The 57,671-nt window shown below is 40.3% G+C and carries 60 protein-coding genes and 1 tRNA gene (2 of these 61 cut by a window edge); 50 read left to right on the top strand and 11 right to left on the bottom strand.

All coding sequences use genetic code 11. The features are described 5' to 3' along the window. The 4 genes from DB729_RS05930 to dapA all read left to right on the top strand — a co-directional run. Nucleotides 1–479 carry the 3' portion of a QueT transporter family protein gene (locus tag DB729_RS05930; RefSeq protein WP_109289995.1) on the top strand. The gene continues 31 nt to the left of window position 1, outside the view, so only the last 479 of its 510 coding nucleotides appear in the window; its start codon lies off the left edge, out of view; its stop codon occupies nt 477–479. A gap of 104 nt (nt 480–583) precedes the next feature. Next, nucleotides 584–656 (top strand) — tRNA-Thr (locus tag DB729_RS05925). 358 nt (nt 657–1,014) lie between these two features. Beyond that, complete coding sequence (locus DB729_RS05920) at nt 1,015–2,091, top strand: aspartate-semialdehyde dehydrogenase (protein ID WP_109289996.1); 1,077 nt, start codon at nt 1,015–1,017, stop codon at nt 2,089–2,091. A 55-nt stretch (nt 2,092–2,146) separates the two neighbouring features. Further along, nucleotides 2,147–3,082, top strand: a complete 936-nt coding sequence (gene dapA / locus DB729_RS05915) for a 4-hydroxy-tetrahydrodipicolinate synthase (RefSeq protein WP_000121604.1) — start codon at nt 2,147–2,149, stop codon at nt 3,080–3,082. Nucleotides 3,083–3,128: 46 nt separating this feature from the next. On the opposite strand, the gene mnmE is transcribed toward dapA, so the two are convergent. After that, nucleotides 3,129–4,502, bottom strand: a complete 1,374-nt coding sequence (gene mnmE, locus DB729_RS05910; protein ID WP_109289997.1) for a tRNA uridine-5-carboxymethylaminomethyl(34) synthesis GTPase MnmE — start codon at nt 4,500–4,502, stop codon at nt 3,129–3,131. A gap of 137 nt (nt 4,503–4,639) precedes the next feature. Continuing rightward, a complete protein-coding gene (locus DB729_RS05905; RefSeq protein WP_001117401.1) occupies nt 4,640–4,822 on the bottom strand; it encodes a 4-oxalocrotonate tautomerase in 183 nt (60 codons plus the stop codon). A 121-nt stretch (nt 4,823–4,943) separates the two neighbouring features. Between DB729_RS05905 and DB729_RS05900 the strand changes: the two genes are divergently transcribed. The 10 genes from DB729_RS05900 to rlmD all read left to right on the top strand — a co-directional run bounded on the left by DB729_RS05900 (nt 4,944) and on the right by rlmD (nt 13,850). Beyond that, nucleotides 4,944–5,534 (top strand): thymidine kinase, encoded by a 591-nt coding sequence (locus DB729_RS05900; protein ID WP_109289998.1) that lies wholly within the window; start codon nt 4,944–4,946, stop codon nt 5,532–5,534. Next, nucleotides 5,531–6,610 carry a peptide chain release factor 1 gene (gene prfA / locus DB729_RS05895; RefSeq protein ID WP_001028815.1) on the top strand — a complete coding sequence of 360 codons (1,080 nt, stop codon included), beginning with the start codon at nt 5,531–5,533 and terminating at the stop codon, nt 6,608–6,610. The genes DB729_RS05900 and prfA overlap by 4 nt, the downstream gene beginning before the upstream one ends. Beyond that, the gene (gene prmC / locus DB729_RS05890; RefSeq protein WP_109289999.1) at nt 6,610–7,446 is read left to right on the top strand and encodes a peptide chain release factor N(5)-glutamine methyltransferase; all 837 of its coding nucleotides are present in this window, start codon (nt 6,610–6,612) and stop codon (nt 7,444–7,446) included. The genes prfA and prmC overlap by 1 nt, the downstream gene beginning before the upstream one ends. Then, complete coding sequence (locus DB729_RS05885; RefSeq protein WP_084873038.1) at nt 7,430–8,032, top strand: L-threonylcarbamoyladenylate synthase; 603 nt, start codon at nt 7,430–7,432, stop codon at nt 8,030–8,032. Before prmC ends, DB729_RS05885 begins: the two co-directional genes overlap by 17 nt. A 1-nt stretch (nt 8,033) precedes the next feature. Further along, a complete protein-coding gene (locus DB729_RS05880) occupies nt 8,034–8,465 on the top strand; it encodes a GNAT family N-acetyltransferase (protein WP_084873040.1) in 432 nt (143 codons plus the stop codon). Between the two features lie 49 nt (nt 8,466–8,514). Continuing rightward, a complete protein-coding gene (glyA, locus tag DB729_RS05875; RefSeq protein WP_000575498.1) occupies nt 8,515–9,771 on the top strand; it encodes a serine hydroxymethyltransferase in 1,257 nt (418 codons plus the stop codon). A gap of 7 nt (nt 9,772–9,778) precedes the next feature. Next, nucleotides 9,779–10,753: a nucleoid-associated protein gene (locus DB729_RS05870; RefSeq protein WP_033584214.1), complete on the top strand. Its 975-nt coding sequence runs from the start codon at nt 9,779–9,781 to the stop codon at nt 10,751–10,753. Next, nucleotides 10,753–11,367, top strand: coding sequence for a cell wall hydrolase Pmp23 (gene pmp23 / locus DB729_RS05865; protein WP_033584216.1), 615 nt, complete (start codon nt 10,753–10,755; stop codon nt 11,365–11,367). Before DB729_RS05870 ends, pmp23 begins: the two co-directional genes overlap by 1 nt. 75 nt (nt 11,368–11,442) lie before the next feature. Then, entirely contained in the window at nt 11,443–12,417 is a 975-nt protein-coding gene (locus tag DB729_RS05860) for a DUF1002 domain-containing protein (RefSeq protein ID WP_109290001.1), read from the top strand. Nucleotides 12,418–12,491: 74 nt separating this feature from the next. Further along, complete coding sequence (gene rlmD, locus DB729_RS05855; RefSeq protein WP_109290002.1) at nt 12,492–13,850, top strand: 23S rRNA (uracil(1939)-C(5))-methyltransferase RlmD; 1,359 nt, start codon at nt 12,492–12,494, stop codon at nt 13,848–13,850. A 43-nt stretch (nt 13,851–13,893) separates the two neighbouring features. Here rlmD and DB729_RS05850 read toward each other — a convergent pair whose 3' ends face one another. Further along, the gene (locus tag DB729_RS05850) at nt 13,894–14,130 is read right to left on the bottom strand and encodes a hypothetical protein (RefSeq protein WP_125080839.1); all 237 of its coding nucleotides are present in this window, start codon (nt 14,128–14,130) and stop codon (nt 13,894–13,896) included. A 29-nt stretch (nt 14,131–14,159) separates the two neighbouring features. On the opposite strand from DB729_RS05850, the gene aac(6') reads away from it, so the two are divergent. From aac(6') to DB729_RS05785, 12 genes are all read left to right on the top strand, one after another. Then, the gene (gene aac(6') / locus DB729_RS05845) at nt 14,160–14,588 is read left to right on the top strand and encodes an aminoglycoside 6'-N-acetyltransferase (protein ID WP_000348725.1); all 429 of its coding nucleotides are present in this window, start codon (nt 14,160–14,162) and stop codon (nt 14,586–14,588) included. A gap of 57 nt (nt 14,589–14,645) precedes the next feature. Further along, nucleotides 14,646–15,254: a Type 1 glutamine amidotransferase-like domain-containing protein gene (locus DB729_RS05840; RefSeq protein ID WP_000662942.1), complete on the top strand. Its 609-nt coding sequence runs from the start codon at nt 14,646–14,648 to the stop codon at nt 15,252–15,254. Between the two features lie 178 nt (nt 15,255–15,432). Next, nucleotides 15,433–16,176, top strand: a complete 744-nt coding sequence (locus tag DB729_RS05835; protein ID WP_109290003.1) for a CPBP family intramembrane glutamic endopeptidase — start codon at nt 15,433–15,435, stop codon at nt 16,174–16,176. Nucleotides 16,177–16,330: 154 nt separating this feature from the next. Beyond that, entirely contained in the window at nt 16,331–17,137 is an 807-nt protein-coding gene (locus tag DB729_RS05830; protein ID WP_109290004.1) for an alpha/beta fold hydrolase, read from the top strand. Nucleotides 17,138–17,148: 11 nt separating this feature from the next. Next, nucleotides 17,149–17,277, top strand: coding sequence for an ADP-ribosylglycohydrolase (locus tag DB729_RS05825; RefSeq protein ID WP_109290005.1), 129 nt, complete (start codon nt 17,149–17,151; stop codon nt 17,275–17,277). 103 nt (nt 17,278–17,380) lie between these two features. Beyond that, the gene (locus DB729_RS05820) at nt 17,381–17,998 is read left to right on the top strand and encodes an SAP domain-containing protein (RefSeq protein ID WP_109290006.1); all 618 of its coding nucleotides are present in this window, start codon (nt 17,381–17,383) and stop codon (nt 17,996–17,998) included. A gap of 40 nt (nt 17,999–18,038) precedes the next feature. Further along, a complete protein-coding gene (locus tag DB729_RS05815; protein ID WP_109290007.1) occupies nt 18,039–18,893 on the top strand; it encodes an ADP-ribosylglycohydrolase family protein in 855 nt (284 codons plus the stop codon). 603 nt (nt 18,894–19,496) lie between these two features. Continuing rightward, on the top strand, nt 19,497–20,051 hold the full coding sequence (locus DB729_RS05805) for a hypothetical protein (protein ID WP_025169554.1): 555 nt from the start codon (nt 19,497–19,499) through the stop codon (nt 20,049–20,051). Nucleotides 20,052–20,169: 118 nt separating this feature from the next. Beyond that, nucleotides 20,170–20,412, top strand: a complete 243-nt coding sequence (locus DB729_RS05800) for a hypothetical protein (RefSeq protein ID WP_000781504.1) — start codon at nt 20,170–20,172, stop codon at nt 20,410–20,412. A 262-nt stretch (nt 20,413–20,674) separates the two neighbouring features. Then, a complete protein-coding gene (locus tag DB729_RS05795) occupies nt 20,675–21,061 on the top strand; it encodes a hypothetical protein (RefSeq protein ID WP_033585209.1) in 387 nt (128 codons plus the stop codon). Between the two features lie 45 nt (nt 21,062–21,106). Then, nucleotides 21,107–21,988 (top strand): diacylglycerol/lipid kinase family protein, encoded by an 882-nt coding sequence (locus tag DB729_RS05790; protein WP_033585212.1) that lies wholly within the window; start codon nt 21,107–21,109, stop codon nt 21,986–21,988. A gap of 112 nt (nt 21,989–22,100) precedes the next feature. Next, a complete protein-coding gene (locus DB729_RS05785; protein ID WP_109290008.1) occupies nt 22,101–22,412 on the top strand; it encodes a hypothetical protein in 312 nt (103 codons plus the stop codon). A gap of 52 nt (nt 22,413–22,464) precedes the next feature. On the opposite strand, the gene DB729_RS05780 is transcribed toward DB729_RS05785, so the two are convergent. Next, nucleotides 22,465–23,484, bottom strand: a complete 1,020-nt coding sequence (locus DB729_RS05780; RefSeq protein ID WP_109290009.1) for a hypothetical protein — start codon at nt 23,482–23,484, stop codon at nt 22,465–22,467. Nucleotides 23,485–23,603: 119 nt separating this feature from the next. On the opposite strand from DB729_RS05780, the gene DB729_RS05775 reads away from it, so the two are divergent. The 15 genes from DB729_RS05775 to DB729_RS05700 all read left to right on the top strand — a co-directional run bounded on the left by DB729_RS05775 (nt 23,604) and on the right by DB729_RS05700 (nt 37,038). Continuing rightward, a complete protein-coding gene (locus DB729_RS05775; protein ID WP_109290010.1) occupies nt 23,604–24,110 on the top strand; it encodes a YfbM family protein in 507 nt (168 codons plus the stop codon). A gap of 32 nt (nt 24,111–24,142) precedes the next feature. Continuing rightward, nucleotides 24,143–24,949: a CbrC family protein gene (locus tag DB729_RS05770; protein WP_109290011.1), complete on the top strand. Its 807-nt coding sequence runs from the start codon at nt 24,143–24,145 to the stop codon at nt 24,947–24,949. A gap of 18 nt (nt 24,950–24,967) precedes the next feature. Beyond that, nucleotides 24,968–25,480 carry a hypothetical protein gene (locus DB729_RS05765; RefSeq protein WP_208288047.1) on the top strand — a complete coding sequence of 171 codons (513 nt, stop codon included), beginning with the start codon at nt 24,968–24,970 and terminating at the stop codon, nt 25,478–25,480. Then, nucleotides 25,467–26,021 carry a hypothetical protein gene (locus DB729_RS05760; RefSeq protein WP_109290013.1) on the top strand — a complete coding sequence of 185 codons (555 nt, stop codon included), beginning with the start codon at nt 25,467–25,469 and terminating at the stop codon, nt 26,019–26,021. Before DB729_RS05765 ends, DB729_RS05760 begins: the two co-directional genes overlap by 14 nt. 10 nt (nt 26,022–26,031) lie before the next feature. Continuing rightward, nucleotides 26,032–26,529 carry a hypothetical protein gene (locus tag DB729_RS05755; protein ID WP_033585221.1) on the top strand — a complete coding sequence of 166 codons (498 nt, stop codon included), beginning with the start codon at nt 26,032–26,034 and terminating at the stop codon, nt 26,527–26,529. A gap of 48 nt (nt 26,530–26,577) precedes the next feature. Next, nucleotides 26,578–27,372, top strand: a complete 795-nt coding sequence (locus DB729_RS05750) for a DUF4261 domain-containing protein (RefSeq protein ID WP_109290014.1) — start codon at nt 26,578–26,580, stop codon at nt 27,370–27,372. Nucleotides 27,373–27,415: 43 nt separating this feature from the next. Further along, nucleotides 27,416–27,883, top strand: coding sequence for a hypothetical protein (locus DB729_RS05745; RefSeq protein WP_109290015.1), 468 nt, complete (start codon nt 27,416–27,418; stop codon nt 27,881–27,883). Continuing rightward, nucleotides 27,876–28,892 carry a hypothetical protein gene (locus DB729_RS05740; RefSeq protein ID WP_033585225.1) on the top strand — a complete coding sequence of 339 codons (1,017 nt, stop codon included), beginning with the start codon at nt 27,876–27,878 and terminating at the stop codon, nt 28,890–28,892. The genes DB729_RS05745 and DB729_RS05740 overlap by 8 nt, the downstream gene beginning before the upstream one ends. A gap of 592 nt (nt 28,893–29,484) precedes the next feature. Next, nucleotides 29,485–30,945 (top strand): aminotransferase class I/II-fold pyridoxal phosphate-dependent enzyme, encoded by a 1,461-nt coding sequence (locus tag DB729_RS05730; RefSeq protein WP_109290017.1) that lies wholly within the window; start codon nt 29,485–29,487, stop codon nt 30,943–30,945. Then, on the top strand, nt 30,946–31,806 hold the full coding sequence (gene speE, locus DB729_RS05725; protein WP_000366710.1) for a polyamine aminopropyltransferase: 861 nt from the start codon (nt 30,946–30,948) through the stop codon (nt 31,804–31,806). It begins immediately after the preceding gene. Then, a complete protein-coding gene (locus DB729_RS05720) occupies nt 31,803–33,062 on the top strand; it encodes a saccharopine dehydrogenase family protein (protein ID WP_109290018.1) in 1,260 nt (419 codons plus the stop codon). The genes speE and DB729_RS05720 overlap by 4 nt, the downstream gene beginning before the upstream one ends. Then, nucleotides 33,062–34,189 (top strand): carboxynorspermidine decarboxylase, encoded by a 1,128-nt coding sequence (nspC, locus tag DB729_RS05715; protein ID WP_109290019.1) that lies wholly within the window; start codon nt 33,062–33,064, stop codon nt 34,187–34,189. Before DB729_RS05720 ends, nspC begins: the two co-directional genes overlap by 1 nt. Then, nucleotides 34,186–35,271: an agmatine deiminase gene (gene aguA, locus DB729_RS05710; RefSeq protein WP_109290020.1), complete on the top strand. Its 1,086-nt coding sequence runs from the start codon at nt 34,186–34,188 to the stop codon at nt 35,269–35,271. Before nspC ends, aguA begins: the two co-directional genes overlap by 4 nt. A gap of 9 nt (nt 35,272–35,280) precedes the next feature. Next, the gene (aguB, locus tag DB729_RS05705) at nt 35,281–36,156 is read left to right on the top strand and encodes an N-carbamoylputrescine amidase (RefSeq protein ID WP_109290021.1); all 876 of its coding nucleotides are present in this window, start codon (nt 35,281–35,283) and stop codon (nt 36,154–36,156) included. A 144-nt stretch (nt 36,157–36,300) separates the two neighbouring features. After that, complete coding sequence (locus DB729_RS05700) at nt 36,301–37,038, top strand: TraX family protein (protein ID WP_109290022.1); 738 nt, start codon at nt 36,301–36,303, stop codon at nt 37,036–37,038. Nucleotides 37,039–37,084: 46 nt separating this feature from the next. Here DB729_RS05700 and DB729_RS05695 read toward each other — a convergent pair whose 3' ends face one another. Further along, nucleotides 37,085–37,894 carry a Cof-type HAD-IIB family hydrolase gene (locus DB729_RS05695; protein ID WP_109290023.1) on the bottom strand — a complete coding sequence of 270 codons (810 nt, stop codon included), beginning with the start codon at nt 37,892–37,894 and terminating at the stop codon, nt 37,085–37,087. Between the two features lie 146 nt (nt 37,895–38,040). Here DB729_RS05695 and DB729_RS05690 point away from each other — a divergent pair, with 146 nt between their 5' ends. The 5 genes from DB729_RS05690 (at nt 38,041) to DB729_RS05670 (ending at nt 47,294) form a co-directional block, all read left to right on the top strand. Continuing rightward, nucleotides 38,041–38,502 carry a MarR family winged helix-turn-helix transcriptional regulator gene (locus DB729_RS05690; RefSeq protein ID WP_109290024.1) on the top strand — a complete coding sequence of 154 codons (462 nt, stop codon included), beginning with the start codon at nt 38,041–38,043 and terminating at the stop codon, nt 38,500–38,502. Then, nucleotides 38,495–38,914, top strand: a complete 420-nt coding sequence (locus DB729_RS05685) for an EVE domain-containing protein (protein WP_109290025.1) — start codon at nt 38,495–38,497, stop codon at nt 38,912–38,914. Before DB729_RS05690 ends, DB729_RS05685 begins: the two co-directional genes overlap by 8 nt. A 106-nt stretch (nt 38,915–39,020) precedes the next feature. After that, complete coding sequence (gene rexB, locus DB729_RS05680) at nt 39,021–42,296, top strand: ATP-dependent nuclease subunit B (RefSeq protein WP_109290026.1); 3,276 nt, start codon at nt 39,021–39,023, stop codon at nt 42,294–42,296. Continuing rightward, complete coding sequence (gene addA, locus DB729_RS05675; RefSeq protein ID WP_109290027.1) at nt 42,293–45,946, top strand: helicase-exonuclease AddAB subunit AddA; 3,654 nt, start codon at nt 42,293–42,295, stop codon at nt 45,944–45,946. Before rexB ends, addA begins: the two co-directional genes overlap by 4 nt. Nucleotides 45,947–46,115: 169 nt before the next feature. Beyond that, nucleotides 46,116–47,294, top strand: coding sequence for a hypothetical protein (locus DB729_RS05670; protein WP_109290028.1), 1,179 nt, complete (start codon nt 46,116–46,118; stop codon nt 47,292–47,294). A gap of 33 nt (nt 47,295–47,327) precedes the next feature. On the opposite strand, the gene DB729_RS05665 is transcribed toward DB729_RS05670, so the two are convergent. Together DB729_RS05665 and mazE are read right to left on the bottom strand one after the other, a co-directional pair. Further along, nucleotides 47,328–47,684, bottom strand: a complete 357-nt coding sequence (locus DB729_RS05665; protein WP_042902272.1) for a type II toxin-antitoxin system PemK/MazF family toxin — start codon at nt 47,682–47,684, stop codon at nt 47,328–47,330. After that, the gene (mazE, locus tag DB729_RS05660) at nt 47,668–47,883 is read right to left on the bottom strand and encodes a type II toxin-antitoxin system PemI/MazE family antitoxin (RefSeq protein ID WP_001098942.1); all 216 of its coding nucleotides are present in this window, start codon (nt 47,881–47,883) and stop codon (nt 47,668–47,670) included. Before mazE ends, DB729_RS05665 begins: the two co-directional genes overlap by 17 nt. A gap of 215 nt (nt 47,884–48,098) precedes the next feature. Here mazE and ylqF point away from each other — a divergent pair, with 215 nt between their 5' ends. The 4 genes from ylqF to xerS all read left to right on the top strand — a co-directional run bounded on the left by ylqF (nt 48,099) and on the right by xerS (nt 52,922). Further along, nucleotides 48,099–48,950 carry a ribosome biogenesis GTPase YlqF gene (ylqF, locus tag DB729_RS05655; RefSeq protein WP_000201310.1) on the top strand — a complete coding sequence of 284 codons (852 nt, stop codon included), beginning with the start codon at nt 48,099–48,101 and terminating at the stop codon, nt 48,948–48,950. Beyond that, entirely contained in the window at nt 48,937–49,722 is a 786-nt protein-coding gene (locus tag DB729_RS05650) for a ribonuclease HII (protein ID WP_109290029.1), read from the top strand. Before ylqF ends, DB729_RS05650 begins: the two co-directional genes overlap by 14 nt. 15 nt (nt 49,723–49,737) lie before the next feature. Beyond that, entirely contained in the window at nt 49,738–51,288 is a 1,551-nt protein-coding gene (locus DB729_RS05645) for a ClC family H(+)/Cl(-) exchange transporter (protein ID WP_109290030.1), read from the top strand. Between the two features lie 563 nt (nt 51,289–51,851). After that, nucleotides 51,852–52,922, top strand: a complete 1,071-nt coding sequence (gene xerS / locus DB729_RS05640) for a tyrosine recombinase XerS (protein WP_033585260.1) — start codon at nt 51,852–51,854, stop codon at nt 52,920–52,922. Between the two features lie 75 nt (nt 52,923–52,997). Here xerS and lplA read toward each other — a convergent pair whose 3' ends face one another. The 4 genes from lplA to DB729_RS05620 all read right to left on the bottom strand — a co-directional run. After that, the gene (lplA, locus tag DB729_RS05635) at nt 52,998–53,987 is read right to left on the bottom strand and encodes a lipoate--protein ligase (RefSeq protein ID WP_000874003.1); all 990 of its coding nucleotides are present in this window, start codon (nt 53,985–53,987) and stop codon (nt 52,998–53,000) included. 59 nt (nt 53,988–54,046) lie between these two features. Then, nucleotides 54,047–55,747, bottom strand: a complete 1,701-nt coding sequence (gene lpdA / locus DB729_RS05630; RefSeq protein WP_007521960.1) for a dihydrolipoyl dehydrogenase — start codon at nt 55,745–55,747, stop codon at nt 54,047–54,049. A gap of 45 nt (nt 55,748–55,792) precedes the next feature. Beyond that, complete coding sequence (locus DB729_RS05625) at nt 55,793–56,836, bottom strand: dihydrolipoamide acetyltransferase (RefSeq protein ID WP_109290031.1); 1,044 nt, start codon at nt 56,834–56,836, stop codon at nt 55,793–55,795. A 276-nt stretch (nt 56,837–57,112) separates the two neighbouring features. Continuing rightward, nucleotides 57,113–57,671: the 3' portion of an alpha-ketoacid dehydrogenase subunit beta gene (locus DB729_RS05620; RefSeq protein WP_008808674.1), read on the bottom strand. Its footprint extends 434 nt past the window's final position; the window shows 559 of its 993 coding nt (coding positions 435–993); its start codon lies beyond the right edge, outside the window — the gene reads right to left on this strand; it ends in the stop codon at nt 57,113–57,115.

Here is a 57,671-nt window from a genome sequence, read left to right as displayed (position 1 = left end):
ATATCGCTATTGTCGCTGCTATTTATGTGGTTTTAACCACTACCCCACCGCTGAATGCCATTAGCTATGGCGCCTACCAGTTCCGTATTTCAGAGATGATGAATTTCTTAGCCTTTTACAATCCAAAATACATCATCGCTGTGACGATTGGTTGTATGATTGCAAATTTCTTTAGCTTTGGTCCAATAGATGTCTTTGTCGGTGGGGGCTCTACCCTAGTTTTCCTAAGCCTAGGTGTATGGCTCTTTAGCAAGTACAAGAAAGACTATCTGTTTAATGGTTTGATTCGAAAAGATCATTTCTTCTTTTCAATCCTCTTCTCTATTTCAATGATTACCATTGCAGCAGAACTCTATATTGTTGCAGAAGCCCCATTCTTCTTCACATGGTTCTCTACGGGAATTGGTGAGTTTGCATCACTCATCGTAGGTGCTATTTTAATCGGAAAATTAGGACGCCGAATCGATCTAACAAGATAAGAAGTTTATAAGCTAGATTCTTGATAAATCTAGCTTTTTTCATTCCATAAATTAAAAGAGAGCGCTTGACAAGAACTAGGAACTATAGTATACTTTTTAGGTAAGCTGATTTAGCTCAGTTGGCAGAGCGCATCCATGGTAAGGATGAGGTCGCCGGTTCAATCCCGGCAATTAGCATGATAGAAACGAAATAACCTTGGGAAACCAAGGTTTTTCTTATACACCTGTGTAAATGAAGCTAAAGAGCTTTGGCTGTTGACAAAAGTGACTCTATCTAGTAGAATAGTAGATGCGATGAGTCGATAGGTAGTCTTCGGACTACTATTGAGCATAAGGAGGTCATAACGCAGGAGCGGACCTTGATGAGTTGTGTGAACCTGCTCATCACATGAAGATGCCTCTTAGTCCCTGGTCGAATGGCTAGGGATTTTTAGTTTTCAGAAAATATAGTCTAAAAGTGCTTTTCAATTTCTGGAAAAAGTAGTATAATACATCTATTATAGAAATTTTTAGAAAATTCCGAAAGAGGTTAGTTATGGGATATACAGTTGCTGTAGTCGGCGCGACAGGTGCTGTCGGAGCTCAGATGATAAAAATGTTGGAAGAATCAACACTTCCAATCGATAAAATCCGTTACCTTGCTTCTGCACGTTCAGCAGGCAAGACTTTGAAATTTAAAGACCAAGATATTACGATTGAAGAAACAACTGAGACAGCTTTTGAGGGTGTTGATATTGCACTCTTCTCAGCAGGTGGTTCGACATCTGCTAAGTATGCTCCCTACGCAGTTAAGGCTGGTGCTGTAGTGGTTGATAACACATCTTACTTCCGTCAAAACCCAGATGTACCATTGGTTGTCCCAGAGGTCAATGCCCATGCACTTGATGCCCACAACGGAATCATTGCCTGCCCTAACTGTTCAACTATCCAAATGATGGTAGCTCTTGAGCCCGTTCGTCAAAAATGGGGCTTGGATCGTATCATTGTCTCAACTTACCAAGCCGTTTCAGGTGCTGGTATGGGAGCGATTCTTGAAACACAACGGGAACTTCGTGAAGTCTTGAATGATGGTGTGAATCCACGTGATTTGCATGCGGAAATCTTGCCTTCAGGTGGTGACAAAAAACACTATCCTATCGCCTTCAACGCACTTCCACAAATCGATGTCTTTACTGACAATGATTACACTTATGAAGAGATGAAGATGACCAAGGAAACTAAAAAAATCATGGAAGATGACAGCATTGCAGTATCTGCAACCTGTGTACGTATCCCAGTCTTGTCCGCTCACTCTGAGTCTGTTTACATTGAAACAAAAGAAGTGGCACCAATCGAAGAAGTCAAAGCAGCCATCGCAGCTTTTCCAGGTGCTGTTCTTGAGGATGACGTAGCGCACCAAATCTATCCTCAAGCCGTCAATGCAGTTGGTTCACGTGATACTTTTGTTGGTCGTATCCGTAAAGACTTGGATGCAGAAAAAGGAATTCACATGTGGGTTGTTTCAGATAACCTTCTCAAAGGTGCTGCTTGGAACTCAGTTCAGATTGCAGAAACGCTTCACGAACGTGGATTGGTTCGTCCAACAGCTGAATTGAAATTTGAATTAAAATAGTCATATCTTTTAGGAGTTCAGATGAACTCCTTCTTTGAAATAGAGAGGTATTCTCATGTCTTATCAAGATTTAAAAGAGTGTAAAATCATTACAGCCTTTATTACCCCTTTCCACGAGGATGGTTCCATCAACTTTGATGCCATTCCAGCCTTGATTGAGCATTTATTGGCCCATCATACAGATGGAATTCTTCTAGCTGGGACGACTGCTGAGAGTCCAACCTTGACTCACGATGAAGAGTTGGAACTCTTTGCAGCTGTACAAAAGATTGTCAATGGACGCGTTCCTTTGATTGCGGGTGTAGGTACCAATGATACACGTGACTCGATCGAGTTTGTCAAAGAAGTCGCAGACTTTGGTGGCTTCGCTGCTGGACTTGCTATCGTACCATACTACAACAAACCTTCACAAGAAGGAATGTATCAGCACTTTAAGGCTATTGCAGATGCTTCTGACTTGCCTATTATCATCTATAACATTCCAGGGCGTGTAGTTGTTGAATTAACTCCAGAAACCATGCTTCGTTTGGCTGATCATCCAAATATTATCGGTGTTAAAGAATGTACCAGCTTGGCCAATATGGCTTACTTGATTGAGCACAAACCAGAAGAGTTCTTGGTCTATACTGGTGAGGATGGAGATGCTTTCCATGCTATGAACCTTGGTGCAGATGGGGTTATTTCTGTTGCCTCTCATACAAATGGAGATGAAATGCACGAGATGTTGACTGCCATTGCGGAGAGTGATATGAAAAAAGCAGCAGCTATTCAACGTAAATTTATTCCTAAGGTCAATGCCCTCTTCTCTTATCCAAGTCCTGCTCCGGTTAAGGCTGTTTTGAACTATATGGGATTTGAAGCTGGACCAACTCGATTACCTCTAGTTCCAGCACCAGAAGAAGATGCTAAACGCATTATCAAAGTTGTCGTAGATGGCGACTACGAAGCGACTAAGGCAACCGTAACAGGTGTCCTTAGACCAGATTACTAATAAAGACAATAAAATCCATGACCGAATGAACTATCATGGATTTTTCTTATTTTCCTAAACAGAACTGGCTAAAGAGTTGGGTGATGAGTTCATCAGGTGCGGCATCCCCAGTGATTTCTCCGAGAATTTCCCAAGTACGAGTCAAGTCAACTTGAAGCAAATCAACTGGCATCCCCAGTTCCAGTCCTTCATTAACTGCTTGTAGGCTTTCAACGGCCTTTTCAATCAAGGAAATGTGACGGGCGTTTGACAAGTAAGTGGCATCTTGCTCGACCAAACCAGCATTTTCAAAGAAGCGGTTGTTGATTCTCTCTTCAATCTTATCGATATTTTGGTTTTTAAGAATAGAAATGCGGATGACATCTTCAGGGAGTTCCGAAGTTTCAATCGCTTCAGGAAGATCAGTTTTATTAAGAAGAATAATGCGGTTGGTATCTTGGCTGATTTCTAAGAGTTGGCGATCTTGGGCGGTCAGTGGTTCACTGGCATTTAGTACTAGTAGTACCAAGTCAGCTTCCTTGAGGGCTTTTCTAGAACGTTCGACACCGATTTGTTCCACGATATCATCTGTATCCCGGATACCAGCTGTATCAATCAATTTGAGAGGAACCCCGTTAATGTTGACGTATTCTTCGATGACATCGCGTGTCGTACCAGCGATGTCTGTTACGATGGCCTTATCTTCACGAAGGAGGTTATTGAGGAGGCTGGATTTTCCAACGTTGGGACGGCCGATAATGGCAGTTGAAATTCCCTCACGAAGGATCTTACCGCGACGAGCTGTTCTAAGGAGATTAATTAGCAATTGCTCAAACTCCATAGTCTTCTCGCGGACAACAGCAGTAGTAGCTTCCTCAACATCGTCATACTCAGGATAGTCGATATTGACCTCAACTTGGGCAAGTGTATTGAGGATTTCTTGGCGAGTATTATTAATGAGGTCAGAAAGAGAACCGTCCAATTGTTTGACTGCAATGTTCATGGCCTTGTCAGTCTTGGCACGGATGATGTCCATCACCGCCTCAGCCTGTGTCAAGTCCACACGACCGTTTAGAAAGGCGCGCTTGGTAAATTCACCAGGTTCCGCCAACCGAGCTCCTTCACGTATAGCTAGCTGAAGAATTTCATTGGTTACTGCAATCCCACCGTGGGTGTTAATCTCGATAATATCCTCACGAGTGAAGGTTTTGGGAGACTTCATAGCCCCAACCATAACCTCGTCCATGACCTTACCAGTTTGAGGGTCAACGATATGACCGTAGTTGAGAGTGTGGCTAGCAACCTGACTCAAGTCTTTACCTTTAAAGATTTTTTGTGCAATGGCAAAACTATCTGTTCCGCTCAGGCGGACAATACCAATGGCTCCTTCACCTAGTGGAGTAGAAATCGCAGCGATGGTATCAAATTCACGTGTAATCATAATGTTTCCTTTAATTAATAGCTCTTTTCTTGGAAATATTTCCAAGTCTCTTTTCAAATTGTAACAAAATTAGACTATTTCTTCAATGGATGCTACTTGGAGATTGAAAAAGCCTAAGCAATTCTGCTTAAGCTAGTTTATTTGGTGCGCATTTCCCCTTGTGGGAAGTAAGTTCCTTCTGGCATGTCGTTGATGATGACATGAACGGCTGATTGAGGGGCTCCAGTATTACGAACAACAGCTTCCGTTACTTCCTTAGCCAGAGCTTTCTTTTGCTCGAGCGTGCGTCCTTCAAATAAATCGATGCGTACAAATGGCATAATAGCTTCCTCCAGTAGTTTTTGATTTCTTCTATTTTACCACATTTTGCCGTTTAAAGCTTCAGAAAATTATGATATACTAGAATGTAGCAAAAATTTAGAATGGACGTGAATTAGAAGCATGGCACAGTTGTATTATCGTTATGGGACCATGAACTCTGGTAAGACGATTGAGATTCTCAAGGTGGCCTATAACTACGAGGAGCAAGGAAAGGGAGTTGTGATTATGACTTCGGCTCTGGATACGCGTGACGGTGTTGGCTATGTGTCGAGTCGAATCGGTATGAAACGCCCAGCCATTGCGATTGAGGAAACGACGGATATCTTTGGTTATATCCGAGACTTACCTGAGAAACCATACTGTGTGCTAGTCGATGAGGCTCAGTTTCTCAAGCGTCACCATGTTTATGACCTAGCTCGTGTTGTTGATGAGCTAGACATACCTGTCATGGCTTTTGGTTTGAAGAATGACTTTCGCAATGACTTGTTCGAAGGTTCAAAATACCTCTTGCTCTTAGCAGACAAGATTGAAGAAATCAAGACCATCTGTCAGTACTGTAAGAAAAAGGCGACTATGGTGTTGCGTACGCACGATGGACTGCCCATTTATGATGGCGAACAAATTCAAATTGGTGGCAATGAAACCTATATCTCAGTCTGCCGTAAACATTATTTTGCCCCTGAAATCAATAAGGAGAATAAAGAAAAATGAACATCTATGATCAACTACAAGCTGTAGAGGACCGTTATGAAGAATTAGGAGAATTGCTCAGTGACCCTGATGTCGTTTCGGACACCAAGCGTTTCATGGAGCTTTCAAAAGAAGAGGCTTCAACTCGAGATACGGTAACAGCCTACCGTGAGTACAAACAAGTCCTTCAAAACATCGTCGACGCTGAAGAGATGATTAAGGAATCAGGTGGAGATGCGGACTTGGAGGAAATGGCCAAGCAAGAACTCAAAGATGCCAAGGCTGAAAAAGAAGAATACGAAGAAAAACTCAAAATCTTGCTCCTTCCAAAGGATCCAAACGATGATAAGAACATCATCCTTGAAATTCGGGGAGCAGCGGGTGGTGACGAAGCGGCGCTTTTCGCTGGAGATTTGCTAACCATGTACCAAAAGTATGCTGAAGCCCAAGGCTGGCGCTTTGAAGTCATGGAAGCTTCTATGAACGGTGTCGGTGGTTTCAAAGAAGTGGTTGCCATGGTTTCAGGTCAATCTGTATATTCTAAACTTAAGTACGAATCAGGTGCCCACCGTGTGCAACGTGTCCCTGTGACAGAAAGCCAAGGCCGTGTCCATACATCAACTGCGACAGTCCTTGTCATGCCTGAAGTGGAAGAAGTAGAATACGATATTGATCCAAAAGACCTTCGTGTTGACATCTACCACGCATCAGGTGCTGGTGGACAGAACGTCAACAAGGTTGCGACTGCTGTTCGTATCGTTCACTTGCCAACCAATATCAAGGTTGAGATGCAGGAAGAACGTACCCAGCAGAAAAACCGTGAGAAGGCCATGAAAATCATCCGTGCGCGTGTTGCTGACCACTTTGCACAAATTGCCCAGGATGAACAAGACGCTGAGCGTAAGTCTACTATTGGTACTGGTGACCGTTCAGAACGTATCCGTACTTACAATTTCCCACAAAACCGTGTCACAGACCACCGTATTGGCTTGACCCTCCAAAAACTAGATACGATTTTATCCGGTAAATTGGATGAAGTTGTGGATGCTTTGGTTCTTTATGACCAAACACAAAAATTAGAAGAATTAAACAAATAATGAAATTAGCTCAATTATTTTCAGATTTTGAAGAAGAGTTGATAAGACAAGGAGAGGAAGCAGAAAGCCTCTCTTTTGTCTATCGTAGCTTAAAAAATCTCTCTTTTACGGACTTTGTCTTTGCTCTTCAACAAGAGGTAACAGAGGAAGAAAAACAATTTGTAGAAGAAATTTACCAGCAGTTAGTGGCTCACAAACCGGCACAGTACATCATTGGTCACGCAGATTTTTTTGGAATGCAGTTAAAAGTAGATGAGCGGGTTTTGATTCCTCGTCCAGAAACAGAAGAGTTGGTGGAACTCATCCTAGCCGAAAATCTTGAGACGAACCTTTCAGTTCTTGATATCGGAACAGGTAGTGGCGCCATAGCTCTTGGATTAGCAAAAAACAGACCAGATTGGTCAGTGACAGCAGCAGATATTTCCCAAGATGCCTTAGAGCTTGCATCAGAGAATGCTAGAAATCAAAATCTTAATATATTTTTTAAAAAATCTGATTGTTTTGCAGAAATTTCTGAAAAATATGATATAATTGTATCCAATCCACCCTATATCTCTCGTGAAGATGAGTCAGAGGTTGGTTTGAATGTTTTACATTCGGAGCCTCATCTAGCTCTCTTTGCAGATGAGGATGGCCTAGCTATTTATCGTAGAATTGCGGAAGATGCAAAAGACTATTTCACAGATGGTGGTAAGATTTACCTTGAAATTGGATACAAGCAAGGTCAAAGTGTTCCTGCGCTTTTTAGGAAACATCTTCCTGAAAAACGAGTACGAACACTCAAGGACCAATTTGGTCAAGATAGGATGGTTGTAGTTGATGATGGACAGAATTAGACAAGAGTTGGAAAAGGGCGGGGCAGTCGTTTTACCTACCGAGACAGTTTATGGTCTCTTTGCTAAGGCCTTAGACGAAAAAGCTGTCGACCATGTTTACCAACTCAAACGTCGTCCCAGAGATAAGGCACTCAATCTTAATGTCGCTTCTCTAGAGGACATCTTACACTTTTCAAAGAATCAGCCAACTTATCTAGAAAAACTTGTAGAGACCTTTTTACCAGGTCCCTTGACCATTATCCTCGAAGCCAATGACCGAGTTCCCTATTGGGTCAACTCTGGTCTTGCAACGGTGGGATTTCGGATGCCGAGTCACCCCATTACACTTGATTTGATTCGAGAGACAGGACCCTTGATTGGGCCGTCTGCCAATATCTCGGGTCAGGCGAGTGGAGTGACCTTTGCTCAAATTCTAGAGGATTTTGATCAAGAGGTTCTGGGTCTGGAGGACGACGCTTTTCTAACTGGACAGGATTCGACTATTTTGGATTTGTCTGGAGACAAGGTGAAAATCTTACGCCAGGGGGCGATTAAGCGAGAAGATATTCTTGCTCGGTTGCCAGAGATTTCTTTTGAGGAGGAATGAGATGCTAAGAGATTTGCAAGAAACAGATGTGAATGCTATATGTGAGATCAACCAAGAGGCTTTGGGTTATTCTTTTAGTCCAGAGGATACAGCTAGTCAACTAACTAAATTATCTCAGGATTCCCATCATTTCCTACTTGGTTATGAGGATGTAGCCAGTCATGCCTTACTTGGTTATATCCACGCTGAGGTCTATGAATCCCTCTATTCCAAAGCAGGATTTAATATCTTAGGCTTAGCGGTTTCGCCTCAAGCACAAGGGCAAGGTATTGGTAAAAGCTTATTACAAGGGTTGGAGGAAGAAGCAAAAAGACGTGGATATGAGTTTATCCGCTTAAACTCTGCCGATCATCGTCTGGGAGCTCATGCATTTTATGAAAAAGTTGGTTATACTTGTGATAAAGTGCAGAAACGGTTTATTCGCATCTTTTAGTTTATTTTCTTACACTAAAGGACCTGTCACACTATAAAGGAGAAGACCTATGATTTTTGACAAAGATGATTTTAAAGCATACGATGCTGATCTCTGGAATGCTATTGCCAAAGAAGAAGAACGCCAACAAAACAACATCGAGTTGATTGCTTCGGAAAACGTGGTTTCCAAGGCTGTTATGGCAGCTCAAGGGTCTATCTTGACAAACAAATATGCCGAGGGTTACCCAGGACGCCGTTATTATGGTGGAACTGATGTAGTAGACGTGGTAGAAACTCTAGCTATTGAACGTGCAAAAGAAATTTTCGGTGCTAAATTCGCCAATGTTCAACCTCACTCAGGAAGCCAAGCCAACTGTGCGGCTTACATGGCCTTGATTGAGCCAGGTGATACCGTTATGGGGATGGATTTGGCAGCGGGTGGGCACTTGACTCACGGAGCTCCTGTCAGTTTCTCAGGTCAAACATACAACTTTGTGTCATATAGTGTGGATCCTGAAACGGAACTCTTGGACTTTGATGCTATCTTGAAACAAGCTCAAGAAGTAAAACCAAAATTAATTGTAGCAGGTGCTTCAGCCTATTCTCAAATTATCGACTTCTCAAAATTCCGTGAAATCGCGGATGCTGTTGGGGCTAAGCTTATGGTAGATATGGCCCATATCGCTGGTTTGGTTGCAGCTGGTCTTCACCCAAGTCCAGTGCCATACGCTCATATCACGACAACAACGACCCACAAAACTCTTCGTGGACCTCGTGGTGGCTTGATCTTGACAAATGATGAGGATCTAGCTAAGAAAATCAACTCAGCTATTTTCCCTGGTATTCAAGGTGGTCCTTTGGAGCATGTTGTGGCGGCTAAGGCGGTTTCCTTCAAAGAAGTTTTGGATCCAGCCTTCAAGGAATATGCTGCTAATGTCATCAAAAACAGCAAGGCTATGGTTGAAGTCTTCTTGCAAGACCCTGATTTCCGTATCATTTCTGGTGGTACTGAAAATCACCTCTTCCTAGTGGATGTGACTAAGGTTGTAGAAAACGGAAAAGTTGCTCAAAACTTGCTGGATGAAGTTAATATTACCCTAAATAAAAACTCAATCCCATACGAAACCTTGTCACCATTCAAGACAAGTGGGATTCGTATCGGATCTGCAGCCATCACTGCACGTGGATTTGGTGAGGAAGAAAGCCGTAAAGTGGCTGAGCTCATCATTAAAACCCTTAAGAATGCAGAAAATGAAGCTGTCTTAGAAGAAGTGAGAAGTGAAGTCAAAGCGTTGACAGATGCCTTCCCACTATACGAGGACTAAAACTTTTATGGACATTTATATTAAGAAAGCTATTATCCATCAGTTCAGCCCAGACGATACTGAGTTGTTCTTAGCGGATAAGTTTCTCAATATCACTCCAAAAATCGAAGAATACCTGCGCAAAAAAATCGAACGTGTGTATTCAGATGAAGCTAAGACTGGGATTTTCGAAGAAGAAAATCCCTTCTTCAATCACATCACAGACGATTTGTTGGAGACATCAGTAACACTGGCTAATCTCTGGAAAAAGGAGTTTAGTATTTCTGAAAATCTCAAGACCAATGACTTGGTTTTTGTTCAGTTTTCTAAAGAAGGCGTTGAACATTTTGCTTTCTTGCGAATTGCTCTACGTGAGACCTTGACTCACCTTGGTGGAGAAGTTGATAACCCAATCAAGCTAACTCAGAATAACCTTCCTGGATTTGGAACGGGGGCTGATGAGGCCTTGGTGGTCAATCTTCAAAGTCGCAAGTACCATCTCATCGAAAAACGCATCAAGTACAATGGGACTTTTTTGAACTATTTTTCAGATAATCTCTTAGCTGTTGCTCCTAAGATTTCGCCAAAAAAATCCATCAAGGAACTGGAAAAAACGGCCCAGAGAATTGCTGAATCTTTTAACACAGATGATTTTCAATTTCAATCCAAGGTCAAATCAGCGATTTTCAACAATCTTGAAGAAAACAATGAGTTGTCTCCTGAGAAATTGGCTAATGACCTTTTTGACAACAATCTGACAGCTCGTTTGAGCTTTATCGACCAAGTAAAGGAAGCCGTACCAGAACCAGTCCAGTTCGATGAAATTGATGCCAGTCGTCAGCTCAAGAAATTTGAAAACCAAAAGCTTTCCTTGTCAAATGGAATCGAGCTCATCGTTCCCAATAACGTCTATCAAGACGCAGAATCGGTCGAGTTTATCCAAAATGACAATGGAACCTACTCTATCTTAATCAAAAATATCGAGGATATTCAAAGTAAATAATGTTTAAATTTATAAGAAGAGTGCTTGTGCTAGCAGTCTTCCTTTTCGCAGGATATAAAGCTTATCATATCCATCAGGATGTTAAACAAGTCATGACCTACCAACCCATGGTTCGAGAAATCTTGAGTGAAAAAGATACTCCAGCCAATGAAGAGTTGGTGCTTGCCATGATTTATACCGAAACAAAAGGAAAAGAAGGGGATGTCATGCAGTCTAGTGAGTCTGCAAGTGGCTCAACCAACACCATCAATGACAATGCCTCCAGTATTCGTCAAGGGATTCAAACTCTAACAGATAACCTCTATCTGGCTCAGAGCAAGGGGGTAGATATCTGGACTGCCGTTCAAGCCTATAATTTTGGACCTGCCTATATAGACTTTATCGCTCAGAATGGCAAGAAAAATACACTAGCGCTGGCCAAGCGTTATTCCCGTGAGACTGTTGCCCCAATCCTTGGCAATACCACTGGAAAGACCTATAGTTATATTCACCCTATTTCTATCTTTCACGGAGCTGAACTCTATGTAAATGGTGGAAACTATTACTATTCTAGACAGGTACAACTGAACCTTTATATCATAAAATGTTTCACTTTCTTTTCGACATCTGGTTAGACCAGGTGTTTTTTCACTATAAGTTTTCTTTAAGATTGTTTTATTAATCTAGAAAGGTAAAGGAGGGAATATCCCATGAGAAAGAAATTCTTTCTAATAAGTGCTGTAGTATTGTGGGCCGCAACAGCTATGACGAGCGTCCACGCAGCAACCGATGTTCAAAAAGTAATCGATGAAACCTATGTACAACCTGAATATGTTCTAGGTTCTTCTCTATCTGAAGACCAGAAAAATCAAACTCTTAGCAAACTTGGCTATGACGCATCAAAAGACACCAAAGATATCAAAACTATGACACCTGATATCTATTCGAAAATTATGAATGTGGCTAATGATGCTAGTCTACAGCTCTATTCATCAGCCAAGATTCAAAAGCTAGGTGATAAGTCGCCTCTAGAGGTCAAGATTGAAACGCCTGAAAATATCACCAAGGTGACGCAAGATATGTACCGTAACGCAGCAGTGACGCTGGGAGTGGAGCATGCAAAAATCACAGTTGCAGCACCCATTCCAGTTACAGGAGAGAGCGCCCTAGCAGGTATTTACTACTCGTTAGAGGCCAACGGTGCCAAAGTACCGCAAGCCAATAAAGACTTGGCTCAAGAGGAGCTAAAAGCCTTATCAGATATCAATGCTGAAAACAAGGACAAATCAGGCTACGATGCCAATAAACTCAATGTCGCTTTGGCAGATATCAAGGCAGGAATCGCAAAGGCAAAAGAAGCCAAAGGCAATCTAACAGAAGAAGATGTCCGCAAAATCGTTGAAGACACACTAAAAAACTACAAACTGGATCAGGTTATAACAGGAAACCAGGTCAATATCATCATCAATTTTGCACTTAATCTCTCAAAGAGTGACATTTTGAACAATGCTGATTTCACTAAAACCCTAAATGACCTCAAGGAAAGTATTGTCTCTCAAGCTGGAGATAGCTTTAAAAATATCAACCTCAACTTTGATGCCAATAAAGCGCTAGAAGACGGGGGCAACTTCTTTAGCTCCCTTTGGCAAGCCATTGTCAACTTCTTTAAGAGTTTTGGTGCTTAGGTCATTTCATGATATAATAGATGGTAACAGAAATGTTGCCGTCTTTTTTTGTCGGCCGATAGAAAGTGAAAAATATGTTAAAGAAAAATGATATTGTAGAAGTTGAAATTGTCGATTTGACCCATGAAGGTGCAGGGGTTGCTAAGGTAGATGGTTTGGTTTTCTTTGTAGAAAATGCTCTACCAACTGAGAAAATCCTCATGCGAGTCCTTAAAGTCAATAAAAAGATCGGCTATGGAAAAGTTGAAGAATACCTTACTTACTCTCCACATCGTAACCAAGACCTTGACCTAGCTTATCTACGCTCAGGTATCGCTGATTTGGGGCATCTTGCTTATCCAGAGCAGCTCAAGTTTAAAACCAAGCAAGTCAAAGACAGTCTCTACAAGATTGCTGGTATTACAGATGTAGAGGTTGCTGAAACACTTGGTATGGAGAATCCTGTCAAGTATCGAAATAAGGCACAGGTGCCCGTTCGTCGAGTGAATGGTATCTTGGAAACTGGATTTTTCCGTAAAAATTCGCATGACCTCATGCCTCTTGAAGATTTCTTTATCCAGGATCCTGTTATTGACCAAGTCGTAGTAGTTCTACGCGATTTGCTTCGTCGTTTTGATTTAAAACCTTATGACGAAAAGGAACAGTCTGGCTTGATTCGAAATCTTGTGGTGCGTCGTGGTCACTATTCAGGACAAATCATGGTCATTTTAGTAACAACTCGTCCGAAAGTTTTTCGAGTAGAGCAGTTGATTGAACAACTCATCAAGCAGTTTCCAGAGATTGTGTCTGTCATGCAAAATATCAACGATCAGAGCACCAATGCGATTTTTGGCAAGAAGTGGAAGACTCTTTATGGTCAAGACTATATTACGGACCAGATGTTGGGAAATGACTTCCAAATCGCTGGCCCAGCCTTTTACCAGGTCAATACTGAAATGGCAGAGAAGCTTTATCAGACAGCTATTGATTTTGCAGGATTAAAAGTAGATGATGTGGTGATCGATGCCTACTCAGGGATTGGAACGATTGGATTGTCCGTTGCGAAGCATGTCAAAGAAGTCTACGGTGTTGAAGTGATTCCAGAAGCAGTGGAGAATAGCCAGAAGAATGCTACATTAAATAATATCACAAATGCCCACTATGTCTGTGATACTGCTGAAAATGCTATGAAGAATTGGCTCAAGGAAGGTATCCAACCAACCGTTATCTTGGTTGATCCTCCACGTAAGGGATTGACTGAGAGCTTTATCAAAGCAAGCGCTCAAACAGGAGTAGACCGTATTGCTTATATCTCTTGTAATGTCGCAACCATGGTGCGTGATATCAAACTCTACCAAGAATTGGGTTATGAATTGAAGAAAGTCCAGCCGGTGGATCTATTTCCGCAGACGCATCATGTTGAGTGTGTGAGCTTGTTAGTGAAACGCAGTTAATTCTCAAAAGGTTCACCCAAACCTTTTGAGTCCCACAAACGCATCATGTTGAGGCGGTATCACTGCTTGTACGAGCTGAAGCATCAGCGAAGTAGGAGTAGATGCTCCGCCCATGGGATAGGACTCGTAGAATGAGGAGGGAAACCGACGAAATGATACGGTAAGTCCGAACCGCTGAGTGCATGGCTCTGCTCTTCCGAGCTGAGACAGTCGAAAAGTAGAAGGGGATGGTATTGGTATCAATCAATGAGTAACAAAGTAACAGCATGATTCGAAACATTTGCTTGTAATTTTCGGAGGAACATCAATATGGATGGAATAACAAAAGATTCTATAAAAACGGCTAAACTAATAAAACAATTATGGCCCCAATTGACCGATAAAGAAGCTTTTGATGAAGTAAAAAAATATACGAATGGCAAAAATACTGCAATCTTTACTGAAGTTGAAGGTGATACAATTGTAGGTCTAGCACTATGTTCACTCAGATTTGATTATGTTGAAGGTTGTAAATATAGTCCTGTTGGATTCTTAGAAGGGATTATTGTCGACGAGGAATATCGTTTAAAGAATATTGCTAAAAATCTCTGTACAAAATGTGAGGAATGGGCGAAAAATAAAGGATGTAAGGAATTTGCAAGTGACTGTACTTTAACGAATACGGATTCTATAAGATTTCATCTCAATATTGGATTTCAGGAGGCAAATAGAATTATTCACTTTAAGAAGAAATTATAATTTAGAAACGTGAATAAACTTGTTTAAATTTTATGTCTCTTTAGAAAGTGTGTTAACTTGAAAGAACAAATTTTTTTGATGGGTGGGAATCCCCCAATAACGAAATATAGCATTGTTGATAAAATTGTATTATCAAGCAAGATTGAAAGAATTGTTATTTTTACAGTTTTTCGAGATAATTGGCAACCCTATATGAAAAAGTACACGGAAGTTTTCCAAAGTCAATTTCCTAATCTAAACACTGATTACTTACTTTTGGACACTGAGCAGATTGATTTTGATAGCTATTTAGATGCTGATCTAATCATCATTGGTGGAGGAAATACGGAAAAATATATAGCTACTTATGTCAATCAGGAGTTCAAAAATTATATCGATCATATGCTTAATAAAGGGGCAAAAGTTATAGGTTTTTCTGCAGGAGCCCTATTATTAGGAGAAAAAGTCTATGTCTCACCTAATGATAATTCAGATCATCAGATAAAGATAAAAAATGGATTAGGACTCTTTAGTCAGTTTTTAATTAGTGTCCATTATGATTCCTGGAATGATAAAGCTAATAAGGATAGAGCAGAAGAACTCGTCAGTGTTCCCATAATTCCACTAAATGATCATTCCTGTCTTGTATTGGATAGACTTGGAAACATTATTGAGAAAATTGACTAGTTTTAATCATGCGAATCTGAATCTACGAAACTAAAGTATTGACGAAATGAATAGTGAAAAGCCTTGATTGTAAGGCTTTTTTGTGTTTTTATGATAGAATATAGGTAGTTATAATCGATAGCAACTAATAAGCAGTAAAAATATCATTCATAAAATAATCAAGATTAGGAAGAAAAAAATGACAGAAATTGATAAAAGGAATTTAAAAAATTATCTTTATTGTACATTTGGAATTACTTATATAGCTTGGGGGCTTCTTGCCATATTTACGCAATCTTATATTTTGGGATTAGAGACATTTATAGGAAGAATATTACATATAGTTGGTGCACTTGGACCAGCTATTGCAAGTGGCTTTTATTTAAAAAGTAATAATATAAAATTTAAACATTTTTTATTTAATAAGATAGAAAATAGTAGTATTTATTTCATTTATCATATGTTAGCAATTTTGATACTATTTTCTGTATCTTCCTTAGAATTAAACGGAGTATCAATTTATCTGATGCCATTATTCTTTATACAACTAATTTTTTTGGGTGGTGGACATGAAGAATTAGGATGGAGAGGAATATTACAACCATTACTTGATAAAAAATATACTTATTGGCAATCTAATTTGATTGTAGGATCAATTTGGGGAATATGGCATCTGCCTTTATGGTTTATGGTTGGAGAAAGTCATCAAGGATTTCCTTTTATTTTATTTTTTATATATACATTATTTTTAAGTTTTGTTTTAGGGCTTCTTTACCGTCAAACGAAATCTGTGGGATACTGTGTATTATTTCATGCATTCGCAAATTTGTTAAATCTCTATTTTGTGTTAAAAATTAATCTTATTTTTATTATCATTTTTATTGGTTATTTGATTTATACTATATTGGCGAGTAATAGAATTAGTAAGGAAACAACATTTTAAAATTTAGATCAGGATATCCATTATTGAAAGTAACGTGTGGTCATTCTAGATAATCAATGTTAGAGACTGTTCTATTTGATGAGACATCACTGCTTGTACGAGCTGATTAAATAAGGGTGTAGCTAGTAAAAGTCCTACAGTAAGGAGTTTAAACATGAAATTCCATGAATTTGGTGATAAGAATTTGCCTCCTATTTTACTGATACATGGTGGTGGAAGTTCTTGGTGGAATTATCTTCGTCAAGCACGAATCTTGTCAGAAGAATACCGTATTATTCTACCCACTTTGAATGGCCACGGCGAGGAATATCAACTTGATTATGTTTCTACTGAAGATTCTGCTTTGGAGATTCTAGACTATATCAAAGCAAACTGTGGTGGGAAATTGTTTGCAATCGGTGGTGTTTCACTTGGTGGTCAAATTGCCATGGAGCTTTTGTCTTTAGACAGTGAAATTGCTGAGAAGGCCATCATAGATGGAAGCCTCTGTATTCCTCAACCAAGGTTAGCTAAAATCAGCATCTTTCTAGTGTCTATATTTGGTAAACTGATGTTCAATAAAATCTCTTGCAAACTTCAGTTAAGCATGATGAACAAACTCTATCCTAAACTGGCTTATCCAGAGGAAATAAAAGCTTATTATTTGGAGGATTTGCCAAGGACCCCTGTCAAAACATTGGTGACCATTTACAAAAACTATATGGGATGTTACAAGCTGAAAGATATGATTTCTGCTAGCAAGGCTCAGGTTCTGTATATTTATTGTGAAAAAGAATTGAACTGTGTGAAAGAATCAGCGAAATTATTTCATCAACTACATTCAAATACAATTTTGTATGAAGCAAAGGGCTATAACCACGGCTATTTATCAGCTTACCTGCCTTATGAGTGGATTGATTTGGTGGTGCCATTTTTAAAGAGTGACTCATTAGAAATGTGTAACGAATCTGATATGCCATAAGGAGGAATACCATGCTAGGAGCAATTATTGGAGATATTGTAGGTTCAGTTTACGAATGGAACAATATCAAAACGAAGGATTTTCATTTATTTCGGGAAGACTGCTTTTTTACAGATGATACGGTAAGTCCGAACCGCTGAGTGTGTGAGTTTGTTAGTGAAACGTAGTTAATCCTCAAAATAAAGAAACTAAAACTCCATTATTTTGAGATGAAAACCTAAACTGACTTTAAGGAGTGTTATATTGATAGAAAGCAGACCTGAGTTTGATAAAATCACATCCTTTGATGAATTTAATAAATACTATTGGTATCGGGATGAACTTTCACAGATATGCAAGTCATTAGGGCTTGAATATAGAGGTACAAAACAAGAACTGAATGATATTATTGAGCAGTACTTTAAGGGTAATTTGATTAAAAAATCATCAATAAAAAGGAATAAGAAACGAGTCGAAGTCCTTACCTTAAATACTCCCTTACTTGAATGTGGATTCTCCTTTAATGCATACTTTAGAGAATATTTCTCAACTTTAACAGATGTTTCGCCCTTTAAATTTACTGCTGATATGGCTACAGCTTGGAGAAAAGTAAAAAGAGAAAATGATTTGAGTTTTACAATCCAAGATATGCTAAAAGTTTATTATGGAAATTCAGATTATGCTAAGTATGATCATTCGGTTTGTCAATGGAATCAGTTTTTAAAGGATTTCTGTGCAGACGAAAATAGTGGTAACTACTCGAATAAACTAAAAGTAGCTTCTATTCTTTGGAAAGAAGTTCGAGACTCAAAGAAAGAAAAAGTTTATTCAAAAAAACTTTTGACTGAATATGCTGATAGAATAGACGAGTATGAAAAGTAGAAATGTCAGTCTCAACCAATAGTTTGTAAGGAGGAATACCATGCTAGGAGCAATTGTTGGAGACATTGTGGGTTCAGTTTACGAATGGGACAATATTAAAACGAAAGACTTTCCATTATTTCGTGAGAATTGTTTTTTCACTGATGATACGGTTATGACCTGTGCTGTTGCAGAAGCTATTATGAATGGCGGTCAGAAGGATGACTTTATTGACGCCATGAAAAAATATGGTAGGATGTATCCCGATGCAGGTTACGGTGCAAGATTTGGGAATTGGGTTGATGGCGACGATCGAGAACCTTATAATAGCTTTGGAAATGGCTCAGCAATGCGTGTTTCTCCATGTGCCTGGACCATGGATTGTAGTTTCTGTGCACGAACGGGAGTCTGGCCGTCCAGAAGAGCAGTTGCACGACTTTCTGCAGAGGTGACTCATAACCATCCAGAGGGTGTCAAAGGAGCTATGGCGACGTCTGATACTATATTTATGTGTCGTTATTACTTCGGAGGTTACAGTGGTGACTATGGAAAACCGATCAACGATAATCCTACAGAGTGTAAGAGACTTATCAAGGAGCATATAGAACAAGAGTATGGATATAATCTTTCACAAACACTAGATGAAATTCGTCCTACTTATCGTTTCAATGAAACTTGCCAGAATACGGTACCTCAAGCTATCATTGCCTTTCTTGAAAGTACAGACTTTGAGGACGCTATCAGAAATGCTATCTCTATTGGTGGGGATAGCGATACTCTTGCTGCCATCACAGGAAGTATTGCAGAAGCTGCTTATGGTATACCTGATTGGATTAAAGACAAAGCCTATACCTATCTAGATGAGCCTTTAAAAGATGTGCTCAGACGATGGGAGAAAGAAGTTTCGATATCATAACGGATACTAATTAGTCAGTATTAAACTCTGAAAAATAAGATTAAGGAAGTTGAGCAAATACTAGGGTAAAGAGTTATCACCTTTTGAGAAGAAAAGGCAGAAACAAACTTAACCAAGTCATGAGCTTGACCACTGAAAAACAGCAAAGCGACGAGATAACAAATAAACTCGTCACTTTTTTCTTTTAAATTAATGGTGTAATTAATCCATTTTGCTTTATTCAGCTATTTACTCAGATTTTTGTTTATTCATTAGTAAAATGCATGTTATTACTGCTATACAAGTTAGCAGAATCAAATACCATAGATTTGTAAGTCGAAGCCCTTTATCTAACATCAAGAAGAATCTCATAAAAAATATAGACTTGATGAATTGGTGAGCTTGTTTTCTATTTCAAAAGGTTATTTGGTCCAATAATAAATATCTGATATGTGAGTGGAAACGTGTTATAATTGAGGATGAGATAAGAGGAGGTAAGCCGGTGAAATTTTTAGCAATCAATCCTATTTAGTAAAAAAGAATGCTTGAACCTCTATCCTCACGTGTTAAATATATTAGTTTGCTAAAAAACTATCATCTATCCAAATATTGGAAGGATTAATGATGTATCTATTAGAATTGTACCAAAACAATTATTCAAAGGATTTAGTCTTATTTGAGACTTTAGAAGAAGGACGGGAATTTGTAACTCGAATCCCTGGGTATACATTAGAAAACGAAGATGGTTTTGAAGTGGAATATTTTAATTCAAAAAATCTACCGGATTATATGGAGATTGTCTTTAACGGGAATATTGTCCCTTTATCTAGGTTTTCGTTTAATTCTGAGGAAAATGTGGACATTATTTGGAAAGAGGTTTCGAATCTATCCTTTAAAAACGATAAAGTGATCGAAGGAGCTACAAAAGTAGACGCGTATGTCGTTAACAACGATGAAGTGAAAGCTTACGTCGAAGTCAGAGAAGCAAACTTCCGCAAGGCAAAAGCTTTCTTAGAAAGCAAAGGGTACGAAGTCGACAGAAGCTTTTTCGGAAGTGAAGACGGTGAAGCGATTGTCTACAGAAAACGCGACACCGAAGATTGGCACTTCCTATGTCACTTAGACCCGTTGTTTGTAGAGATTGAAGATGTCGAAGGATATGTGAAAGAAGCGATGTAAGATATTCAATAGTCAACCAAAGTTCTTTGTGAGTGTATGCTACTGCTTTAGTAGACGGATTGAGCAGTAAAGAGAAAACATCTAGCACTATCTAGCTTCTTAAGGAGAAATATCTATCATGAAAATGGAAATCGGGAAAACCTATCTTGTAAAAAAAGATATTTTTGGTTTAACAAAAGATGAACTTTGGACCTTAGTTGACAAGGGTTATCAGGCTTATTTTGGTGAACATAATTTCGTATTTGTCAATGATGATAAAGTGAAGGTATTTGCAGTTTTGAAAGATGGTTCAGAAGAAGATATGCAAATCTACCATCATCTGGATGACTATTTTGAAGAAGTTAATCGTGAGAATTTCTAAAGAATGTGAGATGAAAGTTGTATCTGTGAGTTTTAAACTTTGCTTAGACCCAATCTATCACTACCAAGTACAGGGAATTAATTTTGGGATAGACGTCCTTACAGAGGTTTTTCCGATTATCAAAAAGATCTAGACTGAGATAAAGGTAAGGGCCCGTTGGTTAGGTCTTTTTTCTGTTTATGTAGTATAATAAAAGGTGTAGGGATTCAATTTTTTAATAGGATTATTCTAAGAACGAAAACCATCTAGAAAGAGAAAAAATATGAAGCAATCACTTGAATTTTTAAGAGAAAGAATCACCGATAAGATGCCCTTAGAGGAAATGGTAGCAATCTTTGAAGACTTGTGTCGTGAGCCCATTGAGGATGAGATGATTTTATTTGAAACGGGGACATTTACAGCTATATCTGATAAGCCAATGTTTCAACTATCCTTAGTAAGACAAGCCTCAAATGAAGATGAAGAGTTTTATCAGGTTCACCTCGATATTTTCTATGAAGCATGTCAAGAGAATGAAATATTTCATGAATCGATCTGGGATGAAGATTTAGAGGAAAATATCTTTGATTACATTAGAGCTTCAGAGGTGTTTGCCTATGCTAAAGAGCAGGAATACCAAGCGATCAAAATTTATATGGACCAAACTTGAGATGGTTAGTTAAAGTAAGAAAATCTAATGACAGGAGAACAATAAATGAATAAAATTATGGTGATTATTAATCCAACATCTGGAGGTGAAAAAGCTCTGGATTATAAGGCCAAACTGGAGAATAAAGCCAAAGATTATTTTGAGCACGTGGAAACTAAAATTACCGAAAAAGCGCAAGACGCAACAAACTTTGCTGAAGAAGCTGCTCGAGAGCATTATGATGCTGTTCTTGTTTTTGGTGGAGATGGGACTGTCAATGAAGTAATTTCTGGTATCGCTGAAAAAGACTATATTCCTAAACTGGCGATTATCCCAGGAGGAACTGGAAATCTCATTACGAAACTATTAGAAATCTCTCAGGATATTGATAGTGCTATTGACGAGCTTGATTTCAGTTCTACAAACAAGATTGATATTGGAAAATCAAATGGAAATTATTTTGGTTATATCTTTAGTATTGGCTCTTTGCCAGAAGCTATCCACAACGTTGGAATAGAAGATAAAACAAAGTTTGGTATGCTCGCCTATGCGATTAATACCATGAAGTCTGTGGTTACAGATCAAGCATTTAACATTAAAGTTGAGACTGATAATGGTAATTACATCGGCCCAGCCAGTCATGTTTTAGTTCTCCTCACAAATTATTTCGCTGACAAAAAAATCTTTGATGAAGACAAGGATGGTTATGCTAATATTTTGATTCTAAAAGATGCGTCAATTCTTACTAAATTGTCAGTTATCCCTGATTTATTAAAAGGGGATGTTGTCGTAAATGACAATATCGAGTATCTGAAAGCTCGACATATAAAACTCTCTTCAGATAGTGAATTGGAAACGGATGTTGATGGTGACAAATCCGATAATCTACCTGTAGAAATCAAGGTACTAGGTCAGCATATCGAAGTATATTCTCAACCGAAAGAATAAGAATTTTTTAACAGAGGGAAACATACACGTGAGTATCTAGATAAACCATTTTCATGAATAGTTAGAATAGCTCTCATACAAAAACAAGTTGTTGAAGATAAGGAGTAGATATATGGAATTAAAAGATTTTACTGAGAAAGAACAAGAGATGATTAAGCAAGGATTGACAACATCTGAGATTAGCGATAAGGAAACCGCTGCGAAAATCCTTGCCCTAGTACCTCAGGAATGGATCAAACGCATTCCCTTTTTCGTGCGAAAACACGCAACAACTCGGACAATAAAGCGTATTTCTATCGAACATCCAGAGCTCTACGCAGTTGCCAAGAGAAGTGGTGAGATTCCTGAGAAGGAAAGAGAAGAATTGCGCCAAATTCTGACAGGTATTTTCCAAGAAAAAATGAACAAGCATAAGATTAAGTAGTTTTTAATCATTTACTTAATCTTATACTTGCTCGTATTGAAATGATACTATCTTATTCCCACATACTGTGTTGAGCTCTAACACCATAACGATCTATGGAACCATCTGAATTGAACTTGGCTTCAATCCTGTATCTTTTCCAGAGGTCGTAATCTGCCGTTTGAATGGTTAGGATGTAGTTTGAGTCCGTCTCAGCGACATTGTAATCAGCAGGATTGACTTCAAAGATATCGATTAATTTTCGTGTTTGAAAATCTTGAAGCTTGAGATTGGCTAGCTTGACATGATTGATGGAAATTTTATCTAGTTGCTTGCTATCCTTAGGTGTTCTGTAATAGGTGATGACGCAGTTTTTGATCTGATCAGTATCTTTACCTGTGGGAGTGAGGCTCATAAAACCAAAGGACTGATTATCCCGCTTGACTTCGAGAAGTTGACCATAGTAGAAGTGGTCGTTTTTAGGATTGGTGATGGAGATCTCTGCGCCTTTATCTCCAAAGATAAAGCCTTGGTCCAAAAGTTCGGAAGCTTTGGTCTCCCCGATGATGACAGTGGTATCTTGAATGGTTACTGGAACTGGTTGAGCTGGAAGACCACTCATCATGATGCAGAACATAAACACATAGCTTGTTAAAAAAACTGTCCCAATAAAAGCATTGGTTGATGCATAGGCATGACTGTTATGAGTGTTTTTTCTTAGAGCTAGTACAACCAATTTGCCGATACTTTTTAAAACCATACTAACAAGCACAATGAAGAATTGTTTTTTCAAACATTCATAAATGGCTTGAGGAAAGCTATTACCATGATAGTAGAAACCAGCCAATACGAGTAGATTTACGATTAAATAGATCAGCAAGAACCAATGAATCTCTTTAAGGGCATTAGCATCAGTGATTTCTTCATAGTCAACGTGAATTCTTCCTTGAATTGCATGCCCAAGTTTATAAATCCATTTGGGAATGTCTTTGCCTTTTTTAACCGCAACTAGAAGTCTGATATAGAGATAGATAGTAAAGGATAAGGATAGAAAGAAAAGAGCATAAAAAATCAAAACAACAGTAGTGAACATTACTATTTCCCCCTATTTAACATTCAATAAAACAATTTCTTAGCTCCATTATAGCATTTTCTAGGGAAATAGAGCTAGAAAGATCCGTATAATACTAACTGATTCAAAGGAGTAAAATCATGGGAATGATTGCCAATTATCAATATTTATCAGACAATGAATTAGAACAAATAAAAGGTCTTTCCAATCAAGAAGATGACCTGTTAGATTTTGCAGAGGATTCCGCTGATAGTCATGATATCTTACTAGATATTGACAAAATGTGGGATGCTCTTCTCTTTGTCATGACAGGATTTAGTAGTTCAGAATTTTTGGATGACAATCCCTTGAGAGAAGCGGTTTTAGGAGTGACTCCTCTAGAGGATGTATCTGAATATATGGCCTATACTGAAAAAAACAAGATAGCTGAGATCGTAGAAGCTTTAGAAAATTTTGACATGGACAGAGCCTTGGCAGACTTTAGTATGGAAGCATGCAAGAAAGCTGACTTGTATCCTGATATTTGGGATTATCTTGAGGAAGAGGAAGAAATCAAGGATGATATTTTAACCTGCTTTGTCAAAATGAAAGACTTTTACAAGGAAATCTTAAACCATAAGGGGAATGTCTTAGTGACTATTTGTTAAGGTTTTATGTCATCCATTAGGAAGGTGGCCAGATGAATCCATATTTACAAGAATATATCACCCGGACAAGGGAATACCATGCTGATGAATTAGCTAAGTCTGAGGATTTAGAGGCGAAGAAAGTCTTAGTTGACCTCTATGAACAATTGGGTCTCTACACCAGTGCCTATAGCTTATTTACCGAAATCTTAGACAAACCTGATCGAAAACAGATAAAGAAACTGAGCCGTTTACAAGAAATGAGTCAGAGTCATGGCGATCGTTTTGCTCTTCCTCGTCCTTTAAGAAAAGAAGAGAAGAAGCAAAGACAGAAGCTATTGCAGTCTTTGCCACATTTTATCTATCATCCAGACCCTTTAGCTACAGGTTCATTTGTTGAAGGAGAAGCCAAGGTTTGTCCATCTTGTGGGAAAGAAAGCAATGTTTATTATGCTCTTAGACCCTATAGTATTGAAGAGATAGAACATCTCTGCCCAACTTGCATTGCAAACGGTCAAGCAGCCAAAAAATTCGATGCGGAATTTATCCAAGATGCCGAGTGGCAGGGTGAATTGGATCCAGAAAAGAATCAGCTACTTTTTTGTCAGACCCCAGGATACTCTAGTTGGCAGGGAGAATATTGGCTTTCTTGTTGCCAAGATTACTGTGCTTACTTGGGTACAGTTGGAACTCGAGAATTGAAAGATTTGGGAATCGCTGAGCAAGTCTTGGCAGACTATGAAGCGTGTGAAGAATATCAAGAGGTAGAAGACTACTTGGTCAAAGACGGGCCTATCTGTGGTTATTTGTTTAGATGTCTACATTGTCAAAAATACCAGATCTGGGTTGATGCAGATTAAATCGAAATGTGATTAGCTATGAAAATTAAAGAGAAGACTATGGAAGAACTAGAATTATTCGAAGCTGCCTCCAAAGATTTATTTGATACTATGCAGGGATTTAAAGACAATCTATCTGTTCAATTTCCCCTATTAGATAGTGATAACTGGCAGTATGATAAGGGATCGATAAAAGTTTGTAAGGCTGATGAGTCAGGATTCAAAAAAAGATGTAGAGTCGGAATCAGCTACAACTTGAAAGTCTCCCTATTAAACGAAGATGCCGAGCAAATCTGGTTACTGTTTAAAGACTGGTTCAATACTAGCAGATTGGGTCAAGTTGAAAGAAATCCTAATAATGAGGATTTGGGAAGATACGTCTTCTCAGCAAGTTCCCCTCTAGGTGACCAGGTAGATTGTTCGATTTATTTGCCTAATGAGTGGAATATCCCTCAGATTAGCTTTTCAGGCTATCTAACAGCTCGTTACAGAGCTTGTGATCTTGATAAATCGAAGAATAAGATGGAGGTTTTTAGAGATGAGAAAGATTGATTGGGACAAGATAAAGACGCGCTTAGATGCCTTGCTTGTCATTGAAGAGTATCGAACAGATCCAAATAAGACCTGGCTTCGATTGATCGTTAAGACTGAGGAAAGCTACGGAATCCGTTACCTTATCGACAACGGTTCTGGTGATTCTCTAGATGTGATCTTTACTGATAAAATGATCCTTATAAAGGGCTTTGATCATGAAAGCAGTTTGAGTCAATTTGCTGCGGATGAGTGGAATCAAGACATCATAGACGGATTTTATAAAGGTCTGGATGAAAAGTATCTCTCACTTTATTCAAAAGACCAAAAGGATGAAACAACCTTCTTTATCTGGTATGACGATCACGCGCATCAACAGACTTACCAAGATCAGGATGGCGGAGAATGGTTGCTCTCTTACCTTTTTGATAGCTTTGAGAGATTTCATGAGTTTGTGACTGACTATTATGAAATTACCGTAGATAAAGATTTACTTAGGAAACTCTACATGGATGGACAACTTTCAGACATAGAAGTAAAGCAATTAATCCAGGAGTGTTAAGAGAGGAATCATGAGAGTGAACTATAAAAATACCCCTGAAAACTATCGAGCTATGGCGGAAATAATCATCCCACCCTTGCTTGATTTACTCAAAAGTTTAACCTTGTTAGAAGAGGAGATTTTTGAGCGTAACAGAGCACTGGATAAGGAAAAAGAAGGCCTTGGCATCCCAGCAAATCAAATTCATCCCAAGTGGAATGAACTTATGGATGACTATTTTCAGAGGCAAATGCAACTTCTAACTGGACGAGTGACTCAAAATTACTTGGAAGGAGGAGTTCGAATTTCTTATAGCTCCCCAAGTGAGTATAACTATGTTAAAAGGAATGATTTTTCTGTAGATTTCATCATGACAAAGGCTGAAGAAGCAAGAGTCATCACCCATTATCAAGAAGCTTTAGAAATGAAGCATCAGTTTGTACTTAGATTGGTGGATGGAAATTGGCTACTTGATGAGAAATTTTACGGTTTTGAGGATGAGGAAACTTGGTATGGCGACTTACTTTGAGTAAGAGAGCTTTGCTTTCCAACTGATATGAGAAAAAGGAGAAGTCCTGTGAATTTTTTAAAAAATCTATTTACAAGTAAGAAAGAAAAGTCAGAGAAGAAAAAACAACTGAACTTGTCCATGCCTCTCTTCAAAGGCAAGCAGGCCTATTCTTTAGACCAGGTCGTTCAGGAATTGAAATCTCACTGGGCGCTTGAAATTTCTGAAGTTTCTGGGGATGATTCTAGTGCAACATTTGTGATTGATGGTGCTCTCGTTGCGCTGGCTTTAATGGATTTGCCTATCCCAAGTCAAGAATTTGAAGAATTGTATGCCTATTCTTACCTCTGGCAGGATGTTGAGAAGGATACACAGGAGCACACACAACACGCCATTGTTTCTATTTTGTCTGACAATCTTTCGCCAGTAGAAACTTATTCCCTATTAACTAAAGTCAATGCCTCTATCCTAAAAACTAGTCAATCAGCTATTGGTATTTATCAAGGTTCTGCTACATTGCTTTTGCCTAAAGATCTTTATCTAGACCTGGCAGACCTTTTGAAAGAAGAAATGCTTCCCCTTCAACTCTGGATCTATATGGGGATTATCAATCAGAAAGATAAGACCAGCATTTACACTTATGGTTTGAAAGAGTTTGGAAAAACTGAGATTGAAATTATCGAGTCTCCTATGAATAGCGATGACTTATATTATTTCCTCCTGTCTATTCTTCAGTATGTTTTAGGCAGTGATGTCACCTTAAAGGATGGTGAAACCATTGGCTTTTCAGAAGGTCAAAAAATCAAAATCACTGAGTCAAAAGCTGTCTATTTGGAAGGCAATTCCTTGAAATTAGATATTTAAACCATGATTTATAAATAATTATCCTTCCTAGATTGGAGGTTTTATGAAGCATGATATAAAAAAGTATTATCTCTACCGATTTCTGGCCTTTAGATTTGAAAAACTCTCTTGTAAGAATCCAAGTCTCAAGGAAATAAAACCAGAGAAGAGAGAAAAAATCGTTCTAGAGGCTACTCGAACTAGTCAAAAGATTATTCTAGTCCTTGGAATTCTTTATGTTTTGCTAAATTCTGCTTTGTTCATTTACCTTAGGGCTAATGATATTCAAAATCCCTTATTGGCTTGGTTTACTGACTACATCGACTATTTAGGGTCACTGATAAACGGAGAATGGGGCGGTAGTTGGCGTCAGAAGAAAGCTAGTTTTTTGATGATTGCTCTAGTGGCTTTACCCATTGTGCTGATAGAAGGCGGCCCCTTCTTCTTGCTGGTTTTATTGATTGGGAATTGGGTACTAAAGAGAAAGATAAGATTTGTGAGAGAACATAAAGGAGTAGAGAGCCATGGCTAGAACGGCGATAATAGGTACTTTAATAGTTTTTGCAATCTTTAATCTGCTACTTGGTCTGGGCTTTTATCTCTTTCTAAAAAAGAGGAAAGAGAATGGGCAGTCATTGTACGAAACGCCTGTAAACCAACAGACTCGAACTGAAAAGCTGGGTCTAGGTGAGATTTTGGTCTACCTGTCCCTGATTGCTATTGCAGGAGTCTTTGCTTTTCAGACCTTAAATAGAGGTGGTGTGGGGAATTCTATTTTAGCCAAAATGATCCTCCTACCTGCTCTAATGGCTCTTTTCAATGCAAGAAAAAGGACTGGAAAGTCTTTACTTGCCCTCCTTATAACTTTGATGGTCTTTCTGGTAGGAGTCATGTTTAATCTCACGATTGGTTTGCCACCTCAAGCACCAATTTTGCAAATTAATGAAAGTAAAATCATTTTAGCAGAAACTAAAGCCAGTGAGCTGATGGATGCTGGTTTTGACATCTATGTAAGACAGGGCGATGGTGGTAGCGACTACGAAGAGCTCCTGACAGATGGCAGTTTCCAAAAGTATCCTGGAGATAAAACAGTTACCATCGAAAAAGGCTTCAGGCTTGATAGCAATGCTGTTCCTTATGCTCCCTATCTCCTAGCAAAAGATGGCATAGTACTGGGCAGTATTTCCTTTTACGGTGCTGAGGACCATGATGTGGCTATAGAAGATTCTAAGGTTATTCAGGTTCGATTTAACAAGGACAGTATTGAGGCAGCGAAAAAACATTCTATTACTTTCAAATTAAATGAACTTGACTTGACTACTAGACTAGATGTTCCGCTTGTTCAAGAAATTTTCAAGAAGCATCTATGGTCAATTCCACCATCAAATACAAATGATGTCACTCAACTATGGTATGGATTAAAGTGGTCCAGCAACAGTGATTCGCTATTTTGGAATGAGTACTATGGTCTCATCCGCCTAGATGAAAATTATATGATGACTGATTTTGAACTAGCTGTTCAAGTAGCACGAGATAAGTAGATAAGATTTTGAATAACTGACTATACTTATGATTCAACAAAGGAACTAATCAATTTAGTTCCTGTTTTTGTTTTTTGATTTCAATTTTAAACGGTTTCTTTTTATTGTTGAGTAATATTTCACGAACAAAAAAAGAAATTGTTTAAAAAAGTTTCACAAAATCCTTTACAAGCTCTTATAAACATGGTATAGTTATAAGGCTTAGAAAATGAGATGATGTTTTCTAGCAAATATAAACCCGAGTAAAAAATGCCTACGGACAGGCAGGGTTGAATGCCGAAGCGTGGTTGAAAGGCCACATTATTGATAGGGTTAAAAGCCTACTTTTATAAGTTGATGTTAGGACGTTTGTCCTAATTCATAAATTTTTAGTGTGGTGAAAGCACACGTCATCTTGTGAAACGATCAATAAAGTACGTAATATTTGCTACTAGAGAGTTAGGAAACATCAGGAACAGACATACTCAACAGAAACCAAAATACACACGTCAGAAGATTGCAGAGCAGGTGAAGACCTGCTCTTTTTTCATAAGTCAACCTTTAGTCGCCTCTATCTTCTTGAGGTGCTAAAAATACGGTGAAGGAGTATGTCTTGAAGAAGTTAGATCAAAACCAAGCCCCAATTTACGAGGCCTTGGTCAAACTACGCAAGAAAAGGATTGTTCCCTTTGATGTGCCAGGTCACAAGCGTGGACGGGGAAATCCAGAATTGGTCGAACTGTTAGGGGAAAAATGTGTTGGTATTGATGTTAATTCGATGAAACCATTGGATAATCTTGGTCACCCCATTTCGATTATTCGGGATGCGGAGGAATTAGCTGCGGATGCTTTTGGTGCAGCCCATGTCTTTCTCATGATTGGCGGTACAACCTCATCAGTTCAAACCATGATTCTTTCCACCTGTAAGGCTGGAGATAAGATTATTCTGCCACGAAATGTCCACAAATCTGCTATCAATGCGTTGGTTCTATGTGGAGCCATTCCCATCTATATCGAGATGAGTGTGGATCCTAAAATCGGCATCGCTTTAGGTCTTGAAAATGACCGGGCTGCCCAGGCCATTAAGGAACATCCAGACGCTAAAGCTATCCTAATCAATAATCCTACTTACTATGGGATTTGTTCGGATCTGAGAGGATTAACAGAGATGGCTCACGAAGCTGGCATGCTGGTTTTAGTGGATGAAGCCCATGGAGCGCATTTGCATTTTACAGATAAATTGCCATTATCTGCTATGGACGCTGGAGCGGATATGGCGGCGGTTTCTATGCATAAGTCTGGTGGGAGTTTGACCCAGAGCTCCATCCTTCTTATCGGGGAGCAGATGAATCCTGAGTACGTTCGTCAGATTATCAACCTGACCCAGTCTACATCTGCCTCTTACTTGTTGATGGCTAGTCTGGATATTTCGCGTCGGAACTTAGCTCTTCGAGGCAAAGAATCCTTTGAGAAAGTCATTGAGCTATCCGAGTACGCTCGTCGTGAAATCAATGCTATCGGTGGCTACTATGCCTACTCAAAAGAGTTGATAGATGGTGCATCGGTCTGTGATTTTGACGTGACCAAGCTGTCAGTTTATACTCAGGGAATTGGGCTAACAGGTATCGAGGTTTATGACCTCTTGCGAGATGAATACGACATTCAGATCGAATTTGGTGATATTGGTAATATCTTGGCATACATTTCAATTGGTGACCGCATCCAAGATATCGAACGTTTGGTCGGTGCTTTGGCTGATATCAAGAGACTCTACTCAAGAGATGGAAAGGACTTGATAGCTGGAGAATATATCCAACCAGAGTTGGTCCTTTCTCCTCAAGAAGCCTTTTATTCAGAGAGAAAAAGTTTGACCTTAGACGAATCAGTCGGACAAGTCTGTGGAGAATTTGTCATGTGTTATCCTCCAGGGATCCCGATTCTAGCACCAGGTGAACGTATTACACGAGAAATTGTGGATTATATCCTATTTGCCAAAGAACGTGGTTGCTCCCTCCAAGGGACGGAAGATCCAGAGGTCAATCACATCAACGTTATTGATAGAAAGGAGAACTAGATGGATTTATGGTTTTCTGAAGTTCATACTCCAGATGTGAAATTGTCCTTGAGAACAGCCAAGCAACTTTACGCTGGAAAAAGTGAATGGCAGGATATAGAGGTATTAGATACACCAGCTTTTGGGAAAATATTAATCTTAAATGGCCATGTCTTGTTTTCAGATGCAGATGATTTTGTTTACAATGAAATGACCGTCCACGTACCCATGGCTGTCCATCCAAATCCAAAGAAAGTATTGGTTATTGGGGGTGGTGACGGCGGTGTTGCCCAAGTATTAACACTCTATCCTGAACTGGAACAAATCGATATTGTGGAACCGGATGAGATGTTGGTTGAAGTCTGTCGTGAGTATTTCCCAGACTTTGCTGCAGGGCTAGATGATCCTCGTGTTACCATTTACTACCAAAATGGTCTTCGCTTTTTGCGAAACTGTGAAGATGACTACGATATTATCATCAACGATGCGACAGATCCATTTGGACATACGGAAGGGCTCTTTACCAAGGAATTTTACGGCAATAGTTATCGCGCTCTTAAAGAAGATGGTATCATGATTTACCAGCATGGTAGTCCTTTTTTTGACGAAGATGAGTCAGCTTGCCGAAGCATGCACCGTAAGGTCAATCAAGCCTTTCCAATCAGCCGAGTCTATCAGGCCCATATCCCAACCAGTCCAGCTGGCTATTGGCTATTTGGATTTGCATCGAAAAAATACCACCCTATCAAAGATTTTGACAAGGAAGGCTGGAAAAAACGCCAGCTTTTCACAGAATACTACACTGCAAACTTACATGTGGGGGCCTTTATGTTGCCCAAGTATGTTGAGGACATTTTAGAAGAAGAGGAAGGAAAAAAATGAGTCGTTTATTAGTTATCGGATGTGGGGGCGTTGCCCAAGTTGCTATTTCAAAGATTTGCCAAGATAGCGAAACCTTTACAGAGATTATGATTGCTAGCCGTACCAAGTCAAAATGTGATGACTTGAAGGCTAAATTAGAAGGGAAAACAAGTACAAAGATTGAGACAGCTGCTCTTGATGCTGATAAGGTAGAAGACGTGATTGCCTTGATTGAAAGTTACAAGCCAGAAGCTGTTTTGAACGTAGCTCTGCCTTATCAAGATTTAACCATCATGGATGCTTGTTTGGCGACAGGTGTCCACTATATCGATACTGCCAACTATGAGGCTGAAGATACAGAAGACCCAGAATGGCGTGCCATTTATGAAAAACGCTGCAAGGAACTTGGTTTTACAGCTTACTTTGACTACTCATGGCAATGGGCATATCAGGAGAAATTCAAAGAAGCGGGCTTAACTGCTCTTCTTGGTTCTGGTTTCGACCCAGGTGTGACCAGTGTCTTTTCAGCTTATGCTTTGAAACACTATTTTGATGAAATCCACTATATCGATATTTTAGACTGTAATGGTGGTGACCACGGTTATCCATTTGCAACAAACTTTAACCCAGAAATCAATCTCCGCGAGGTTTCTGCGCCAGGTTCTTACTGGGAAGATGGAAAATGGGTCGAAGTTGAAGCTATGTCTATCAAGCGTGAGTATGATTTCCCTCAAGTTGGACAAAAAGACATGTATCTTCTTCACCATGAAGAAATCGAATCATTGGCCAAAAACATTCCTGGAGTCAAACGTATTCGTTTCTTTATGACTTTTGGTCAATCTTATCTAACGCATATGAAATGCTTGGAAAACGTTGGTCTCCTTCGTACGGATGCTATTAACTTTAATGGACAAGACATTGTGCCGATTCAATTCTTAAAAGCCTTGCTTCCTGATCCTGCCAGCCTTGGCCCACGCACTGTTGGAAAAACCAATATCGGCTGTATCTTTACAGGTGTCAAAGACGGTGTTGAAAAGACCATCTATATCTACAATGTTTGCGACCATCAGGAATGTTACGCAGAAGTTGGTTCACAAGCCATTTCTTACACGACTGGTGTTCCAGCCATGATTGGGACAAAATTAGTGATGAATGGTACTTGGAAACAACCTGGGGTTTATAATCTTGAAGAATTGGATCCAGATCCATTTATGGAAGCTTTGAATGAGTATGGCTTGCCTTGGGTTGTGGTTGAAAATCCGCAAATGGTGGACTAATGAAGTTAGAACAAGTACCAACACCAGCCTACGTCATTGACTTAGCCAAACTAGAGGAAAATTGCCGGATTTTACAGCAAGTTCAGGAAGAAGCGGGCTGCAAGGTTTTACTTGCTCAGAAGGCTTATTCCCTCTACAAAACCTATCCCTTGATTAGTCAGTATCTGTCAGGTACGACGGCTAGTGGTCTCTATGAGGCTAAGTTAGCTAGAGAAGAGTTTCCGGGGGAAGTCCATGTATTTGCACCTGCTTTCAAGGATGCAGACTTGGAGGAATTGCTGGAGATAACGGACCATATCGTCTTCAACTCGGAGAGACAGTTGCGTAAACATGGTGCTCGTTGTCGAGAGGCTGGTATCAGTGTCGGTTTGCGCCTCAACCCTCAATGTTCTACCCAAGGTGATCACGCGCTCTACGATCCTTGTGCACCTGGATCCCGTTTTGGAGTCACTATAGACAAGATTCCTAGTGATTTGCTGGACTTAGTAGATGGTCTTCATTTTCATACCCTTTGTGAGCAGGGGGCAGATGATTTAGAAACAACTTTGAAAGCTGTAGAAGCGCAGTTTGGACCCTACTTACATCAAGTAAAATGGCTCAATATGGGTGGAGGACACCACATAACGAGAGAAGACTATGATGTGGATTTGCTGATTTCTGAAATCAAGCGTATCCGAGAAACTTACAATCTTGAAGTTTATATCGAGCCTGGTGAAGCTATTGCGCTCAATGCGGGTTATCTAGCAACTGAAGTATTGGATATTGTCGAAAATGGTATGGATATCTTGGTTTTAGATGCGTCCGCTACCTGCCATATGCCTGACGTACTTGAGATGCCCTATCGTCCACCTTTGAGAAATGGATTTGAACCGCAGGAAAAACCCCATACCTATAGACTTTCTTCCAATACCTGCCTGACGGGTGATGTGATTGGTGATTATAGTTTTGAAAATCCAGTCCAAATCGGTGATAGACTTTATTTTGAAGATATGGCTATTTACTCATTTGTCAAAAACAATACCTTTAATGGTATTGGATTGCCAAGTCTCTATCTTATGGACGAGCAAGGTGACTGCAGCTTAGTCAAATCCTTTGGCTATCAAGATTTTAAAGGGAGATTATCATGATGGACAGTCCCAAAAAATTAGGCTATCGCATGCCAGCAGAATACGAGCCCCATCATGGCACCCTCATGATATGGCCAACTCGACCAGGTTCATGGCCCTTTCAAGGAAAGGCTGCCAAAAGAGCATTTAGCCAAATTATAAAAAACATAGCAGAAGGGGAAAGAGTCTATCTCTTGGTGGATCAGGCCCATCTATCTGAAACCCAATCTTATCTTGGAGACAAGGTTGTTTATTTAGATATTCCGACAAATGATGCATGGGCGCGTGATACGGGTCCGACCATTCTCGTCAATGATAAAAGAGAAAAGTTGGCAGTAGACTGGTCTTTCAATGCCTGGGGTGGTGCAGTCGATGGCCTCTACCAAGATTATGAAGATGATGACCAAGTAGCCAGTCGCTTTGCTGAGGCGTTGGAAATGCCTGTTTACGATGCTAAACCTTTTGTACTGGAAGGCGGAGCCATACACAGCGACGGTCAAGGAACCATTCTTGTGACTGAAAGTTGCTTACTTAGTGCTGGTCGCAATCCTCATCTCAGTAAAGAGGAAATAGAGAGAAGATTATTGAACTATCTTGGCGCTGAAAAAGTTATCTGGCTGCCTTATGGTATTTATCAGGACGAAACCAATGAACACGTTGACAATGTTGCCACTTTCGTTGGTCCTGCAGAACTTGTCTTGGCTTGGACAGATGATCAAAATGATCCTCAGTATGCCATGTCTGCAGCTGACCTTGAGCTTTTAAAAAAAGAAACAGATGCAAAAGGGCGTCCCTTCACCATTCATAAATTGCCAATCCCAGCGCTTCATCAAGTTGTAACCGAAGAGGATCTGCCAGGCTACATCTATGAAGAAGGTGAAGAGGAGCGATATGCAGGTGAACGTCTTGCGGCCTCCTATGTAAACTTTTATATTGCCAACAAGTCTGTCTTAGTGCCACAATTTCAGGATGTCAATGACCAAGTGGCCCTAGATATCCTCAGCAAGTGTTTCCCAGACCGTAAAGTTGTCGGAATTCCAGCCAGAGATATTCTATTAGGTGGTGGCAATATCCACTGTATCACCCAACAAATCCCAGAATAGGAGAAAAAGATGAGAAATGTTAGAGTTGCAGCAATCCAGATGCAATGTGCTAAGGATGTAGCAACAAATATCCAAACAGCGGAACGTCTAGTACGTCAAGCTACGGAACAAGGCGCACAAATCATCCTCTTACCCGAGTTGTTTGAACGCCCCTATTTCTGTCAGGAACGCCAGTATAACTACTACCAATATGCTCAGTCAGTGACAGAAAATACCGCCATTCAGCATTTTAAAGTGATTGCTAAGGAACTACAGGTTGTTCTACCGATTAGTTTCTATGAAAAAGATGGCAATGTCTTGTATAATTCTATCGCCGTCATTGATGCTGATGGAGAAGTGCTGGGTGTTTATCGGAAGACCCACATACCAGATGACCATTATTATCAAGAAAAGTTCTATTTCACGCCTGGTAACACTGGTTTCAAGGTCTGGGATACTCGCTACGCTAAGATTGGGATTGGCATCTGTTGGGATCAATGGTTCCCTGAAACAGCGCGCTGTCTTGCGTTGAATGGGGCAGAATTGCTCTTTTACCCAACCGCTATCGGTTCAGAGCCAATTTTGGATACAGACAGTTGTGGTCACTGGCAACGTACTATGCAAGGGCACGCAGCAGCTAATATTGTCCCAGTCATTGCAGCCAATCGTTATGGTGTGGAGGAAGTCACTCCTAGTGAGGAAAATGGCGGACAGAGTTCCAGTCTTGACTTCTACGGTTCCTCCTTTATGACGGATGAAACAGGAACTATTCTAGAGAAAGCTGAAAGACAAGGTGAAGCTGTTCTGTTAGCGACCTATGACCTTGACAAAGGAGCAAGTGAACGCCTCAACTGGGGACTGTTTCGAGATAGAAGACCAGAAATGTACCAACGAATTACGGACTAGAAGGTAACTTTCATAATAAATTTTTGATATTCATGCCTGTCTTACAAAAATGTAAGATAGGCTTTTTAAATGTAAGATAGGTGTACGATTATACGCGGAAATGTATGCTATACTCTATGTAGATCAAAAAGAAAGAGGTTTATTATGAAAAAATGGAATGCAACGCAGTTGAAGTATCTGATGGCGGCAGTAATGGTTCTAGACCATATTCCGCATATTACAGGAATCGTTTCTCCTTTGTGGGAAGGTATCTTTCACGCCTTGACCCGTTGTGTGGGAGTTTGGTTTGCCTATATGGCTATGGAAGGCTTCATCCATACTCGAAATTTGAAAAACTACCTCATCCGCCTCTGGTCTTGGGCGCTTATCATGTTTGCTGGAAATAGCCTTCTCAATACTCTGTTTGCCTCTAAGGGTGTAATGGTTACTAATAATATTTTCTTGACTTTGGCCATCGGTGTCACCATGCTTTGGATTGGTTTTCCCAGAAAAGAGTTGGATAAAAAGGAGAAGTTGTGGCGTCGTATTGGGCTTGCTGGGCTCTTGATTTTCGGGTGTCTTTTTACTGAGGGTGGCATCACCATGCTACAATTTCTCTTGATTAGTTACTCTTGTCGAAATCGCAAGGGCTTGCGAAATCTCCTATATGCCTTTCTGTGGGCCTTCTTGTTAGTGACTTCCATCCAAATCTACGACACATGGTACCAAACACTGGAAATGATGCTTTACAATTCTGACTGGCTCTTTATCACCGTATTTCCTTTTATGGCACTTTATAATGGACAGCGAGGAAAAGAAACCAGTTGGAGTAAATATTTCTTTTATATTTTCTACCCAGCTCATCTATGGATTATAACCTTGATTGCTTATTTGGTTAAATAGCAAAAAAAGCAAATAGCAGTAATTTCTGTCTATTTGCTTTTCTTTTTTATAAAATATACTTCTCAATCGCACGCGCAACGCCTTCTTCTTCATTGCTGGCTGTAACGTCATTAGCAAGGGATTTGACATGGTCGCTGGCATTTCCCATAGCAATGCCAAGTCCTGCAAACTGAAGCATTTCGATATCGTTATTAGCATCGCCTATGGCCATGATTTCTGAGGAATCAATCTTCAAAATCTGAGCTAGACGTGAAAGAGCAGTAGCCTTTGTCGTTCCAAGTGGCATAGCTTCATAAATGACAGGCTGCGAACGAACTCCGCTAAATCGTTGGCAGAGTTCCTCAGCAAATCGCTGCTCAAAATCGTCTGTTTGCTCTTTTGTTCCTAAAAACATGCCTTGGAACATGCGATACTTACCACTGGTAGCTTCCTCAAGGGAGATTTCAGTCAGGTCTGAAAAGACAAGCTTGGCATCATTTTGAACGATTTGATTAGGCTTACCACCGAGGACAAAATAGTGTTCCTCATCAAAAAGAGTCAACTGAACATCACTTTTTTCAGCTAGGTCATAGAGGTATTCGATGTCAGTTGGACTGAGTTCTTGCCAGTCAACTAGCCCCCAGTCACTGGTCTGGTGGGTTGAACAACCGTTATTGACGATGACGTACTCGTTCTGGAGGTCAAGTCCTAGTTTTTTATAGTAGGGGAGGACACCGAAAAGCGGGCGACCTGTACAGAGAACCAGTTTGACACCTTTTTCAATGGCTTGGTGAATGGCAGTAATGTGGGCTTGTGGAATTTCCTTGGCTTCGTTAAGGAGGGTTCCGTCCATATCCAAGGCTAGTAGTTTAATCATAAGACTTCCTTTTCTAGGTGTTTTGCTTTTATTATAGCATATAGACTATGAAATGTCTGACAGAATTGTAAAATTCAAGCTTCCTTTTCTTGAAAAACAAAATAAATTCTTATATAATATGTATACTTAATATTTAAGGAGAAAAAATGTCAAAGTATCACTTTAATTCAATTTACAAAAATGATGAAACAGAGTCTACAGGTCTTCTTTTCATCAAAGTCTACAACAAGTGGGAAAGCAATTTGAAAAGAGTCTTGAAATCGGTTGGACTCACTTTGCCCCAATTTATCGTTTTAACCTCGCTCTTGTTTTTGTCCAATAGAGAGGAATATGTAACTCAAGTTGATATTGCTCGGTTCACTGGTATGGATGTCATGACGGTTTCCCAGATTGTTAGGTTACTGGAGAAGAAAGACTACATTAGACGTGATCAACACCCAAAGGATAGTCGGGCAAAACTGGTTTCAGTGACGAATTCTGGCGCAGAGAAGGTCAATCAAGCTTTACCTTTAGTAGAAGGGGTTGATGAAGAATTTTTTGAAAAACTATCTAACGATAGAGAAGTTTTTAATCGCATGTTAGTAGAGTTGGAGGATAAAAATGCCTAGATATTGGGTCGGAGTTGTTTCGAAGAACCATGTTTTAAGAGGAGTTGAAGGGAATTTTTGTCAGGTCTGTCATGGAAAGGGCGGCCCCTTAAACCGTATGAAAAAAGGTGACTATCTTTTATACTATAGTCCAAAATACGATATGAACGGTCAAGACAAGTTACAGGCTTTTGTGGCCGTAGGTAAAATTATAGACGACAAGGCCTATCAAGTAGAGCAGTTTGAAGGATTCTTTCCCTTTAGACGAAATGTCGAGTATTATCAACCAGTCAAAGATTGCTTCATAGAAATAGCCAGACAACATCCTGAATGGAAAGACTATACTTCTCGACTTCGTTATGGGCATTTTGAAGTTTCCAAAGACTTTTTTCTCTATATCTTTCAGCATATGAAAGTGGATGATGAAGCATGATTGATTTGCTAATTAAATGATTGTCAACTAGAATTTTGGATTTGGACTGTGAAGCGAACTTTGCTATAATAGAGTAAGAAACTTTGATAAAGCAAACGAGGCTGAGATGAAATTACTTTATACTGATATTGGGACTTCTTTGACTGAAATTTTAACGAGAGAGGCAGAAGAGCTTGTTGCTGCTGACAAGCGGGTCTTCTACATTGCCCCCAACTCTCTTTCTTTTGAAAAGGAACGCGCCGTGCTGAAATGCTTGTCCCAGCAGGCTTCTTTTGCGATTACCGTCACGCGTTTTGCTCAGATGGCTCGTTACTTAGTCTTGAATGATTTGCCAACCAAGACGAGTCTAGATGACATCGGCCTTGGAATGGCCTTTTATAAATGCCTTGCTGAACTCGATCCCAAGGACTTGCGTGTTTATGGTGCGATTAAGCAGGATACTCAATTTATCCAGCAGTTGGTTGAACTTTATCACGAGATGACGACTGCTCAGATGAGTTTTTTGGACTTGGAGAGTTTGACAGATGAAGACAAGCGAGCAGACTTGCTCTTGATTTTTGAGAAAGTAACAGCCTATCTCAATCAAGGTCAGTTGGCTCAGGGAAGTCAGTTGTCACATTTGATTGAGGCTATTGAGAATGGCAAGGTAAGTAGTGATTTTACTCAAATTGCCCTTGTCATTGATGGATTTACCCGTTTTTCTGCAGAGGAAGAGCGGATTGTGGATTTACTTCATGGCAAGGGTGTTGAGATTGTCATCGGGGCTTATGCTAGTAAAAAAGCCTATATCAGTCCGTTCTCTGAAGGGAATCTCTACCAAGCCAGTGTGGAATTTCTTCATCATTTGGGGGCAAAATACCAAACACCTGCTCAGGATCGTTCTCAGACTCATGAGAAAATAGATAGTTTTGACAAGGCATCTCGTTTGCTGGAGTCTTCTTATGATTTTTCAGAACTCGCTTTAGATGTCGATGAGAAAGATCGTGAAAATCTGCAAATCTGGTCTTGTTTGACACAAAAAGAGGAGTTGGAGTTAATAGCACGTAGCATTCGTCAGAAATTACATGACCATCCAGAACTGAGTTACAAGCATTTTCGTATTCTCTTGGGTGATGTGGCTTCTTACCAGCTATCACTGAAAACTATTTTTGACCAGTATCAGATTCCTTTCTATCTTGGTAGAAGTGAATCCATGGCTCACCATCCCTTAACCCAGTATGTCGAATCTATTTTGCGTTTGAAACGTTACCGTTTCCGTCAGGAAGATTTGATTAATCTCCTCAGAACTGGTCTGTATACTGACCTTAGCCAAGCGGATATTGATGCTTTCGAGCAATATCTCCGCTATCTTGGTATCAATGGCTTGCCAGCTTTTCAGCAGACCTTTACCAAATCCCACCATGGAAAATTTGATTTAGAGCGTTTAAATTCTCTTCGTCTGCGCGTTTTGGCGCCACTTGAAACCTTATTTGCCAGTCGAAAACAAAAGGCTGAAAATCTCTTGCAAAAGTGGAATACTTTTCTAAAAAATGCTGCTTTAAGCAAGCAGATGCAAGAATTGACAGCTACTATGGAAACACTAGAACAGGAAAGACAAGCCGAAGTTTGGAAAGCCTTCTGCCATGTTTTAGAACAATTTGCGACCGTTTTTTCCGGTTCACAAGTTAGTCTAGAGGACTTCCTGTCCTTGCTTCATTCTGGGATGAGTTTGTCCCAGTATCGCACCATTCCAGCAACTGTTGATACTGTTCTGGTGCAGAGTTACGATCTGATTGCCCCTCTGACCGCTGACTTTGTCTACGCCATTGGGCTGACTCAGGATTATTTACCCAAAATTGCGCAAAACACCAGTCTGTTAACAGACGAAGAAAGACAAAGCCTAAACCAAGCGACTGAAGAGGGAGCGCAATTACTGATTGCAAGTAGTGAAAATCTCAAGAAAAATCGCTATACTATGCTTTCCTTAGTTAATGCTGCCCGCAAGCAGTTGGTGTTATCAGCTCCAAGTCTTCTCAATGAAAATGAGAGTAAGGAATCGGCCTATCTTCAAGAGCTAGTCCATTTTGGATTTAGCCGGATAGAGAAGAAGATTCATCACAAAGGTCTGTCTAAGGATGATATGGGTTCTTATCACAGTCTCTTGTCTAGTCTAGTTGCCTATCATCAACAAGCTACTTCTAGTGAAAATGAGCAAGATGTCACCTTTGTCAAGGTTCTGGCGCGTGTGATGGGTAAAAAACTTGATCAAAAAGGTCTTGCAAATCCTGCTCTCCCAACCAGTCCAAGCAGCAAACCATTAGAGAAAGAGACCTTGCAGGCTCTCTATCCAGCTGACAAGGAGTTTTACCTGTCTACGTCTGGTTTGACAGAGTTTTACCGCAATGAATACAGTTATTTCCTCCGTTATGTCTTAGGTTTGCAGGAAGAATTGCGCCTGCGTCCAGATGCTCGCAGTCACGGGAATTTCTTGCACCGTATTTTTGAACGTGCCTTGAAACTACCTGCTGAAAATTCCTTTGATCAGCGTTTGGAGCAAGCTATCAAGGAAACCAGCCAAGAACGCGAATTTGAAGCTATTTATCAGGAAAGTTTGGAAGCCCAGTTTACCAAGGAAGTTCTACTTGATGTCGCGCGAACTACGGGCCATATCCTTCGTCATAATCCAGCTATCGAAACCATTCAAGAGGAGGCAACATTTGGTGGTAAAGATCAAGCCTTTATTCAATTGGATAATGGTCGCAGTGTCCATGTGCGAGGCAAGGTTGACCGTATTGACCGCCTGAAAGCTGATGGAGCGCTAGGAGTGGTGGACTATAAGTCTAGTTTGACCCAATTCCAGTTTCCTCATTTCTTTAATGGGCTTAATTCCCAACTGCCTACCTATCTTGCTGCCCTAAAAAGAGAAGGGGAGCAGAACTTTTTCGGTGCCATGTACTTGGAAATGGCTGAGCCTGTCCAATCTTTATTAGCTGTTAAAAGTCTGGCAGGAGCAGTAGCAGAAGTCAGCAAGTCTATGAAATACCAGGGACTCTTTTTAGAGAAAGAAAGCAGTCACTTGGGCGAATTTTACAACAAAAACAAGGCTAATCAGCTGACAGACGAGGAATTCCAGCTCTTATTGGACTACAATGCCCATCTTTACAAGAAGGCTGCTGAAAAGATTTTAGAAGGCCATTTTGCCATTAATCCATACACAGAGAATGGCAGAAGTATTGCCCCATACGTTCAGCAACATCAAGCCATTACAGGTTTTGAAGCCAATTACCACTTGGGACAAGCCCGTTTCCTTGAGAAATTAGAGTTGTCTGACGGCAAACGTCTGGTCGGAGAAAAACTCAAGCAAGCTTGGTTTGAGAAAATGAGAGAGGAGTTGAATCGATGAAGCCCATCCCCTTTTTAACTGAGGAGGAAATTCAAAAACTGCAAGAAGCAGAAGCGAGTTCGAGCAAGGAACAGAAGAAAACTGCCGAGCAAATCGAAGCCATTTATACTGCAGGGCAAAATATCCTTGTTTCAGCGTCAGCTGGTTCAGGGAAAACCTTTGTTATGGCCGAGCGCATTCTTGACCAATTAGCACGTGGCGTGGAAATCAGCCAACTCTTTATCTCGACCTTTACCGTCAAGGCTGCTACAGAGCTTAAGGAACGTTTGGAGAAGAAAATCAGCCAGCAAATCCAAGAAACCGATGATGTTGATCTCAAACAACACTTGGGACGACAGTTGGCTGATCTGCCAAACGCTGCCATCGGAACCATGGACTCCTTCACACAAAAATTCCTCGGTAAACATGGCTACCTGATTGATATTGCACCAAACTTTCGTATTCTACAAAATGAAAGCGAACAGTTAATCCTCAAAAATGAAGTTTTTCATCAGGTGTTTGAATCCCATTACCAAGGTGAAAATAAAGAGAAATTTAGTCGTTTGGTCAAGAACTTTGCAGGGCGTGGCAAGGATGAACGTGGTCTGCGCCAGCAGGTCTACAAAATCTATGATTTTCTTCAATCCACCAGTAGTCCCCAAAAATGGCTGAGCAACTCTTTTCTCAAAGGGTTTGAAGAAGCTGACTTTGCAATTGAAAAAGACAAACTGACCGAGCAAATCAAGCAAGCGCTTTGGGACTTGGAAAGTTTCTTCCGTTACCATCTGTATAACGATGCCAAGGAGTTTCCAAAAGCTGCCTATTTAGAAGCTGTTCAACAGGTTCTGGATGAAATTAGCTCCTTAAATCAAGAGTCCGATAGTCTGGCTTATCAAGAAGTGCTTGCTCGTATTGTCGCCATCTCTAAGGAGAAAAATGGTCGGGCTCTAGCTAACTCTAGTCGAAAGGCTGATTTGAAGCCACTGGCAGATGCCTACAATGAGGAGAGAAAGTCCCAGTTTGCTAAACTAGGACAACTGGCGGACCAGATAACGGTTCTCGACTACCAAGAGCGTTATCATGAAGACACCTGTGATCTAGCTAAAATCTTCCAAACCTTTATGAGTGATTTTGTGGAAGCTTATCGAGAACGTAAACGCCAGGAAAATGCTTTTGAATTTGCTGATATCAGTCATTACACCATTGAGATTTTAGAGAATTTCCCACAAGTTCGTGAGGCTTATCAGGAACGTTTCCATGAAGTCATGGTCGATGAGTATCAAGATACCAACCATATTCAAGAACGAATGCTGGAACTGCTGTCGAATGGCCACAATCGCTTTATGGTGGGAGATATCAAGCAGTCCATCTACCGTTTCCGTCAGGCAGATCCCCAGATTTTCAATGAAAAATTTCAACGCTATGCGCAAAATCCTCAAGAAGGAAAGCTGATTTTGCTCAAGGAAAATTTCCGTAGTAGTTCAGAAGTGCTATCAGCAACCAACGATGTATTTGAACGTCTCATGGACCAAGAGGTCGGCGAAATCAACTATGATAGCATGCACCAGCTTGTTTTTGCCAACATCAAACTAACTCCCAATCCTGAGAACAAGGCAGAGTTTCTCCTCTACGACAAGGACGATAGTGGGCAAGAGGAGGAAGAGAGCCAAGCAGAAACGAAACTCACAGGAGAAATGCGCCTAGTTATCAAGGAAATCTTGAAGCTCCATCAAGAAAAAGGTGTAGCCTTCAAAGAAATTGCCCTTTTGACTTCCAGTCGCAGTCGTAATGACCAGATCCTCCTCGCTCTGTCAGAGTACGGAATTCCTGTCAAAACAGACGGGGAGCAAAACAATTATCTCCAATCCCTAGAAGTGCAAGTCATGTTGGACACCCTGCGAGTCATTCACAATCCTCTGCAAGACTATGCCTTGGTAGCCCTTATGAAGTCTCCTATGTTTGGTTTTGATGAGGACGAGTTGGCACGCTTATCCCTTCAGAAAGTAGAAGATAAGGTCCAAGAAAATTTCTATGAGAAACTTGTTAATGCTCAAAAACTCGCAACAAGTCAGAAAAACTTGATTCATAAATCTCTAGCGGAAAAATTAAATCAGTTCATGGATATTTTGGATTCTTGGCGCTTGTATGCCAAAACCCACTCTCTCTATGACTTGATTTGGAAGATTTACAACGACCGTTTTTACTATGACTATGTTGGAGCCTTGCCAAACGGACCTGCTAGACAGGCCAATCTCTATGCCCTAGCGCTACGTGCTGACCAGTTTGAAAAGAGCAATTTCAAAGGCTTGTCTCGTTTTATCCGTATGATTGACCAAGTCCTAGAAGCCCAGCACGATCTCGCAAGCGTAGCCGTCGCACCGCCTAAAGATGCCGTGGAACTTATGACCATTCACAAGAGCAAAGGATTGGAATTTCCTTACGTCTTTATCCTCAATATGGATCAGGACTTCAACAAGCAAGACTCGATGTCAGACGTTATTCTCAGTCGTCAAAATGGGCTTGGTGTCAAATACATTGCCAACGTGGAAACAGGAGCAGTGGAAGCACACTATCCTAAAACCATTAAACTCTCTATTCCTAGCTTAACTTATACGCAGAATGAGAAAGAACTGCAACTGGCTAGCTATTCAGAGCAGATGCGTCTGCTGTATGTTGCCATGACGAGAGCTGAGAAAAAGCTCTATCTTGTCGGCAAGGGTTCTCGTGAAAAGCTAGAAGCCAAGGAATACCCAGCAGCAAATAACGGAAAATTAGATAGCAATACCAGACTGCAAGTAAGAAATTTCCAAGATTGGGTCTGGGCTATCAGTAAAGTATTTGCCAAGGACAATCTCAACTTTAGCTATCGTTTTATTGGTGAAGACCAGTTGACTAGGGAAGCTATTGGTCAGTTGGAAAACAAGAGTCCTCTCCAAGATAGTTCTCAAGCAGACAACCGCCAGTCAGAAACCATCAAAGAAGCTTTGGAAATGCTGAAAGATGTGGAAATTTATAATACTCTTCACCGCGCAGCCATTGAACTACCAAGTGTTCAAACCCCAAGCCAAATCAAGAAATTCTACGAACCCGTTATGGATATGGAAGGGGTAGAAATTACTAACCAAACTCCATCACCGGAAAAGCAAATCAGCTTTGATTTACCAGATTTTTCAACTAAAGAAAAGGTAACTGGATCTGAGATTGGTAGTGCCACTCACGAACTCATGCAGAGAATTGACCTCAGTCAGCAACCAACACTTGCTAGCTTGACAGAAACTCTCAAACAAGTTCAAGCTAGTCCAGCTGTTAGAAAAAATATCAATCTTGCTAAAATCCTTGCATTCTTTGACACAGCACTTGGTCAGGAAATTCTTGCTAATACAGACCATCTTTATCGCGAGCAACCTTTCTCTATGCTCAAAAAAGATCAAAAGAGTCAGGAAGATTTTGTTGTTCGTGGGATCTTGGACGGCTATCTACTTTATGAGGACAGAATTATTCTTTTCGACTATAAGACAGACCGTTACGATCAACCAAGTCAACTCATAGACCGCTATCGTGGTCAGTTAGCCCTATACGGAGAGGCTTTATCACGAGCCTATTCGATTGAAAACATTGAAAAATACTTGATTTTGCTCGGTAAAGATGAGGTTCAAGTTGTAAAAGTATAATTTATACTCTTCGAAAATCAAATTCAAACCACGTCAGCTTCACCTTGCCGTATATAGGTGACTGACTTCGTCAGTTCTATCCACAACCTCAAAACTGTGTTTTGAGCAACCTACGGCTAGCTTCCTAGTTTGCTCTTTGATTTTCATTGAGTATTAGAAAGGAGACCTCATGACACTTCCAGTTAGAAAATCCCTGCACGATGCGGTTTTACAAGCTTCAAAAGCTGATACTTGGGATCAAGCCACTAAGGAATGGAATGAAGTTTCCTTGATTTTTAATGGCATTGGCCGTAGTAATTGTGTTTGCGGGAACGCCATAAAATACTCCTACGAACTCTTTAACGGAGTTACAGGCCAACGTCTCTTTCCTATAGGAAGCGACTGTGTTCGCCATTTTCATCGATTGTCCCTTGACCAGCAACTAGAAGAGGAAGAAAAACTACTCAGAAAAGTTGAAAACCTAACCAGAAAGGCTCAGAAAAAGGAAAAAATCAAGGTCACTAAAAGCGACTTTGACGAACAACTTCTAAAATGGTTTTGGGAAAAAGGTGTTTTCAAAGCCAATCGTGGCAATCAATTCGCGCCTGAGAGAGACTATCAGCTCTTCCTAGAGGTCTTTCAAGGCGGAAGTTGGACCAAGGCAGAGCCAAAGAAGAAGGCTCGTATGGAAGAAGTGCTGAAAAAGTGTATCAAACCTTTTTTACTTGGTAAGACCGATGACCAACTCTACCTTGTCAAACTAGGCAAGGAGAAAATCGACTACGAGCAGCATCTACGAATTCAAGCAGAGAAAGAACGCAAGAAGAGAGATAAAATCGCCAAGCAATACGCTGACAACCTCATTCTTGCCATGGGACCTGCAGAACGAGCCTATCAAGATTACTTTGGCTTTACAGAAACCTTGACCCAAGAAGAACGAAAATGGGAGAAAATCCTCTTTGGAAAAAATAGAGATGAACGGGCTATCAAGGCTAAACAAAACCAAAAGGAGCTGAAAAAGGATCAGCGGATTGCAAATCAAGATCCTATTGAACGAAAGCAGAAGCAGACTTGGCTTCTCAATTCCTATTTTCGGGATTTGCCTGATGAAAAATCCAGATTTTCTCGGCTCCTATTAGAATATCGAAAAAGTGGAGAAGTACGCTTTTCAGATGAATACTTATCTGAGCATCTCATCGACTTTTTTTACAAGATGAAAGCCTTTGAGTTTGAGATTGCTCCGGAACAAGCTGCTGAATTTTTAAAAGAATGCCTTCAGGCAGAACATCTGTCATCTGCACAAGAAAGCTGGACTAGAGGGATTCTCCTCAATTGTCTTCATCCGTTTTTAGATAGGTTACTCATATAGAAAAAATCCTACCTTGTCTATGCATGGTAGGATTTAAGTATCTCCAAAGATGTACTGGTAAAGTTGGACGACTTTCTGAAAACATTGTGTGTCCATTCTTGTTATTTTTTGAGCATTACGCATCCGAAAATCAAAGGTATACAGTTGAAATGGATTGACAGCGCCATCTACCTTGTCCGACGAGACAGGAACGAGCAAGCCTTTTTCTGCCAAGCGTTGTTGGCCATGAGTGATAGGACAGACAGCTACAAAACCAGTTTGCAAGGCATATTCTCTCCTAGAAACTACCAAGGCAGGTCGCCGTTTCTGGATTTCTCGACCGACTGATGGATCAAAGTCCAGCCAAATGATATCCTGCTTTTCAGGAATATACTCAGATTTCGCTATCAAGTGACCTTACTCCTTCAAAATCATTTGTCATTCTCAAATCAGTAATCCCATCAAAAGGATCTTTCAGTTTTGGAGCTAAGACAATGACTCCGTCAATCCCTTTGTAGACGACCATTTCTTGACCTTCTGTCATCCCCAAATTTTTAGGAATGGTCACAGTGAGCGAATTCCCCACCTTCCGAGTCTTTACTGTATTCATTGCTCTACCTCCACGAATTAGTATACACTAAGTATATACCTGTTGGCAAAAAAAGTCAAGTAAATCCTGACTGGCATCAAGGATGTTTCGGACCAATACTATTTGTCGTTTATTGTGGTCAAAGCCTGTGCAAAAGTTCCTCATTTATGATAGAATAGGTAGTAAGAAAGAAAACGTTTTTACTACGTTTTTTTTAGTCGGAAGGGGAAAATATTATGGCTACTATTCAATGGTTTCCGGGCCACATGTCTAAGGCTCGGCGGCAAGTTCAGGAGAATTTAAAATTTGTTGATTTTGTGACGATTTTGGTGGATGCTCGGCTACCTTTATCTAGTCAAAATCCTATGTTAACCAAGATTGTGGGTGATAAACCTAAACTCTTGATTTTGAACAAGGCTGACCTAGCAGACCCAGCAATGACCAAAGAATGGCGTCAGTATTTTGAATCACAGGGAATCCAAACTCTGGCTATCAACTCCAAAGAGCAAGTGACTGTAAAAGTTGTGACGGATGCCGCTAAAAAGCTCATGGCTGATAAGATTGCACGCCAGAAAGAACGAGGTATCAAGATCGAAACCTTGCGGACCATGATTATCGGAATTCCAAATGCTGGTAAGTCAACTCTCATGAACCGTTTGGCTGGGAAAAAGATTGCAGTTGTCGGCAATAAACCAGGTGTTACTAAGGGGCAACAGTGGCTCAAAACCAACAAAGACCTTGAAATTTTAGACACACCAGGGATTCTCTGGCCTAAGTTCGAAGACGAAACCGTTGCTTTGAAACTAGCCTTGACTGGAGCAATTAAAGATCAACTACTCCCAATGGATGAAGTGACCATTTTTGGTCTCAATTATTTCAAAAAACATTATCCAGAAAAGCTAGCTGAACGCTTCAAACAAATGAAGATAGAAGAAGAAGCACCTGTTATCATCATGGATATGACCCGTGCTCTCGGTTTCCGAGATGATTACGACCGCTTTTACAGCCTCTTCGTCAAGGAAGTCCGTGATGGAAAGCTCGGTAACTACACCTTAGATACATTGGACGACATCGATGACGACGATTAAAGAAATCAAAGAACTTCTTGCCACTGTCAAAGAATTAGACAATCCCCTTTTTCTTGAACTGGAAAAGGATCCTCGTTCTGGGGTTCAAAAGGAAATCAGCAAACGTAAAAAAGCCATTCAGGCTGAACTGGATGAAGACCTTCGCCTGGAAACTATGCTTTCTTATGAAAAAGAACTTTATAAGCAAGGATTGACTCTAATTGCAGGTGTTGACGAGGTTGGCCGTGGTCCTCTTGCTGGACCTGTAGTCGCTGCAGCCGTTATCTTGCCGAAAAATTGTAAGATTAGAGGCCTCAACGATAGCAAGAAGATCCCCAAAAAGAAACATTTGGAAATTTATCATGCTGTTCAAGATCAAGCCTTGGCAATCGGTATTGGTATCATGGATAATCAGGTCATCGACCAAGTCAATATCTATGAAGCAACCAAGCTGGCCATGAAGGAAGCAATTTCCCAGGTCAGTCCGAAACCTGAGCACCTCTTGATAGATGCCATGAAACTGGAGTTACCAATTTCACAAACCTCCATTATCAAAGGAGATGCTAACTCCCTCTCCATCGCAGCTGCATCTATAGTGGCTAAGGTGACACGGGATAATATTATGAAGGACTATGATAATCAATATCCCGGCTATGATTTCACGGCTAATGCAGGATATGGAACAGCTAAACATCTAGACGGACTCAAGAAACTAGGAGTTACCCCAATTCACCGAATCAGCTTTGAACCCGTTAAATCATTGGTTGCAGAAGAAAAAGAAAGTTTAAGTTAGAAGGAATGAATGATTATGGAGGAACAGTCAGAAATACTCAGCTCCAAGAAGGAATTTGCCTTTGCCTCAAGCACCGTATTATCCCAAGTTGGGCGAGGGATCATTGTCGGTCTCGTCGTCGGACTAATCGTCGGATCCTTTCGGTTTTCAATCGAAAAAGGCTTCCACCTGATACAAGGACTCTATCAAGACCAAGCGCACCTAGTGCGCAATCTTTTTATCATTGGCCTATTTTATTTAATTGTTAGCTGGCTCAGTGCGAAATTAACTCGATCGGAAAAAGACATCAAGGGTTCTGGAATTCCTCAAGTCGAAGCCGAACTAAAAGGTCTCATGACCCTTAACTGGTGGGGCGTTCTCTGGAAAAAATATATTTTAGGTATTCTTGCAATTGCCAGTGGACTTATGCTGGGACGAGAGGGACCAAGTATTCAACTTGGAGCAGTTGGTGGTAAAGGTATAGCCAAGTGGCTCAAATCTAGTCCAGTTGAAGAACGTTCCCTGATTGCTAGTGGAGCTGCTGCAGGTTTAGCCGCAGCCTTTAATGCACCAATCGCAGGTCTTCTCTTTGTTATAGAAGAAGTTTACCACCATTTTTCACGATTTTTCTGGGTCTCAACTCTAGCAGCCAGTCTCGTAGCAAACTTTATTTCTTTACTCATATTTGGCCTAACACCCGTACTAGATATGCCAGACAACATTCCTCTCATGACCCTAGACCAGTATTGGATTTACCTCCTTATGGGAGTTTTTCTCGGGCTCTCTGGTTTTCTCTATGAGAAAGCTGTACTTAATGTTGGTCGAGTTTATGACTGGATTGGTCAAAAAATCCATTTAGATAGAGCTTATTATCCAATCCTAGCCTTTATCCTCATCATACCAGTCGGGATCTTCTTACCACAAATCCTTGGTGGTGGAAACCAGGTCGTTCTTTCTTTGACTGAGCAAAATTTTAGTTTTCAAGTTCTATTAGCTTACTTTTTGATTCGCTTTGTTTGGAGCATGATTAGCTATGGAAGTGGCCTCCCAGGAGGAATTTTCCTACCCATTCTGGCGCTTGGTTCCTTACTTGGTGCCCTAGTTGGTGTCATTTGTGTCAATCTTGGGCTTGTCAGTCAAGAGCAGTTTCCTATATTTGTCATTTTAGGAATGAGTGGCTACTTTGGGGCAATATCCAAGGCTCCCTTAACCGCTATGATCCTCGTAACTGAGATGGTAGGGGACATTCGCAACCTCATGCCACTTGGCTTAGTGACCTTGGTAGCTTACATCGTCATGGATCTGCTCAAGGGTGCTCCAGTCTATGAGGCCATGCTAGAAAAAATGCTACCAGAAGAAGCAACAGACGAAGGAGAAGTCACCCTCATTGAAATCCCTGTATCAGATAAGATCGCTGGAAAACAGGTTCACGAACTAAACTTGCCACATAACGTACTCATCACCACCCAAGTCCATAATGGCAAAAGCCAAACAGTTCACGGCTCAACTAGAATGTATCTGGGTGATATGATTCACCTAGTGATTCCAAAAAGTGAAATTGGAAAAGTCAAAGATTTGTTGTTGTAAGTTTTTTTACATAATTTATATTATGCAACAAAAATATTTCTTAATTAAATACATTTGAAAACCGATTCTCTGCAATGAGATCGGTTATTTCTTACTGATAAGGTATTTCAACATACAAGTAATTGAACTTTGTAAAAAATAAGACTATAATTAAGTTAGGAATGATAAAGCTAGAAAGGAGTTTACTGTATCAAATCTGTACAGTAAGATTAAAAATCATGAAAAAGAAAACAATAGCAATTGTACAATGTATTTTGTATCTCATAGCTCCTTATATAGCTCTTCAGTTATGTAAAATGAACAGAAGTTTCGTTACTGATAATCTCTTTTTTATTTTCCTTATTCTGCTGACTATTTCATTCTGGTTTAGTATTTGGAAACTAGAAAAAGCACTAGATAATGATTCACAATAGAAAAAAGATTTAGTTCTGTATTTCATAGATCTAAGTCTTTTTTCTATTCTTTGAAAACTCCCATAACATCTTTCCGAAAAACTATAATTTTCTTGAAAAATATATAAGTCTATGCTATACTACTGGTAGACTTAATTATGGAGAAAATGCATGAAACGTGAGATTTTACTGGAACGAATCGACAAACTAAAACAAATCATGCCTTGGTATGTTCTGGAATACTACCAATCAAAGCTTGCTGTTCCCTACAGTTTTACAACCTTGTACGAATACCTCAAGGAATACGATCGATTTTTTAGCTGGGTTTTGGAGTCTGGTATTTCAAATGTTGATAAAATGTCCGACATTCCTTTATCTGTCTTGGAAAATATGTCTAAAAAAGATATGGAAGCTTTTATCCTATATCTACGAGAACGACCTTTGCTGAATGCCAATACAACCAAACAAGGTGTCTCTCAGACGACCATTAATCGGACTTTGTCGGCACTTTCTAGTCTTTACAAGTATCTAACAGAGGAGGTTGAAAACGACCAAGGGGAGCCTTATTTCTATCGTAATGTAATGAAGAAAGTTTCAACCAAGAAAAAGAAAGAAACACTTGCTTCCAGAGCTGAAAACATCAAGCAAAAACTCTTTCTAGGTGATGAAACAGAAGGTTTTCTGACTTATATCGACCAAGAGTACCCACAACAACTCTCAAATCGCGCTCTCTCGTCATTTAATAAGAATAAAGAACGTGATTTGGCCATTATTGCCCTTCTCTTGGCGTCTGGTGTCCGCCTATCTGAAGCTGTTAATCTGGATCTAAGAGACCTTAATCTCAAAATGATGGTCATTGATGTCACTCGAAAAGGTGGCAAACGTGATTCTGTCAATGTCGCAGCCTTTGCTAAGCCTTACCTAGAGAATTATCTCGCCATTCGAAATCAACGCTATAAGACGGAAAAGACAGATACAGCGCTCTTTCTGACCTTATACCGAGGTGTTCCCAATCGTATCGACGCTTCTAGTGTTGAAAAAATGGTTGCTAAGTACTCAGAGGATTTCAAAGTTCGTGTAACTCCCCACAAACTACGCCATACCCTGGCTACTAGGCTCTACGATGCTACTAAATCGCAAGTTTTGGTCAGCCATCAGCTAGGACACGCCAGTACACAAGTCACTGACCTCTATACCCATATCGTCAACGATGAACAAAAGAATGCTTTGGATAGTTTATAATTAATACATAATTATAATTATGTATACTATACCACAAAAAAAGAAGTTGCATATTTTAGCAACTTCTTTTTTGATTTATCCTACTACCGCTTCAGCGATTTCTTCACGGCTAATACCAGAAAAGTAGCGTGTAATATCAATAGTTTCTAGAGCTTTAAGGACATCTTCGCGTTCGTATTTTACACCACGAAGGACATCTTCTACAGCTGCAACGTCCTCGATACCAAAGAAGTCCCCATAAATCTTGATATCTTGGATTTTTGATTCAATGACGTTGGCAAAAACTTCGACCTTACCACTGGTGAATTTTGTTCCACGACGGACGTTAAATTCAGGTGATTTACCGTAGTTCCAGTCCCAAGTACCAAATTTGGTATCCTTGATGCGATTGATTTCCGCTAATTCTTGCTCAGAAAAAACGTATTCAGTCATCTCTGGGTACTCTTTTTTCATGTATTCCAATAGCAAATCACGGAATTCTTCAACTGTGATTTTTTCAGGTAATTCATTGACAATATTGGTTACACGGGCACGAACGGATTTCACACCTTTTGATTCAAATTTGTCTTTTGAAACCTTGAGGGCATTAGCAAGGACTGACAAATCAACGTCAAATAACAAGCAACCGTGGTGCATGATACGCCCATTGATATAGGCTTGGGCATTGCCACAGAATTTTTTGCCATCAATCTCAAGGTCATTACGGCCTGTAAACTCAGCTTTAACGCCTAGTTGAGCCAAGGTGTTGATAACTGGAGTTGAGAAGCTCTTGAAGTCAAAGGCCTTGTTTTCATCTTCTTTTGAAATGATAGTATAGTTGAGGTTGTTTAAATCGTGATAAACAGCTCCACCACCACTGATACGGCGGACTACCTCAATACCATTTTCTCGAACATAATCACGATTGATTTCTTCGATAGTATTCTGGTGACGTCCAACAATGATAGAAGGTTTGTTAATCCAAAGAAGGAAGATTTGATCCTCATCTAGTAGGTGTTTAAAGGCATATTCTTCCAAGGCGATATTAAAAGCAGTGTCGTTTGAATGATTGATAATGTATTTCATGATATCCCTTTATACGATAGAGACTGGAAAACATCTTTCCAGTCTAGTCTATCTTCGTTTTATTTTTTCTTAGGTGAATGGATAGCCATTCCTAAAACATCTGCAAATGCTTCGTACATCACTTCAGAGTAGGTTGGGTGTCCGTGGATGGTCTTCAGCATTTCCTCAACAGTGATTTCCATTTCGATAATGCTTGATGCCTCGTTAATCAGTTCTGCGGCTGCAGGACCAATGATGTGCACACCAAGGATTTCCCCATATTTCTTATCAGCGATAACTTTTACGAAACCTTGAGCAGCATCAGATGCAATGGCACGACCGTTGGCTGCAAAGTTGAATTTACCGATTGCAACATCGTATTTCTCACGAGCTTGTTCTTCAGTTAGACCTACTGCTGCTACTTCAGGAAGAGTGTAGATGGCTGCAGGAGTCAAGTTCAATTTGGCAACAGCATGATTTCCTTTAAGGGCATTTTCAGCGGCAACTTCACCCATACGGAAGGCCGCGTGCGCCAACATCTTAGTACCGTTAATGTCACCTGGTGCGTAAATACCTGGAACAGAAGTTTCCATATATTCGTTAACCTTGATGCGACCACGATCCAATTCAAACTCAACATCGCCAATTCCTTCAAGATCTGGCACACGACCGATTGAAAGAAGAGCTTTGCTTGCGATGATATCGTCTTTTCCTTCAACCTTGATACGAAGTTGACCATTTTCTTCGATGATTTCTTGCAATTTTGTACCTGTTAAGATAGTCATACCTTTGCGTTCCAAAATCAAGCGAAGATTCTTAGAAACTTCCGCATCCATAGCTGGAACGATACGGTCCATCATTTCAATAACAGTCACTTTTGAACCAAATGTCATGAAGGCTTGACCGAGTTCAATACCGACAACACCACCACCGATGATTACGAGGCTCTCTGGAACTTCGTTCATTTCAAGAATGTCATCACTGGTCATGACAAGTGGAGATTCCATACCAGGGACGTTAATCTTGCTGACTTTTGAACCACCGGCAAGGATGATTTTCTTGGTTTCAAGCAATTCAGAACCATCTACCAAGACATTCTTGTCTTTAGTGATGGTACCAACACCCTTATGAACAGTAACTCCGTAGCTACGAAGAAGACCCGCAACACCACCTACCAAGGTATTGACAACTTTAGATTTAGTTTCTAAAAGTTTATCCATATCAACAGTGAAGTTTGGATTTTCGATGACGATACCACGGTTTGCTGCATGACCGATGTTTTCGATGATTTCAGCGTTGTGAAGGTAGGTCTTAGTTGGGATACATCCACGGTTCAAGCAGGTTCCACCGAGTTCTGATTTCTCAACAAGGGCAACCTTACCACCAAGTTGGGCTGCTTTAATAGCCGCTACATATCCAGCAGGACCCCCACCAATCACAACGATATCAAAGGCATCGTCGCTCTTGCCGTCGTCGTTTGAGGCACTAACTGAAGGCGCTGGACTAGCTTCTGGTGCTGCTCCAGCCGTTGGGATATTTTCCCCTTCTTCACCAAGGTAGCCAATGACTTCCGTTACTGGGACAGTTTCACCATCTCCTTTGAGGATAGCAATCAAGTAGCCATCTTCTTCTGCTTCCAATTCCATGCTGACTTTGTCAGTCATGATTTCCAAAAGGATTTCTCCTTCTTTTACAAATTCTCCGACTTTTTTATTCCATTGGACGATTTGTCCTTCTGTCATATCCACGCCGGCTTTTGGCATAATTACTTCTAAGGCCATGTCTTACTTCCTTTATCTATATCTTTAAAAATAAATACTGTATTTTTAAACCAACATTGAGATTGGGTTCTCAATTAAGGCTTTCAAGTCTTTCATAAACTTAGCACCAGCCATACCATCTACAACACGGTGGTCAATGGTTAATCCAAGGCTCATGATAGGGCGAATGACAATCTCACCATTGACAACTACAGGTTTTTCAACTGTTGAGCTAACCCCGAGGATAGCTGAGTTTGGTTGGTTAATAATAGGACCAAAGGACTGAACGCCAAACATTCCCAAGTTACTAATTGTGAAGGTTGAGTTTTGTAACTCACTTGGAGCCAATTTACCATCCAAGGTACGACCAATCACATCCTTAAAGGCTACAACCAACTCTGACAAGCTCATTTTTTCAGCATTATAGACAACAGGTGTCATCAATCCGTTATCCATCCCAACCGCCATCGCAAGGTTGACATAGTTATGAGTGATAATGGTCTTGCCGTCTTCTGTCAATGAAGCGTTGATGTATGGGTGTTTCATAAGGGTCTTCACAACAGCGAGTGAAAGAAGGTCTGTTACAGTAGTCTTCTTACCAGTTGCTTCCATAATCGGCTCAAGAACCTTCTTACGAAGAGCCAACATTTCTGACATATCGACATCGTAGTTGAGCGTGAAGGTTGGCGCAGTTAGGTAGGATTCAACCATACGTTGAGCGATAACCTTACGCATTGGTGTCATTGGAATACGCTCAATCTCACCATAAGGAGTGATATTGTCTGGAACTTCTTCCACTTTTTCGATTTGAGCAGGAGACTTGATGGTGTCGTTTTCGACATTTTCAGGAAGTAAGGCCAAAACATCCTTCTTCATGATTTTACCACGATGACCTGTTCCTTGGATTTCCTGCCAAGCAATGTTATGTTCGAGGGCAATTCGTTTTGCAAGTGGCGAAATGCGAACCACGTTTGTGTCTTTATAAGTTTCCACGTCTTCTTTGTGGACACGACCGTTTGCACCTGAGCCAGAAACATCGTAGAGATTGATCCCTAAATCATCCGCTAACTTTCTAGCCGCAGGAGTCGCTCTTAGCTTGTCATCAGCCATGACCTCTCCAATTCTATTTATGATATAAAGGGCGTCAAAAGCGACTGAAAAATAGGAAATCGACGCTGGCTTCGATGAAGCCAAGGAGATTTATCTTTTTTCCGAGCTTTTAGCCCGTGTTCAACTCTACAAGTAACTTGGACACGGAACGTATCTCAAGTTACTACGGTTGCCGCTATCTGGCGACCAACCTAGTAGACTTACTAAGTTTTTTGTCGAATATTATCGATTCGTCAAAAAACTGTCGCAAATTTACATAATTTAATTTATGCAATTCTATTCTTTGTTATATGTCTTACGGATTGTATCTTTGATGCTTTCAACTGTTGGAATCATTGCATTTTCAAGGTTTTGCGCGTAAGGCATTGGCACATCTTCTCCGGCGCAACGGCGGATTGGTGCGTCTAGATAATCAAATGCTTCTGATTCTGAAATAATAGCTGAAATCTCTCCGATATAGCCACTTGTTTTGTGGGCGTCGTTGACCAGAACGACCTTACCAGTCTTCTTCACTGAGTTAATGATGATATCCTTATCAAGTGGAACGAGGGTACGTGGGTCCACAATTTCAACTGAAATTCCCTCTTCTGCTAATTCTTCAGCAGCTTGAACCACACGGCGAAGCATTTTTCCATAAGTAACGACTGTTACATCTGTACCTTCGCGTTTGATTTCCCCAACCCCAAGTGGGATTGTATAGTCTGGATCAACTGGCACTTCCCCTTTTTGGTTAAATTCTGACTTGTATTCAAGGATGATAACAGGGTTGTTATCACGGATAGAAGACTTGAGAAGTCCTTTCATGTCAGCAGGTGTACCTGGAGCTACAACCTTA

Origin of the sequence: Streptococcus halitosis (genome assembly GCF_003143695.2) — a bacterium.
In the GTDB taxonomy this organism is placed as follows: domain Bacteria; phylum Bacillota; class Bacilli; order Lactobacillales; family Streptococcaceae; genus Streptococcus; species Streptococcus halitosis.
The sequence above is the reverse complement of the archived record's forward strand: the minus strand, read 5'-3'. Positions and strand labels throughout refer to the sequence as shown.

Coding starts and splice junctions, on each gene's coding strand:
- DB729_RS05920 (WP_109289996.1), top strand. CDS start 1,015: ATGGGATATACAGTTGCTGTAGTCGGCGCGACAGGTGCTGTCGGAGCT.
- dapA (WP_000121604.1), top strand. CDS start 2,147: ATGTCTTATCAAGATTTAAAAGAGTGTAAAATCATTACAGCCTTTATT.
- mnmE (WP_109289997.1), bottom strand. CDS start 4,502: ATGATTACACGTGAATTTGATACCATCGCTGCGATTTCTACTCCACTA.
- DB729_RS05905 (WP_001117401.1), bottom strand. CDS start 4,822: ATGCCATTTGTACGCATCGATTTATTTGAAGGACGCACGCTCGAGCAA.
- DB729_RS05900 (WP_109289998.1), top strand. CDS start 4,944: ATGGCACAGTTGTATTATCGTTATGGGACCATGAACTCTGGTAAGACG.
- prfA (WP_001028815.1), top strand. CDS start 5,531: ATGAACATCTATGATCAACTACAAGCTGTAGAGGACCGTTATGAAGAA.
- prmC (WP_109289999.1), top strand. CDS start 6,610: ATGAAATTAGCTCAATTATTTTCAGATTTTGAAGAAGAGTTGATAAGA.
- DB729_RS05885 (WP_084873038.1), top strand. CDS start 7,430: ATGATGGACAGAATTAGACAAGAGTTGGAAAAGGGCGGGGCAGTCGTT.
- DB729_RS05880 (WP_084873040.1), top strand. CDS start 8,034: ATGCTAAGAGATTTGCAAGAAACAGATGTGAATGCTATATGTGAGATC.
- glyA (WP_000575498.1), top strand. CDS start 8,515: ATGATTTTTGACAAAGATGATTTTAAAGCATACGATGCTGATCTCTGG.
- DB729_RS05870 (WP_033584214.1), top strand. CDS start 9,779: ATGGACATTTATATTAAGAAAGCTATTATCCATCAGTTCAGCCCAGAC.
- pmp23 (WP_033584216.1), top strand. CDS start 10,753: ATGTTTAAATTTATAAGAAGAGTGCTTGTGCTAGCAGTCTTCCTTTTC.
- DB729_RS05860 (WP_109290001.1), top strand. CDS start 11,443: ATGAGAAAGAAATTCTTTCTAATAAGTGCTGTAGTATTGTGGGCCGCA.
- rlmD (WP_109290002.1), top strand. CDS start 12,492: ATGTTAAAGAAAAATGATATTGTAGAAGTTGAAATTGTCGATTTGACC.
- DB729_RS05850 (WP_125080839.1), bottom strand. CDS start 14,130: ATGTTTCGAATCATGCTGTTACTTTGTTACTCATTGATTGATACCAAT.
- DB729_RS05835 (WP_109290003.1), top strand. CDS start 15,433: ATGACAGAAATTGATAAAAGGAATTTAAAAAATTATCTTTATTGTACA.
- DB729_RS05830 (WP_109290004.1), top strand. CDS start 16,331: ATGAAATTCCATGAATTTGGTGATAAGAATTTGCCTCCTATTTTACTG.
- DB729_RS05825 (WP_109290005.1), top strand. CDS start 17,149: ATGCTAGGAGCAATTATTGGAGATATTGTAGGTTCAGTTTACGAATGG.
- DB729_RS05815 (WP_109290007.1), top strand. CDS start 18,039: ATGCTAGGAGCAATTGTTGGAGACATTGTGGGTTCAGTTTACGAATGG.
- DB729_RS05805 (WP_025169554.1), top strand. CDS start 19,497: ATGTATCTATTAGAATTGTACCAAAACAATTATTCAAAGGATTTAGTC.
- DB729_RS05800 (WP_000781504.1), top strand. CDS start 20,170: ATGAAAATGGAAATCGGGAAAACCTATCTTGTAAAAAAAGATATTTTT.
- DB729_RS05795 (WP_033585209.1), top strand. CDS start 20,675: ATGAAGCAATCACTTGAATTTTTAAGAGAAAGAATCACCGATAAGATG.
- DB729_RS05790 (WP_033585212.1), top strand. CDS start 21,107: ATGAATAAAATTATGGTGATTATTAATCCAACATCTGGAGGTGAAAAA.
- DB729_RS05785 (WP_109290008.1), top strand. CDS start 22,101: ATGGAATTAAAAGATTTTACTGAGAAAGAACAAGAGATGATTAAGCAA.
- DB729_RS05780 (WP_109290009.1), bottom strand. CDS start 23,484: ATGTTCACTACTGTTGTTTTGATTTTTTATGCTCTTTTCTTTCTATCC.
- DB729_RS05775 (WP_109290010.1), top strand. CDS start 23,604: ATGGGAATGATTGCCAATTATCAATATTTATCAGACAATGAATTAGAA.
- DB729_RS05770 (WP_109290011.1), top strand. CDS start 24,143: ATGAATCCATATTTACAAGAATATATCACCCGGACAAGGGAATACCAT.
- DB729_RS05765 (WP_208288047.1), top strand. CDS start 24,968: ATGAAAATTAAAGAGAAGACTATGGAAGAACTAGAATTATTCGAAGCT.
- DB729_RS05760 (WP_109290013.1), top strand. CDS start 25,467: ATGAGAAAGATTGATTGGGACAAGATAAAGACGCGCTTAGATGCCTTG.
- DB729_RS05755 (WP_033585221.1), top strand. CDS start 26,032: ATGAGAGTGAACTATAAAAATACCCCTGAAAACTATCGAGCTATGGCG.
- DB729_RS05745 (WP_109290015.1), top strand. CDS start 27,416: ATGAAGCATGATATAAAAAAGTATTATCTCTACCGATTTCTGGCCTTT.
- DB729_RS05740 (WP_033585225.1), top strand. CDS start 27,876: ATGGCTAGAACGGCGATAATAGGTACTTTAATAGTTTTTGCAATCTTT.
- speE (WP_000366710.1), top strand. CDS start 30,946: ATGGATTTATGGTTTTCTGAAGTTCATACTCCAGATGTGAAATTGTCC.
- DB729_RS05720 (WP_109290018.1), top strand. CDS start 31,803: ATGAGTCGTTTATTAGTTATCGGATGTGGGGGCGTTGCCCAAGTTGCT.
- nspC (WP_109290019.1), top strand. CDS start 33,062: ATGAAGTTAGAACAAGTACCAACACCAGCCTACGTCATTGACTTAGCC.
- aguA (WP_109290020.1), top strand. CDS start 34,186: ATGATGGACAGTCCCAAAAAATTAGGCTATCGCATGCCAGCAGAATAC.
- aguB (WP_109290021.1), top strand. CDS start 35,281: ATGAGAAATGTTAGAGTTGCAGCAATCCAGATGCAATGTGCTAAGGAT.
- DB729_RS05700 (WP_109290022.1), top strand. CDS start 36,301: ATGAAAAAATGGAATGCAACGCAGTTGAAGTATCTGATGGCGGCAGTA.
- DB729_RS05695 (WP_109290023.1), bottom strand. CDS start 37,894: ATGATTAAACTACTAGCCTTGGATATGGACGGAACCCTCCTTAACGAA.
- DB729_RS05690 (WP_109290024.1), top strand. CDS start 38,041: ATGTCAAAGTATCACTTTAATTCAATTTACAAAAATGATGAAACAGAG.
- DB729_RS05685 (WP_109290025.1), top strand. CDS start 38,495: ATGCCTAGATATTGGGTCGGAGTTGTTTCGAAGAACCATGTTTTAAGA.
- rexB (WP_109290026.1), top strand. CDS start 39,021: ATGAAATTACTTTATACTGATATTGGGACTTCTTTGACTGAAATTTTA.
- addA (WP_109290027.1), top strand. CDS start 42,293: ATGAAGCCCATCCCCTTTTTAACTGAGGAGGAAATTCAAAAACTGCAA.
- DB729_RS05670 (WP_109290028.1), top strand. CDS start 46,116: ATGACACTTCCAGTTAGAAAATCCCTGCACGATGCGGTTTTACAAGCT.
- mazE (WP_001098942.1), bottom strand. CDS start 47,883: ATGAATACAGTAAAGACTCGGAAGGTGGGGAATTCGCTCACTGTGACC.
- ylqF (WP_000201310.1), top strand. CDS start 48,099: ATGGCTACTATTCAATGGTTTCCGGGCCACATGTCTAAGGCTCGGCGG.
- DB729_RS05650 (WP_109290029.1), top strand. CDS start 48,937: ATGACGACGATTAAAGAAATCAAAGAACTTCTTGCCACTGTCAAAGAA.
- DB729_RS05645 (WP_109290030.1), top strand. CDS start 49,738: ATGGAGGAACAGTCAGAAATACTCAGCTCCAAGAAGGAATTTGCCTTT.
- xerS (WP_033585260.1), top strand. CDS start 51,852: ATGAAACGTGAGATTTTACTGGAACGAATCGACAAACTAAAACAAATC.
- lplA (WP_000874003.1), bottom strand. CDS start 53,987: ATGAAATACATTATCAATCATTCAAACGACACTGCTTTTAATATCGCC.
- lpdA (WP_007521960.1), bottom strand. CDS start 55,747: ATGGCCTTAGAAGTAATTATGCCAAAAGCCGGCGTGGATATGACAGAA.
- DB729_RS05625 (WP_109290031.1), bottom strand. CDS start 56,836: ATGGCTGATGACAAGCTAAGAGCGACTCCTGCGGCTAGAAAGTTAGCG.